Origin of the sequence: Lentilactobacillus fungorum, assembly GCF_016860605.1 — a bacterium.
Lineage (GTDB): Bacteria > Bacillota > Bacilli > Lactobacillales > Lactobacillaceae > Lentilactobacillus > Lentilactobacillus fungorum.
The window spans coordinates 1-44,757 of the sequence record NZ_BNJR01000005.1; the positions used below are offsets into that span (position 1 = coordinate 1).

At 43.0% G+C, this 44,757-nt stretch carries 39 protein-coding genes, 2 tRNA genes, 2 rRNA genes and 1 other annotated feature; of the genes, 14 read left to right on the forward strand and 29 right to left on the reverse strand.

Features of this window, described 5'->3' with window-relative positions:
• The 6 genes from YK48G_RS02365 to YK48G_RS02390 form a co-directional block, all read right to left on the reverse strand.
• Window positions 1-1,501 (reverse strand): 23S ribosomal RNA (locus tag YK48G_RS02365); the annotation flags it as partial.
• Window positions 1,502-1,670: 169 nt separating this feature from the next.
• Window positions 1,671-1,743 (reverse strand) — tRNA-Ala (locus YK48G_RS02370).
• 29 nt (window positions 1,744-1,772) lie between these two features.
• A tRNA-Ile gene (locus YK48G_RS02375) sits at window positions 1,773-1,846 on the reverse strand.
• A gap of 82 nt (window positions 1,847-1,928) precedes the next feature.
• Window positions 1,929-3,501: ribosomal RNA gene (locus YK48G_RS02380) — 16S ribosomal RNA — on the reverse strand.
• 354 nt (window positions 3,502-3,855) lie between these two features.
• Window positions 3,856-5,112 (reverse strand): tyrosine--tRNA ligase, encoded by a 1,257-nt coding sequence (gene tyrS / locus YK48G_RS02385; protein WP_203629115.1) that lies wholly within the window; start codon window positions 5,110-5,112, stop codon window positions 3,856-3,858.
• Between the two features lie 150 nt (window positions 5,113-5,262).
• Window positions 5,263-5,467, reverse strand: a binding site (T-box leader).
• A 57-nt stretch (window positions 5,468-5,524) separates the two neighbouring features.
• Entirely contained in the window at window positions 5,525-6,181 is a 657-nt protein-coding gene (locus YK48G_RS02390; protein WP_203629116.1) for a snapalysin family zinc-dependent metalloprotease, read from the reverse strand.
• 262 nt (window positions 6,182-6,443) lie between these two features.
• On the opposite strand from YK48G_RS02390, the gene YK48G_RS02395 reads away from it, so the two are divergent.
• Complete coding sequence (locus tag YK48G_RS02395; protein ID WP_203629117.1) at window positions 6,444-6,653, forward strand: DUF4649 family protein; 210 nt, start codon at window positions 6,444-6,446, stop codon at window positions 6,651-6,653.
• Between the two features lie 191 nt (window positions 6,654-6,844).
• Here the strand turns inward: YK48G_RS02395 and YK48G_RS02400 are convergent, their stop codons facing one another.
• Window positions 6,845-7,282 (reverse strand): MerR family transcriptional regulator, encoded by a 438-nt coding sequence (locus tag YK48G_RS02400; protein WP_203629118.1) that lies wholly within the window; start codon window positions 7,280-7,282, stop codon window positions 6,845-6,847.
• A gap of 196 nt (window positions 7,283-7,478) precedes the next feature.
• On the opposite strand from YK48G_RS02400, the gene YK48G_RS02405 reads away from it, so the two are divergent.
• On the forward strand, window positions 7,479-7,673 hold the full coding sequence (locus YK48G_RS02405; protein WP_203629119.1) for a hypothetical protein: 195 nt from the start codon (window positions 7,479-7,481) through the stop codon (window positions 7,671-7,673).
• Between the two features lie 94 nt (window positions 7,674-7,767).
• Here YK48G_RS02405 and YK48G_RS02410 read toward each other — a convergent pair whose 3' ends face one another.
• The 4 genes from YK48G_RS02410 to YK48G_RS02425 all read right to left on the reverse strand — a co-directional run bounded on the left by YK48G_RS02410 (window position 7,768) and on the right by YK48G_RS02425 (window position 12,607).
• The gene (locus tag YK48G_RS02410) at window positions 7,768-8,640 is read right to left on the reverse strand and encodes an NAD(P)-dependent oxidoreductase (RefSeq protein ID WP_203629120.1); all 873 of its coding nucleotides are present in this window, start codon (window positions 8,638-8,640) and stop codon (window positions 7,768-7,770) included.
• A gap of 544 nt (window positions 8,641-9,184) precedes the next feature.
• Window positions 9,185-10,168 carry a dTDP-glucose 4,6-dehydratase gene (gene rfbB, locus YK48G_RS02415; RefSeq protein ID WP_203629121.1) on the reverse strand — a complete coding sequence of 328 codons (984 nt, stop codon included), beginning with the start codon at window positions 10,166-10,168 and terminating at the stop codon, window positions 9,185-9,187.
• Window positions 10,169-10,678: 510 nt separating this feature from the next.
• Window positions 10,679-11,194 (reverse strand): hypothetical protein, encoded by a 516-nt coding sequence (locus YK48G_RS02420; RefSeq protein ID WP_203629122.1) that lies wholly within the window; start codon window positions 11,192-11,194, stop codon window positions 10,679-10,681.
• Window positions 11,195-11,437: 243 nt separating this feature from the next.
• Window positions 11,438-12,607, reverse strand: a complete 1,170-nt coding sequence (locus YK48G_RS02425) for an iron-containing alcohol dehydrogenase (protein ID WP_203629123.1) — start codon at window positions 12,605-12,607, stop codon at window positions 11,438-11,440.
• A gap of 596 nt (window positions 12,608-13,203) precedes the next feature.
• On the opposite strand from YK48G_RS02425, the gene YK48G_RS02430 reads away from it, so the two are divergent.
• The gene (locus YK48G_RS02430; RefSeq protein ID WP_203629124.1) at window positions 13,204-14,337 is read left to right on the forward strand and encodes a trans-sulfuration enzyme family protein; all 1,134 of its coding nucleotides are present in this window, start codon (window positions 13,204-13,206) and stop codon (window positions 14,335-14,337) included.
• A gap of 112 nt (window positions 14,338-14,449) precedes the next feature.
• On the opposite strand, the gene YK48G_RS02435 is transcribed toward YK48G_RS02430, so the two are convergent.
• The 6 genes from YK48G_RS02435 to trhA form a co-directional block, all read right to left on the reverse strand.
• Entirely contained in the window at window positions 14,450-15,190 is a 741-nt protein-coding gene (locus YK48G_RS02435) for a DUF975 family protein (protein WP_203629125.1), read from the reverse strand.
• 39 nt (window positions 15,191-15,229) lie between these two features.
• Window positions 15,230-16,417: an MFS transporter gene (locus YK48G_RS02440; RefSeq protein WP_203629126.1), complete on the reverse strand. Its 1,188-nt coding sequence runs from the start codon at window positions 16,415-16,417 to the stop codon at window positions 15,230-15,232.
• Window positions 16,418-16,776: 359 nt separating this feature from the next.
• Window positions 16,777-17,598 (reverse strand): hypothetical protein, encoded by an 822-nt coding sequence (locus YK48G_RS02445; protein WP_203629127.1) that lies wholly within the window; start codon window positions 17,596-17,598, stop codon window positions 16,777-16,779.
• Between the two features lie 350 nt (window positions 17,599-17,948).
• Window positions 17,949-18,443 carry a hypothetical protein gene (locus tag YK48G_RS02450; RefSeq protein WP_203629128.1) on the reverse strand — a complete coding sequence of 165 codons (495 nt, stop codon included), beginning with the start codon at window positions 18,441-18,443 and terminating at the stop codon, window positions 17,949-17,951.
• A gap of 139 nt (window positions 18,444-18,582) precedes the next feature.
• On the reverse strand, window positions 18,583-19,017 hold the full coding sequence (locus tag YK48G_RS02455) for a hypothetical protein (protein ID WP_203629129.1): 435 nt from the start codon (window positions 19,015-19,017) through the stop codon (window positions 18,583-18,585).
• Between the two features lie 324 nt (window positions 19,018-19,341).
• Window positions 19,342-19,992, reverse strand: coding sequence for a PAQR family membrane homeostasis protein TrhA (trhA, locus tag YK48G_RS02460; RefSeq protein WP_203629130.1), 651 nt, complete (start codon window positions 19,990-19,992; stop codon window positions 19,342-19,344).
• Window positions 19,993-20,370: 378 nt separating this feature from the next.
• On the opposite strand from trhA, the gene YK48G_RS02465 reads away from it, so the two are divergent.
• From YK48G_RS02465 to YK48G_RS02490, 6 genes are all read left to right on the forward strand, one after another.
• A complete protein-coding gene (locus YK48G_RS02465; protein WP_203629131.1) occupies window positions 20,371-20,844 on the forward strand; it encodes a DUF1836 domain-containing protein in 474 nt (157 codons plus the stop codon).
• 78 nt (window positions 20,845-20,922) lie between these two features.
• Window positions 20,923-21,597: a type 1 glutamine amidotransferase gene (locus YK48G_RS02470; protein ID WP_203629132.1), complete on the forward strand. Its 675-nt coding sequence runs from the start codon at window positions 20,923-20,925 to the stop codon at window positions 21,595-21,597.
• Window positions 21,598-21,843: 246 nt separating this feature from the next.
• Window positions 21,844-22,578: a DUF975 family protein gene (locus YK48G_RS02475; RefSeq protein WP_203629133.1), complete on the forward strand. Its 735-nt coding sequence runs from the start codon at window positions 21,844-21,846 to the stop codon at window positions 22,576-22,578.
• 198 nt (window positions 22,579-22,776) lie between these two features.
• Window positions 22,777-23,799 (forward strand): sugar kinase, encoded by a 1,023-nt coding sequence (locus tag YK48G_RS02480; RefSeq protein ID WP_203629134.1) that lies wholly within the window; start codon window positions 22,777-22,779, stop codon window positions 23,797-23,799.
• Between the two features lie 128 nt (window positions 23,800-23,927).
• Window positions 23,928-24,617, forward strand: a complete 690-nt coding sequence (locus tag YK48G_RS02485) for a GntR family transcriptional regulator (protein ID WP_203629135.1) — start codon at window positions 23,928-23,930, stop codon at window positions 24,615-24,617.
• Between the two features lie 145 nt (window positions 24,618-24,762).
• Window positions 24,763-25,689: a D-alanyl-D-alanine carboxypeptidase family protein gene (locus YK48G_RS02490; RefSeq protein WP_203629136.1), complete on the forward strand. Its 927-nt coding sequence runs from the start codon at window positions 24,763-24,765 to the stop codon at window positions 25,687-25,689.
• 98 nt (window positions 25,690-25,787) lie between these two features.
• On the opposite strand, the gene YK48G_RS02495 is transcribed toward YK48G_RS02490, so the two are convergent.
• On the reverse strand, window positions 25,788-25,979 hold the full coding sequence (locus YK48G_RS02495; protein WP_203629137.1) for a hypothetical protein: 192 nt from the start codon (window positions 25,977-25,979) through the stop codon (window positions 25,788-25,790).
• A gap of 275 nt (window positions 25,980-26,254) precedes the next feature.
• Between YK48G_RS02495 and YK48G_RS02500 the strand changes: the two genes are divergently transcribed.
• Window positions 26,255-26,509: a hypothetical protein gene (locus tag YK48G_RS02500; RefSeq protein ID WP_203629138.1), complete on the forward strand. Its 255-nt coding sequence runs from the start codon at window positions 26,255-26,257 to the stop codon at window positions 26,507-26,509.
• A gap of 290 nt (window positions 26,510-26,799) precedes the next feature.
• On the opposite strand, the gene YK48G_RS02505 is transcribed toward YK48G_RS02500, so the two are convergent.
• The 3 genes from YK48G_RS02505 to YK48G_RS02515 form a co-directional block, all read right to left on the reverse strand.
• Window positions 26,800-27,033 carry a hypothetical protein gene (locus tag YK48G_RS02505; RefSeq protein WP_203629139.1) on the reverse strand — a complete coding sequence of 78 codons (234 nt, stop codon included), beginning with the start codon at window positions 27,031-27,033 and terminating at the stop codon, window positions 26,800-26,802.
• Window positions 27,034-27,230: 197 nt separating this feature from the next.
• Entirely contained in the window at window positions 27,231-28,172 is a 942-nt protein-coding gene (locus YK48G_RS02510) for a phosphoglycerate dehydrogenase (RefSeq protein WP_203629140.1), read from the reverse strand.
• Window positions 28,173-28,240: 68 nt separating this feature from the next.
• Window positions 28,241-29,707, reverse strand: a complete 1,467-nt coding sequence (locus YK48G_RS02515) for an MFS transporter (RefSeq protein ID WP_203629141.1) — start codon at window positions 29,705-29,707, stop codon at window positions 28,241-28,243.
• A 152-nt stretch (window positions 29,708-29,859) separates the two neighbouring features.
• On the opposite strand from YK48G_RS02515, the gene YK48G_RS02520 reads away from it, so the two are divergent.
• Window positions 29,860-30,300 carry a GNAT family N-acetyltransferase gene (locus YK48G_RS02520; protein WP_203629152.1) on the forward strand — a complete coding sequence of 147 codons (441 nt, stop codon included), beginning with the start codon at window positions 29,860-29,862 and terminating at the stop codon, window positions 30,298-30,300.
• 88 nt (window positions 30,301-30,388) lie between these two features.
• The gene (locus YK48G_RS02525) at window positions 30,389-31,234 is read left to right on the forward strand and encodes a matrixin family metalloprotease (RefSeq protein WP_232365253.1); all 846 of its coding nucleotides are present in this window, start codon (window positions 30,389-30,391) and stop codon (window positions 31,232-31,234) included.
• A gap of 116 nt (window positions 31,235-31,350) precedes the next feature.
• Here the strand turns inward: YK48G_RS02525 and YK48G_RS02530 are convergent, their stop codons facing one another.
• Entirely contained in the window at window positions 31,351-32,148 is a 798-nt protein-coding gene (locus tag YK48G_RS02530) for an alpha/beta hydrolase fold domain-containing protein (RefSeq protein ID WP_203629143.1), read from the reverse strand.
• A 600-nt stretch (window positions 32,149-32,748) separates the two neighbouring features.
• Window positions 32,749-33,825, reverse strand: a complete 1,077-nt coding sequence (gene uxuA / locus YK48G_RS02535) for a mannonate dehydratase (RefSeq protein WP_203629144.1) — start codon at window positions 33,823-33,825, stop codon at window positions 32,749-32,751.
• A 451-nt stretch (window positions 33,826-34,276) separates the two neighbouring features.
• On the opposite strand from uxuA, the gene YK48G_RS02540 reads away from it, so the two are divergent.
• Window positions 34,277-34,945, forward strand: a complete 669-nt coding sequence (locus YK48G_RS02540; RefSeq protein ID WP_203629145.1) for a GntR family transcriptional regulator — start codon at window positions 34,277-34,279, stop codon at window positions 34,943-34,945.
• 78 nt (window positions 34,946-35,023) lie between these two features.
• Here the strand turns inward: YK48G_RS02540 and YK48G_RS02545 are convergent, their stop codons facing one another.
• The 3 genes from YK48G_RS02545 to YK48G_RS02555 form a co-directional block, all read right to left on the reverse strand.
• Window positions 35,024-36,313, reverse strand: coding sequence for an MFS transporter (locus YK48G_RS02545; RefSeq protein ID WP_203629146.1), 1,290 nt, complete (start codon window positions 36,311-36,313; stop codon window positions 35,024-35,026).
• 1,173 nt (window positions 36,314-37,486) lie between these two features.
• The gene (locus YK48G_RS02550; protein ID WP_203629147.1) at window positions 37,487-38,443 is read right to left on the reverse strand and encodes a beta-galactosidase small subunit; all 957 of its coding nucleotides are present in this window, start codon (window positions 38,441-38,443) and stop codon (window positions 37,487-37,489) included.
• Window positions 38,427-40,313 (reverse strand): glycoside hydrolase family 2 TIM barrel-domain containing protein, encoded by a 1,887-nt coding sequence (locus YK48G_RS02555; protein WP_203629148.1) that lies wholly within the window; start codon window positions 40,311-40,313, stop codon window positions 38,427-38,429. Before YK48G_RS02555 ends, YK48G_RS02550 begins: the two co-directional genes overlap by 17 nt.
• Before the next feature lie 190 nt (window positions 40,314-40,503).
• Here YK48G_RS02555 and YK48G_RS02560 point away from each other — a divergent pair, with 190 nt between their 5' ends.
• A complete protein-coding gene (locus YK48G_RS02560; RefSeq protein WP_203629149.1) occupies window positions 40,504-41,310 on the forward strand; it encodes a helix-turn-helix transcriptional regulator in 807 nt (268 codons plus the stop codon).
• 110 nt (window positions 41,311-41,420) lie between these two features.
• Here YK48G_RS02560 and YK48G_RS02565 read toward each other — a convergent pair whose 3' ends face one another.
• From YK48G_RS02565 to YK48G_RS02575, 3 genes are all read right to left on the reverse strand, one after another.
• Window positions 41,421-41,789 carry a hypothetical protein gene (locus tag YK48G_RS02565; protein ID WP_203629150.1) on the reverse strand — a complete coding sequence of 123 codons (369 nt, stop codon included), beginning with the start codon at window positions 41,787-41,789 and terminating at the stop codon, window positions 41,421-41,423.
• A gap of 60 nt (window positions 41,790-41,849) precedes the next feature.
• Window positions 41,850-43,145 carry an MFS transporter gene (locus tag YK48G_RS02570; RefSeq protein ID WP_203629151.1) on the reverse strand — a complete coding sequence of 432 codons (1,296 nt, stop codon included), beginning with the start codon at window positions 43,143-43,145 and terminating at the stop codon, window positions 41,850-41,852.
• Between the two features lie 672 nt (window positions 43,146-43,817).
• Window positions 43,818-44,757: tyrosine-protein phosphatase (locus YK48G_RS02575; protein ID WP_373300149.1), on the reverse strand; the 940-nt coding region annotated here is incomplete at its 5' end.

The following is a 44,757-nucleotide window of genomic DNA, read 5'->3' on the forward strand; positions in this document are numbered from 1 at the left end:
AACGGTATGCTCAGCTTAGCCTCCTGCGTCCCTCCATCGCTCAAACATCAATTACTAGTACAGGAATCTCAACCTGTTATCCATCGCCTACGCCTGACGGCCTCGGCTTAGGTCCCGACTAACCCTGGGAGGACGAGCCTTCCCCAGGAAACCTTAGTCATTCGGTGGGCCAGATTCTCACTGGCCTTTCGCTACTCATACCGGCATTCTCACTTCTAAGCGCTCCACCAGTCCTTACGGTCTGGCTTCATTGCCCTTAGAACGCTCTCCTATCACTTGACCGAAGGTCAAGTCCACAGTCTCGGTAATATGCTTAGCCCCGGTAAATTTTCGGCGCGGAATCACTCGACTAGTGAGCTATTACGCACTCTTTAAATGGTGGCTGCTTCTGAGCCAACATCCTAGTTGTCTATGCAACTCCACATCCTTTTCCACTTAGCATATATTTAGGGACCTTAACTGGTGGTCTGGGCTGTTCCCCTTTCGACGATGGATCTTATCACTCACCGTCTGACTCCCGGATAAAAATCAATGGTATTCGGAGTTTATCTGAACTTAGTAACCCATGACGGGCCCCTCATCCAAACAGTGGCTCTACCTCCATGATTCTACGTCCGAGGCTAGCCCTAAAGCTATTTCGGAGAGAACCAGCTATCTCCAAGTTCGTTTGGAATTTCACCGCTACCCACACCTCATCCCAGCACTTTTCAACGTACACGGGTTCGGCCCTCCAGTGCGTTTTACCGCACCTTCAGCCTGGACATGGGTAGATCACCTGGTTTCGGGTCTACAGCAACCTACTAAAGCGCCCATTTCAGACTCGCTTTCGCTGCGGCTCCGGTTTTAATACCTTAACCTGGCAGGTTACCGTAACTCGCCGGTTCATTCTACAAGAGGCACGCTATCACCCATTAACGGGCTCTAACTGCTTGTAGGCACATGGTTTCAGGAACTGTTTCACTCCCCTTCCGGGGTGCTTTTCACCTTTCCCTCACGGTACTGGTTCACTATCGGTCACTAGGGAGTATTTAGCCTTGGGAGATGGTCCTCCCGGATTCCGACGACGTTTCACGTGTGTCGCCGTACTCAGGATCCTGAACTGAGGGTCATTGATTTCATCTACGGGGCTATCACCCGGTCTCGCCAACCTTCCCAGATTGTTCGATTATCAACGACTTTGGTAACTCAAATGTTCAGTCCTACAACCCCAATGAGCAAGCTCATTGGTTTGGGCTGTTCCCCGTTCGCTCGCCGCTACTGAGGGAATCGAAATTTCTTTATCTTCCTGTGGGTACTGAGATGTTTCAGTTCCCCACGTCTACCGCTAACCAGCTATGAATTCACTGATCAGCAACAGCTGATTAAAGCTGCTGGGTTGCCCCATTCGGAAATCTCCGGATCAAAGCTTACGTACAGCTCCCCGAAGCATATCGGTGTTAGTCCCGTCCTTCATCGGCTCCTAGTGCCAAGGCATCCACCATGCGCCCTTGATAACTTAACCTGGCATCACGACGTGATGCAAGTTAATTGAGTATTGCGATTTTTTCTAGTTAACAAACTCAAAATAACGCGGTGTTCTCGGCTGAAATTAAATTGCTTTAATTTCAATCATTACAGAAAATTAATATTATCTAGTTTTCAAAGAACCAAGTTCGGCACGTTCGTGCCAATGGAGAATAGCGGGATCGAACCGCTGACCCCCTGCTTGCAAAGCAGGTGCTCTCCCATCTGAGCTAATTCCCCAAGTTACTCCGGTCGCTGCGGCCGGTGGATGGGCCTAAATGGACTCGAACCATCGACCTCACGCTTATCAGGCGTGCGCTCTAACCAGCTGAGCTATAGGCCCAAAAGCGTAACCATCGTTTGAGAGTAGCCCTCTCAAAACTAAACAAAACTTTCGACATGTGCAGGCTTCCGTTTTTCCTTAGAAAGGAGGTGATCCAGCCGCAGGTTCTCCTACGGCTACCTTGTTACGACTTCACCCTAATCATCTGTCCCACCTTAGACGGCTGGCCCCAAAAGGTTACCTCACCGGCTTTGGGTGTTACAAACTCTCATGGTGTGACGGGCGGTGTGTACAAGGCCCGGGAACGTATTCACCGTGGCATGCTGATCCACGATTACTAGCGATTCCAACTTCATGTAGGCGAGTTGCAGCCTACAATCCGAACTGAGAACGGCTTTAAGAGATTAGCTTGACCTCGCGGTTTCGCGACTCGTTGTACCGTCCATTGTAGCACGTGTGTAGCCCAGGTCATAAGGGGCATGATGATTTGACGTCATCCCCACCTTCCTCCGGTTTGTCACCGGCAGTCTTGCTAGAGTGCCCAACTTAATGCTGGCAACTAACAATAAGGGTTGCGCTCGTTGCGGGACTTAACCCAACATCTCACGACACGAGCTGACGACAACCATGCACCACCTGTCATTCTGTCCCCGAAGGGAACGCCTAATCTCTTAGGTTGGCAGAAGATGTCAAGACCTGGTAAGGTTCTTCGCGTAGCATCGAATTAAACCACATGCTCCACCGCTTGTGCGGGCCCCCGTCAATTCCTTTGAGTTTCAACCTTGCGGTCGTACTCCCCAGGCGGAGTGCTTAATGCGTTAGCTGCAGCACTGAAGGGCGGAAACCCTCCAACACTTAGCACTCATCGTTTACGGCATGGACTACCAGGGTATCTAATCCTGTTCGCTACCCATGCTTTCGAGCCTCAGCGTCAGTTACAGACCAGACAGCCGCCTTCGCCACTGGTGTTCTTCCATATATCTACGCATTTCACCGCTACACATGGAGTTCCACTGTCCTCTTCTGCACTCAAGTCTCCCGGTTTCCGATGCCCTTCTCCGGTTAAGCCGAAGGCTTTCACATCAGACCTAAAAAACCGCCTGCGCTCGCTTTACGCCCAATAAATCCGGACAACGCTTGCCACCTACGTATTACCGCGGCTGCTGGCACGTAGTTAGCCGTGGCTTTCTGGTTGGATACCGTCACGATGTGAACAGTTACTCTCACACCCGTTCTTCTCCAACAACAGAGTTTTACGAGCCGAAACCCTTCATCACTCACGCGGCGTTGCTCCATCAGACTTGCGTCCATTGTGGAAGATTCCCTACTGCTGCCTCCCGTAGGAGTTTGGGCCGTGTCTCAGTCCCAATGTGGCCGATTACCCTCTCAGGTCGGCTACGTATCATCGCCTTGGTGAGCCGTTACCTCACCAACCAGCTAATACGCCGCGGGTCCATCCTAAAGCGACAGCCGAAGCCGTCTTTTAAACTCAAACCATGGGGTTTGAGTTGTGATACGGTATTAGCACCTGTTTCCAAGTGTTATCCCCTACTCTAGGGCAGGTTACCCACGTGTTACTCACCAGTTCGCCACTCGTCAACCATTAAATCAATTCAATGCAAGCACTGAAAATCATTAATAGTGACGCGTTCGACTTGCATGTATTAGGCACGCCGCCAGCGTTCGTCCTGAGCCAGGATCAAACTCTCATCTTAAAATGGTTTTAAAATGATAAGCCTGTTAATAGCTCATGATTGAAAATTTATTCTTGGTTTTTACGAATTGACTTCGCAAATGTTTGGTTCCGAAATGTTTCGGAACGCCCTGCACATTTGTTTGTCGAAAATTTTGTTCAGTTTTCAAAGAGCTACTTCCGTTGTCGGAAGCGCTTGTTCATCGCTTTTGACAACTATTTAATATTATCATGACTGCGAATAAGTGTCAATGACTTTTTTAAATTAGCTAACTTTTGAAAAATGAACTTATCAAAAGCCGCACCAAATAATATACCGGTTTTTGCCAACGATGTCAACAAAAAAAGCAAATCAAATTCGATTTGCTTTCGGAACTTATTTAACTCGGGCCAAATAGTAATGCTTTTTGCCTCGTCTAGCGATCACAAACTTCCCATCAAACTTGGCTGCCGGATCAATTACAAAATCAACGTCTTGAACCTTTTGCCCATTAATTCGAATAGCCCCATTCTTAATATCTTCTCTGGCTTGACGCCTAGACGGTTCGATCTTTGTCGCGTCCACTAACCATTGAACAATATCGAGCGGTGCTGCTGACACTTCAACTGTTGGCATATTTTTAAATCCCTGTTCAATTTCTGCCGTTGTTAACTCTGAAACATCCCCCGAAAAGAGGGCCGCCGAAATATGTTCTGCCTGCTCAACGGCTTGCTTGCCGTGAACAAACTCAGTCACTTCCTCAGCCAACCGACGCTGAGCTTCTCGTTTTTCTGGCTGAGTTTCTACTTTTTTAGCTAATTCAGCGATTTGACTTTGATTCAAGAACGTAAAGTACTTCAAGTAACGAATCACATCCCGATCATCTTGATTAATCCAAAATTGGTAGAATTCATAAGGGGTGGTCTTTTCCGGATCAAGCCAAACATTGCCACCCTCTGATTTACCAAACTTAGTCCCATCAGCCTTAAGTAATAATGGAATTGTCAGCCCATACACCTTTGCGTCGGCCCCTTCCACTTTGTGAATCAAATCAGTACCAGACGTAATATTCCCCCACTGATCGGCACCGCCCAATTGGACCTGAACATCGTGATGGCGATACAAATGCAAGAAATCAATTGATTGCAAAATCTGGTAAGTAAATTCTGTATATGAAATACCAACTTCCAGCCGACTTGCTACAATTTCCTTATTCAACATCGTGTTGACATTAAACAGCTTACCATAATCACGAAGGAACTCTAACAGTGACAATTTAGAAAGCCAATCATAGTTATTAACAATTTCAAATTTGCCATCTTGACCAAACAATTTTTCCATTTGACCCGTTAATGCCTTTTGATTGTGTTTAACCTGATCCATGGTTTGAAGCACCCGCTCTGACTTTTTACCACTAGGGTCGCCAATGGCCCCCGTTCCGCCGCCGATGACAATAACTGGATGATGGCCCGCTAGCTGAAACCGTTTCAGAATCATAAATGGAATTAAATGCCCGATATGCATGCTATCACCAGTGGGATCAATCCCGACATAAATTCCAACTGACTTTTGATCGACCAATTTATTCAATCCCTCATGGTCAGTTTCTTGGTTAATGGCACCACGCCACTTCAATTCGTCCAAAATGTTCATTAAAAATCCTCCTTGTAAAATAAAATAATCAAAACCAGGCGATTAAAATCAAAAACCAAATGGCCCTTTTTTCAATTGACGGCTACTTTGCACAAGCATCGACTTTTACCCAGCCGGCTTTCCAAATAAAAAAGTCCCTGACAATTTAATGCCAGGGACGAAATTTCCGCGTTACCACCCAAGTTATTGCTGCTACAGCAATCTCTCAACTCATTGGTAACGAAATGACTCGCTAAGTATTAATTAGAAGACTCAACAGCTGTAAATTCATTAATTAACCGCTTGGCTCACACCTGCCGCCAAGTCTCTGAATTCCCAAATTAACTAACTACATCGGCTGCTTCAACGTCCAACAACAATAAGTTTATGATAATGTGTCGCTGATTAGTTGTCAATGGCAATTCCGCCAAATTTAAAGCTGACCGCGAAGCATCTGTTGATAATAAAGTCCTTCATTAGACCGATAGTGGCTAAACTCGCTTGGAGACATCGTCCTTGTTTTAGTCAAGGTCCACTTTGCCAATTTGGCATCAAACGACCCAATCCGCGTCGAATAGTTCCCCCCCATAATGGTCTGCTTTTTGAAGACACTTCTAAGCGAGGCATCTGGGTAATTATATAAGTCTTTAGTCCCAAATGCATGCCCTAATTCATGAATCACGACAGCTCGTTGCTTTTGGGTGCCATACCGATTCATCCAGGAAGTGTTTAAAGCAATTACCCCGCTGTTAATTTCTGCCATCCCGGCGACATCGCCGCCAAGCTTATTAGTTCCTGTGAATACTAATCTCGAGCCTGCCAGACTATTTGTCGGCCTGAGTACTTTTTTACCCAGCGCTTTATTCCAGCGATTAGCAGCATAATGAATGTTTGCCTGATACTTCTTGGCGTCAGATTTCACGTAATACTTGATAGTCCCCTTATAAGTCAAATTTTTGTTAGTATGCATCGCACTGGTAAATTTAATGGTCGTAGCGGCAGCTGTTTGCGTCTGAGTCGTTGCAGTCGCACCAATTAATCCAATCAATCCGGCCATCATCACAACAAAAAAATGCTTAAAGTTAAACATTTAATCCCCCCTGAATTAATGTCTTGTTTTCATATCCTCCCAAAGCCAAAGGCCAATTGGTTCACCTTTGCTTCCCCGTAACCATAATATATCATTGCTTCGTCACCTGCCTCAACTTTAAACTCTAAGATTTTTCAAACTTTGTTCACAAAAAGTTCAAAGCCTTGTTTAGTTGAGTTTTCCAAGCTAAAATCCTAGAATAAAATTGAGAAAACAATTCAAGTAAATTTAATCATTATCTTATAGAAAGAAAGCGACTTAAATGCTAACAATTGAATATGAAAACGGTGGTGCCACAGAAACAATTCAGTACCATTCCGCAGAAGACTTTATGGCTAATCAACGACTAGAAGTTCCCGATCTAGAGGATTACTATAAAATCAAACAGGCTACTTTAGACGGCAAGCCAATTGAACTCGACGATAAAACAATTATCGGGTTATATAAACACTTTGATGACGAGGGCGAGTAATCGTTGATTGGTCAAAGAAGCAGCGATTAATATGTTTTATCCGTATTTCCAATCTCTACGGTCCTCGTTAGTTCAAGACGATATCCAAATAAAAGAACAAGTCAGCTTCATTTCTAATACAAATGGTAGCTGAACTTGTTCTTTTTGATTGGTGCTATCTAACAACAACGGCCGGACATCTTCGCTGATTTTTATTTAACATCTCGAATTTCAAAAAATGTCTGCCCGTTTCGATCAATCACGCCATAAACCCGCTTAGTACGCTGTGCATTGAAATAACCAAAGTCGATAACCGTCTGATCATCGCTGATTTCAACGCCTTTTAGCTGTTTTTTCAAAAATTGACGTAGTGCCGGAATTTGAGCATCAAATTCTTTAGCGTGATCCACCGCCGCTTGCAGGGTAAATCCTTGTTGGATAAACCGATTAATATGAAAAATTAAAAACAATGTATGTAATGAATATTGTCGGGACACGCCCTTCTTCTGGTCAATCGGTGAAATGTAGTTCTGGCTTTCCCAATATCGCAGCTGGCGGCCGGAAACACCAGTAATTTGCTGTACTTGGCCGATACCGAAAATCAACTTATTGGTATCAATGAACGGTTCATCCGAATTTAACTCTGCCATCATAACCCACCTAGTTTAAGTTTGACGTTGAACGCTTACATTATTGGCTATTATATCAGACCATCCTTGATCGGCAAATAGCCATCCAAGATCTTCGATAATAGCATTGGCTTTATTAATCAGACCCCATCCAGCTCATTGACATCGACTTATTGCAACTATTTGGTATAATTCATGGAAGAAAGGACTGAGTTTCATGGGATTTTCACCACGGCTAATTGTTGCTGATGTTTCACTCATTTTATCAATCTTAATTGCCTTTTTTGTCCAACGCTCATCATTTCCCGACAACGTCAAAGTTGGTTTTGTCATTCTGGCTGGCATCTTTTTGTTAGTTTCGGTCATTATCAACGTTGTCGAAGCCAATCAGCGGAGAAAAGATAAAAAATAACAAAAATTCCAAGAACTTCCTGGCAAGTCGCCATTAGTTCTTGGAATTTTTAGTTAGTCTTAATTTCTTAATAAGATGCCTAGTTGACAAATCACTAGTCATCGTTTTCTTCGTACAACTTTATCAATCCATGGGTTCCCAGATCCCCCAGATGGTACTCATTAACCATTTGATCATATAATTCTTTGGCTTTTTGAGTAGCCGGCAGGTTAATCTTCATTTCGTCAGCAACGTTCAGCGCAATTCGCAAGTCTTTTAAGAAATGCTTGGCAGCAAACCCCGGCTGAAGGTCCCCAGTCAGGATTCGGGGCGCGTAATTAGCCATACTCCAATTAGCAGCGGCCCCACCATTAATCATTTCAATAACTGCATTCAACTCGAGGCCAGCCTGCTTTGCATAAACAAGTGATTCAATCATTCCCGTCATCGTCCCAGTAATCATAATTTGATTAGCCATCTTGGCATTTTGTCCCTGTCCTGCTTCGCCAAAACGATGGATACTGCTCCCCATCGCTTCAAACAATGGCATCGCTTTTTCATAATCAGCTTGACTGCCACCAACCATAATTGTCAGGGTTCCGCGTTGCGCACCAACATCACCACCAGAAACTGGCGCGTCCAAGGCCCCAACTTGATGCTGTTGGGCATGGTTAGCAATTTTTTTAGCAAGCGTTGGTGAACTTGTGGTCATATCAATGAGAAGTTCACCCGAATGCGTCCCACTAAAGATCCCTTGATCACCAAAGTAAACCGCCTCGACATCCGCTGGGAAACCAACGATGGTAATCACAACATCACTTGTTTGAGCAAGCCGCTGGGGTGTTTCGACCCAAGTTGCACCATCATCTAAAGCAGTTTGGGCATGTGCCTTAGTCCGATTATAAACAGCAACTTGATATCCAGCCGTTAATAGGTTATGGATCATCCCAGTCCCCATAACCCCCGTTCCAATAAACCCAATTTTCATTTCTATCACCTCAAAAAGTATAGTGAGCGGAGCAAAGCGATTAGAAAGCGGAGCCTAAGTTAACTTGGCCGGAAATCCCGGGCTTGGATTTTTGGGCAAGTTGACTTAGGTGCAGCTTTCTGCTTGGCGGAGCTGTCCTAGTATAGTGAGCGGAGCAAAGCGGTTAGAAACTGGAGCATAAGGCATCTTGGCCGGAAATCCCGGGGTTGGATTTTGGGCCGAGATGTTTTATGCGGAAGTTTCTGCTTTGCGCAGCTGTCCTAGTATAGTGAGCGGAGCAAAGCGGTTAGAAAGCGGAGTGTAAGTTTACTTGCCCGGAAATCCCGGGCTTGGATTTTTGGGCAAGTAGGCTTACGCGCAGCTTTCTGCTTTGTGCAGCTGTCCTAAGAGTAAGTGAGCGGAGCCAGGCGTTTAGAAAACGCCAAGTAGGCTAAGCGTTTCACGGCCGTCGGAGCCTAAGCTTACTTGCCCGGAAATCCCGGGTTCGAATTTTTGACCAAGCCAATTTACACCCAACTTTCTACTTTGCATCCCAACTCTAAACTCATCGATTTTTAACGCGGGAAAGCAGCGGTCGCCACCAATCCAAGTGAGCTGCATACCAGTCAACGGTCTCGGCCAGTCCCGTTTTAAAATTAACTTTAGGTGCCCAACCAAGCTGGGTTCGAATTTTATCGTCGTTGATTGCGTAAAGTTGATCATTTGCAGGCCGGTCACGAACAAATGCAATCTGAGTATCTGCCACCCCTAATCGTTTAGCAATGAAAGAGACAATTGCCAAATTCGTGCGGTACTGATGGGCAGCAACATTATACACTTCACCGGCCACGCCATGTCGCAACACCATATCAATTGCCCGACAATTATCCACCACGTTGAGCCAGTCACGTACGTTTTGACCGTTTCCATAAACTGGCAGCTGTTCACCAAGCATCCCCTTGGCGATCATTAACGGAATGAGTTTTTCAGGAAATTGATACCGGCCATAATTATTGGCAGACCGCGTGATACTTACATTTAGACCATAGGTTTTGAATGCCGCTAAGACCAGCAAATCAGCACCCGCTTTAGTCGCGGCGTATGGTGAACTTGGATTTAAGGCCGATGTTTCTAAAAACTGCTCTCGACCTTTGGCACTGCCGTATACTTCATCGGTTGAAACCTGAACGAATTTCGAAATGCCTTTTGCCCGAACGCAGTCAAGAAGGACACTCACCCCCGCAAAATTGCTAGCGACAAATGCCTGTGAATTTAGAATCGAGCGATCAACATGTGACTCGGCCGCAAAATTGACAATTGCATCAATTTGGTATCGATCAATTGCTGCATTGACTGAAGCAGAATCGGTAATATTGCCGTGAACAAATGCATATCGAGCATCATCCTCAATATCGCGATTGTTTTCAAGATTACCAGCATAGGTCAAACAGTCAAAATTAACGATGCGCTCAACTGAACTATGAGTTAACAGATAATGGATAAAATTAGAGCCAATAAACCCAGCCCCACCGGTCACTAATAGGTGCATGTCATCCCTCCATTGCCAAACCAAGTTTCACCATTAATCTAACACACTTTGACCTGCTAGAAAAATATTGTGCGAAAAGTGAGCGAAGCAAAGCGCTTAGAAAGCGGAGTGTAAGTTTACTTGACCGGAAATCCCGGGCTTGGATTTTTGGGCAAGTAGGCTTACGCGCAGCTTTCTGCTTTGCGGAGCTGTCCTAGTAAAGTGAGCGGAGCCAGGCGCTTAGAAAGCGGAGCATAAGTCTCCTCTAACATAAATTCCCGAGCTTGGAATTTGTGTTAGAGGTGCTTATGTGTAGCTTTCTGCCTGGCGTAGCTGTCCTAGTAAGTGAGCGAAGCAAAGCGCTTAGGGATCGGAGTGTAAGACTCCTCGGACAGGAATATTCCCGGGCTTGGAATTTCTGTCTGAGGTGCTTATACGCAGCTTTCTGCTTTGCGCAGCTGTCCTAAAAAAAGTCACCCAGAGATCAAATCTCCAAGTGACATTTACCCCGTTTGAAATTGTCTGAACACCCTAATCATCCACATCAACTGCATCCTCATTAACCCAGTACTTGGTCGCTTTATTCGAGGCAGATGATCGAATTCGATAGAAGTCTTCAGTTTCTGACTCGCCGTCATCATCGCGATAATAAGCTTTTGCCTTCATATCAACATATACCCGTTTGCCAACTTTTGCCTTTAGCTTAGACCAAGCATAGCTTCGGTTGTGCTTCTTAGCACCCGGAACATAACGATAAAGTCGTTCTTCTCGATAATCATCATCCAAACTAGTCCGAAAGTTTACCTTGCTATAACGCACCCGATAAACCCGGTTGGGACTAAAATCCATTGGTTTAATCTCAAGGGCATCATTTGTTGAAGCCGCAACGTATTCCTTATCAGCTGTCGTGGCAATATGATTTGATTTTGCATCCGTGGACGTCCGAACGGAAACTTTATCCTGATTGTCGATACTCATCGAAAATCCCACGATACTAATAGGTATTAGTAATAGCAGACCTGCATCTACCAATAATCGCTTTTTCATTACTATATCACCTTCCACTGTTAACTTTACTGATTGAATCATATCTTATCAATACCATAATCATACCTGAATATTAGCGAAAAGTCATGAATGATGTTTGAATTTTTTAGGACTTTTTTATCATCATGATTAGATTATCCAAAAGCAAACCCCCATCAACTTGTTTGTCAATGGGGATTTCTTAATTTCATAATCGTCAATTGTCATTTATTAAGGATTTGTTGGCGCTAAACGGGCGTTAACTTACTTCATATCATAAGCTTCTTGGAATAATTTAACCAAATCCTCCTTGGTTCCTTTTCGAGGGTTTGAAAAAGCATTCCCATCCTTCAAAGCATTTTCAGCCATTAATTCAAAGTCTTCTGGTTTTGCACCAATTGACTTAATACTTCGTGGAATATTAACGTCGTCACACATTTGACGCATTGCTTTAATCGATAAATCAGCTGCCTCACGAGTTGATAAGCCAGCCGTATTTTCACCCATAATCTTAGCTAATTGGGCAAATCGTTCCGGTGCAGCAATAATGTTGTATTTTTCGACGACTGGCAATAACATTGCGCAACAAACCCCATGCGGCGCGTCATATTGACCGCCAAGCTGGTGGGCCATCGCGTGAACATAGCCTAAATCAGCATTATTAAACGCCATCCCGCCAAGCATTTCGGCTTCGACCATCTTCGTTCGCGCCTCAATATTATGCCCATTTGCGTATGCTTCCCGCAGGCTTTCCTCAACTAATTTGATAGCTTGAATGCACTGTCCGTCGGTAATTTCGTTACGATTGGTTGAAACGTACGGCTCAATCGCCTGGACAAAGGTATCCATTCCGGTTGCCGCAGTGAGCCCCGCTGGTACATCCAGCATTAACATTGGATCATTAAACGAAACTAACGGCACGTTGCGCCAAGAAACAACAACAAATTTTAATTTGGTTTCTTCATTGGTAATCACGCAATGCCGGGTTAATTCAGAAGCCGTTCCAGCTGTAGTATTGACTGCCATCAGAGGTGGTAATGGGTTTTCAAGAGTTTCAATTCCGGCAAGTTGGGTAATATCATCCCCATTGGTCAAAATAATGCCAATGCCCTTACCACAATCATGCGATGAGCCGCCGCCAACCGTGATGATACTGTCGCAGTCGTTACTTAAGTAAACTTTCTTTCCTTCTTGAATATTGCGAATTTTTGGATTAGGTTCAACCCCATCGTAAATAACGTAAGGAACGTTGGCAGCTTCTAGCGAACTAAGGGTTTGAGCAACTGGGCCACTATCCATTGATTCCAACGTTTTATCAGTCACAACCAACGGTTTATTCATATTTAACATTTTAGCCCGGTCGCCAATCTTTTTGATAACCCCACTGCCAAAAAAGTTCACGCTTGGCATTAAAAAGTCAAAATTTTCTTTCATGATAACTTCCTCCCAGAACTAGCTTATAATTTTAAATCCGGCTTCATCGTAACATGATCGCCTCGGCATGTAAACAAATTCACAAATATTTGTCCAACTTTTATTTGCCGTGAAGATCGCTAACAAGCAGTTGATAAATCAAGATATATCACCAGTTAAGCGAATGATTACAAACCAGTTTTAATGGTAATTAACGAGAATGTACGTCGCAATTGTGAAGCAAATAACGACAGTTTTTAATCTCACATTGAACTTCACCAAAAAATAGACTACAATACAGTAAATTAATTTTTGCTAAAACATTGATGAGAAGAGTAGCATCCCTAACCAGTTGATAGAGAGCTTCAGTTGATGAAAAGAAGCCTGGTAAGTCATGTGAAGATGAACTCGGAGTGACGTAGTTGTTAATTGGCAACTACATCGTTAGCACACGTTACCGTGCAGAGTATCCCAATTTGGGGTACTTATTGAGTTCGGCACTGTAAGGTGTCGATGAACTCAGGTGGTATCGTGAAAAGCCTTCACCCTGAACAATGGTTAACATTGTTTTGGGTGAAGGCTTTTTATTAAACTTTTATTTATGGAGGATTTAGATAATGACCAAATCACGTTTTGCTATTGACACTTTGCTCGTACAGGCCGGTAATCGAGGTAACCATGATCAACACCACGCCATTTCAACGCCCATTTACTTAAGTTCTAACTTTCGGCATCAAGACTTGGCAGATGTTGAAAACTTTGATCCTCATAAACAATATTCCTATTCAAGACTTGCCACCCCAACGAGACGGGTACTAGAATCAACCTTGGCACAATTGGAAGGTGGTGCTCACGCCTTTGCGCTAAGTTCCGGAATGGCCGCCATTCAATTGGTCTTTTCTTTGTTTAAAACCGGCGATCAAATCGTAACGTCCGATGATCTTTACGGCGGCTCATTTCGCTTCTTTGATTATTTGACCGATCATTATGGCATCCACTTCACTAAGTGGAACGGTAAAGACTACCAGCAGCTCAGTCAATTAATCACTAAAGACACCAAAGCAATTTGGCTAGAGACGCCTTCTAACCCAACCATGAAAGTCATCGATATTAACCAGGTGGCTCAAATTGCTCATCAAATTAACCCAAAACTACTGGTTTGCGTGGATAACACCTTTTTAACCCCGGTTTATCAACAGCCCATCCAAGAAGGCGCCGATCTGGTGGTTCACAGTGCAACCAAGTATCTGTCTGGTCATAATGATATGTTAGCTGGCGTTGTCGTGGCTAAATCTGCTGAAATTAGCGATACCCTTGCATTTAACTTCAATACGACCGGCTCAACCTTGGATCCCTTTGACTCTTGGCTATTACTGCGAAGTTTAAAAACACTTTCGGTTAGAATGCAGCGGCATACTGAAAATGCAACGCGCGTCTCGGCAGCCCTGGCTAAATTACCGCAAGTCGAAAAAGTGCTTTATCCTGGTGTTGGCGGTATGGTTAGCTTTTATGTCCAAAATCATGACCAAGTCGAGCAACTTTTCAAACGGCTCAAGATTATTTCATTTGCTGAAAGCTTAGGTGGCGTCGAGAGCCTATTAACCATTCCAGCTTTACAGACTCATCACGACATGAGCGAGACCGCTCGATTGAAGTTAGGAATTACCGACAAATTGCTGCGACTATCCGTTGGTTTGGAAAATGCCAACGATCTCATTGCTGATTTAAAGCAAGGGCTCGCAGACTCATAAAAACAGCAAAAGGGATGATCACGATCGATACCTCCCAAGCAAAAGTTTTTACTTTAACTTGGGGAGTATACCTCACAGCGATCATCCCTTTTGTACTGAATGCTTCTCAATTTCATTGCTTCCGATTGAAAATACTTAACAAATCGTCTTCGTCTGGGTGATCAGCTAACTTGACATAGAAATTAGCAAACGCCAGTTGAGTATATGGCTGCACCCAAAGTGACAGGACCCCAAATGAAAATCCTTCTAAGATGTACCATCCCAAGAAGCTTAGAATCAAAATGAAATACTCAAATTTATGACCATTCATCATCTGCCGACTCCGACGAATTGCTTCAAAGTAGCCAATGGGGCTGCCTGCGTCCAATGCGTCTCGATAGATATTCAAAGCCTGAACGTAAGCAAAGCTTTTGATAATTCCAGGAATCACAAACAACAATGACCATAAAAAGGTTAAAAAGGTGGTCAACACGCCCATAATAATTGCGGCAACTAAATATTGGCCGTTATTAAGAATTGTAAACGACTTGGTCACTGGCATCTCAAATTTTGCCCGATTGCGTAATAAATCAATGCTGGCAAAGGCCATTCCCGCTGATAACAATCCAATAATAATCGCTAATCCCGTTAAAATCAGCAACACCTTCATTAAGGCCTCAGTTGCCGGATTAAATTGACCTTGAAGTAACTGGTGATAAGTGGTTAAGAAACTCGCTGATTGAAAATCAAGCGTCGCGTCCGCTAATGAATAACCAAATTGCAGAATGATCACTGGCAAAAACAAGACCACGAAAAACGGGAAATGACTTGCAAGCAGCCGCCGAGCTTCTAATTTCAAACTAATTCGATCCATAAGTCCTCCTTTGAATCTAAAACGCTAAATATGGTTAGTTTACGCTTTTGAGTGTCGAGATTGAACCCATTTATGGGTCATTTTGTTCAAGCCAACCACAAGCAAGAACGCAATCAGTGCGTAAATAGCGCCGCCAGGGCCAACCATTCCTAAGCCGAAGTGAGAAACAATCACGCCGCCAGTCGCCGACCCTAACGCAATGCCAAAGTTTGAAAAAATTGAATTCAAAGAAGAAGCCAACACAATGGATTGAGGATAATCATTCTCGGCAACCTGCAGAAAGAAGAGCTGAATCGGTGAATTAATAAGTGGCATGGTTAAAATGACCAGAAAAAGTAAAATTGCCCCTAGCCAGCTAAATTTAAAGACTGCCGGCATTAACATCATTAACCCAAACTGGGTGGTAAAGACAATCGGCATTGCCCGCAGTCCGGGACCTTCACTCAGTTTTCCACTCGCCAAATTCCCGATGATATTAGAAATACCAAAAACGGCTAAGAGGATTGTCAGCGTCCCAATCGAAAACTGAAGTTGCGTCGTGATAATTGGCCGCAAATAAGTATAAAAGACATATATCGCAGCCAAGTTAAACATTGGCAACAACATGCCAACTCGAATACGTTTATCGGAAAAAAGCGAAATTTGTCCTCGAATACTACTTTCCTTAACCTTCAAATCCCGAGGCAAACTTAAGAAGATGAATGCCATCGTCACTAGGCTAATGAGAATGACGGTTAAGAACGACATCCGCCAGCCAAAATTAGTGGAGATAAAAGTTCCCAGGGGCACGCCGACAACTGAAGCAATGCTAAAGCCGGAAAAGACCCACGACAACAGCCAGCCCCGTTTTGACATCGGTGCAATGTAGCCGGCAAAGGTTAACCCCAGTGAAATGGCCACCCCGGATACGAGCGCGGTTACAATACGAGAAATTGCTAAAAAGATAAAGCTGGTAGCTAAAAAGCTCAGGATGTTACCTAAAGTAAACACGCCCATCATTACCAGTAATCCAGCAAACAGATTGTATTTACTAATTAAAATGGTGATAAACGGCGTACTGACCGCGTAAACAATTGCAAAAATCGTCACTAAGTATCCCACCGTGGCAACCGGTGTATTAAATTGCGCACCTAGATCGTCTAAAATCCCAACGATCAAAAATTCACTGAACCCCAATACAAACGCAATTAGTACCAACACAAAACTTTGGACTTTAAACTGTTTCATCGATTTTCATCTCCTTCAAAGTAATAGTGAGCGGAGCAAAGCTTAGAAGCTGGAGCCTAAGGTTACCCGGCCGGAAATCCCGGGCTTGGATTTTTGGGCGGGTAGCCTTAGGTGCAGCTTTCTGCTTTGCGCAGCTGTTTTTTGATTCACAACTTTTCATATATTACAGGTTTTTCAGCATCCTGACTAGCATGAAGTTTGATAAAAACGCTCCCAAAAGTTATTTTAACTTAACTGTAATATTCTTTTACTCTAATCATTTGAATTGACGCTAACTTCCAATATATCAAAGCATAATAAAAGCTGAGCAACTATTTTTAGTCGTCTCAGCCTTATTTACGCTTATTCAGATTTATCTATCACTTGATCGTTGATTCTGACCAAATACTAATGGCCGCGGGAATCCTGTTTAAATCAACTGGCGACACAGTTCCATTACTTCCCACTCTAACCAGAACCGGCAATAAAGTTGGGAGTGTATATAAGTTCAGCTTAGACAGCACCGTCTGATACTGTTCATTTCCTACCAAATCGACGTCGAGGTAATCAATAATGACTGAATAGCGTGCCGCGGCGGCTACCAGTCCAGGTACAACCGCTCGGCTCAGCTTGTCTTTAGCTGAACCAATAAAGACGATGATCGGCTGATGTTCATAGATACTTTGACTTATTTCTGCCAGCGTAATTGGCTTAATAAATCGTGATGTTCGTAAGCGCCGTTGATATTTTCGCTTCTCAAACGTCAAAAGGACTCGTTCAAATAACTGCCAATGAAATTGCTTTGACAGCAGGAGTAACCCCATTAATGGTAACGCCAAACTATAATTGATTAGGTTAAGGAGAAACGCGCTAACAGATTGAAATAAAATTGAATAAAACCCACCGGGAACAAATATTGTCGCATAATCAGCCCGGCTGGCTGGAAATGAACGCCACCAATTATCATTAAGTATCTTGTCATCATCGTCGGGTTGGTAACCAATTTGAAATATAATTTGTTTTAGCCAGATTGAAGAAACGGGAAATAAGATGAGCGCATTAATCACATTATAGCCATCAAACAAAAGGGAAGGCTGGCCTCTCCCATCGGCCATATTTAATCGATTGGCCAACCAAAAGATCAAAAAACAAATCAGACTCCATTTCAGAGTTACTAGCCATTTAATTGCGATTCTTTTCATGATAATCACCTCAGTGAGCGGAGCAAAGCGCTTAGAAAGCGCCAAGTAGGCTAGGCGTTTCACGGCCGTCGGATCCTAAAGCAACTTGGCCGGAAATCCCGGGCTTAGATTTTTGGACAAGTGGCCTTAGGTGCAACTTTTTGCTTTGCCCAACTATCCCAAAAACTATGTACAAAAAAAGCCGACGATTATTATTTCGCCGGCTCTTTCTCTTGAACATCAACTATTTTAAGTCGTTCTCCACAGCTGATGCTTTATGAGATATTCCACTAGTCAAAAAGCATCACCTCCTTTTTTGATTGTCCATAATATACAACCTTCCAAGAAAAATTGCAACCCATATGATCTACTCAGTCATCCAAGTCATTTTCATGGTCATCTTGTAAGGCATCCTCATTAACCCAATATTTCTGGCCAGTCTTTGATCCCAACTGAATTCGGAAGAATGTCTCGTGTTCAGTCTCATGGTCATCTTCATCTTTGAAAGTCGCAACTGCCCGTTTATCTACATAAGCTTTTGTCTTAGTAGACACATTTTGAGCATCCCATGAGTAAGTCTTATTCCGATCCACTGTTCCAGGTACATATTTGTAAAGATGCTCCTCATAATATTCGTGATCAAGATAAGATGTAAATGAGCGATCTTCATAGCGAACCTTTAATGCCTGCCGTCCAGTTTGATTATCAACGGCCGTTGAACTGCTCTTCGAATTATTTGATGCAGCAGTTTGTGAACTGCTTGAAGAACTGGACTTAGACTGTCCCTGACGACTACTATTTGAACAACCAGCCAAAACAACCGGGATCATCAATAGTGTTAAAACAGTCGTTAATGTCTTTTTCATTCAGATAGCCTCCCTTAATTGGTAAGTTATTAATAACTTTCTATTTTAATTATAGAGGGTTGGGCTATCAATTACGACTAAAAGCCTAAAAAGTTTCTTCTCCAAGCGCTGAACTAGAATTTCAATGAGTTGCGTACCCTTAATCTAGAACGCTGTAAGAATATTTGTGATAAATCTTGCTCGTTGGAAAAACATGGTAAGTCCCAACGCCCTTATACTTAATCAAAACTTTTTTATACGAACCATCAATTAACTTTTTCTTGGTTTTATACTGACCGAGGTCCTTAGTCGAAGACTTAGTTTGATTAAATGAATACCACGATCCCCATTTTGAAACACCTAATTTACGATAACCGCTCTTAGATGGACTGTAAGTTTTACCATTGTATGTGAAACTATGGGGGGTAATCTTGATAACATTAAACTTCTTGTCACCTCGGTACTCATACCAAGTCCCGCGGAGGGCTTTCGGGGTGGTTGTAGAAGCACTCGCTTGGGCCTTAGCTGGATTAGCTGTCAAACCGATTCCAAGAACAATCATTGCTGCAAACAAGAACGAAGCAATTTTTTTCATAAAGACGCCTCCTTGCCAAAAAGTATATCATGGATTAAACTCATTCGATTTAAACATCAGACTACATTTCCTTTACAAAAAAACAGCCATTGTCATAATGTTCAATGGCGTTACACCGGGAATTCACGGAACTCAATGAAAATAGATAAGCAATAAAATGAAAACAGTTAACCCTTCTTTTCATCAGTATTACTGTTTTGCTACAAAAGTAAACGCCGCGAAACAATAATCAGCGCATCATCATTTTTAACACTAACTTCAAATCCAGAAGTCATGCTAGAAGAGACCGCCGCTCCGATTATTAACCACTTAATTTCGTCAGCCTTATACATTCATATATATCGACAAAAACATCGTCAACGTTCCTGCCATCACAAAGAAATGCCAAATTAAGTGAAGCCCCGGAATTTTAGGGAAACTATAAATAACAGCCCCCACCGTGAAAATGACACCGCCAGCCACAAGGAGCCAAAAACCGCTAAGACTTAAATTGGTATACAAGGCCTTCCCCAAAAACATACAAAGCCAACCCATCAACACGTAAATCGTTGTTTCCGTTTTTTGGTACCTGCCATGAAATACAATATGGCTAATAATTCCGCCAATTGCTAATGTCCAAACACTTGCTAATAACACATTGCCCCAAAAATTATTAACAAAAATAACACAATAAGGCGTATAAGTCCCAGCAATCAACAGGAAAATATTACTATGATCTAAAATCTGAAACACACGTTTTGCCCTCGTAAAGACAAAACAATGCAGAAGTGTTGAAGCCAAATAAAGTGATAAGACGGTAACACTGTATATCACAAGGCTAGTAATTGCTAGCATCGATAAGCCATCATGCTCGGCTTTGATAATTAATAACCCTGACAAAATTGCACTAATGACAAAAGAGACGCCATGCGTCACGGCATTTAATACCTCGTAAACAATGCGTTGTCGGGTTATTTGAATCATCTGTTTTTTCATAATGACGCCTCCTAGTAACATTATAGTATGATGTATTGGTCAATAAGTCAAGGTGACATAGATATAATATCTACATACTTTATTTTTAAGTTTTACTATGTCATAATAGCGGTAATTGATTAGGACAGCTACGCAAAGAAAGCTGCGCATAAGTATCTTGGCGAAAAATTCCAGGCCCGGGAATTTCCCGCCAAGGAGTCTTACACTCCGCTTTCTAAGTGCTTTGCTTCGTTCACTTTTTTAGGACAGCTGCACAAAGCAGAAACTTCCGCCTAAAACATCTTGGCCAAAAACCCAAGCCCGGGATTTCCGGCCAAGATGCCTTATGCTCCAGTTTCTAACCGCTTTGCTTCGCTCACTTTTTTTAGGAGGGACTCAATGCTCAAACAAACCGTTAGTCATCAACTTTCAAAAATTGTATTACCACATTATCAAGAATTACCAAATATTGATTTATATATGGACCAAGTCATTGACCAAGTCAATCAATTCTTAGTGCCACTCACCAATACAGCCATCACTAAATCAATGATTAATAGTTACGTCAAAAATGGGTTGGTCGCTCGTCCTGTCAAAAAGCGATATTCTCGCGATCACATTGCGACAATTTTAGTGATTAGTATCTTAAAACAAATTCTTTCACTAGATTCAGTCGCCGGCGCAATTAAAATTGCCCTCACCCTTAAGCCGCTTGCTAAAGCTTATGATCAATTTATAACGGTCGTTAATTCGGAATTAAAGAAAGCAGCAAAGACACCAGTTTCTGCCGAACAGTATCAAACCATTGCGATTCAATCACTACTATATAAGTTAATCGTAGAAGACGTTATCCGCCAAAGCGTTTCGAACTGAAAAAGCTATCTCAAGAAAGAAGGTGCGAGGCAATTCCCCTCCAATTCAAACCGAGGGGTTGCTTGCCTCGATATTTAAATGAAAATAACCATTATCCAACACGTCGCTTTTGAAGTCCCCGGATTAATTGACGAGTGGATTGCGACCAACCATCATCAACGCCAACTCGTCAAGCTATTTGAAACTGATTATCAACTTCCCGAGCCGAATACCATTGATTTTCTGATTGTTCTTGGCGGACCAATGAGTGCCAATGATGACTTAAACTGGATCCGAGCAGAACGCCAACTCATCAAACAAGTTGTCCAAGCTGGCAAACCAATGTTAGGCGTTTGTCTTGGTGCCCAGCAGTTAGCCAAGGCGTTTGGCAGCCAAATTATCCCTACGGCAAAAGAAGTCGGCTTGGGGGCCGTCGAATCGACAAATATAGCCCAACGGATACTAGGTGCTAAGACAAGTTATCAAGTCCTGCATTGGCACGGTGAAGGCTTTGAATTACCTGCCGGCGCCCAACAATTATTTACCAGCCGGTATTGGCAGAATCAGGGCTTTGAATTGGGGTCCGCAATCGGCTTGCAATTTCACTTGGAGTCCACCCCTCAAACGCTTGCTGGCTTGATTGCCGCTGATCAACCGTTTTTGATTGGTTCAGTGCTGGGTGAATCAGCTGATCAACTGCGGCAATTGCCATTTGACCTCAATTGCCGGACACTCTTATTTACGATTTTAAATCACTTGGCTTGCCGCCAATAATTGCTGCTCAAACCCTGTATCAAAGTATTACAGAGTCATTATTCTTTGAAATTATTTTGGCCTATTGTATACTTAATTTGGATTTAAGAAGCCCGCCAATTCAGGATTGTTACGCAAAAAAAGCGTTCAAAGAATTGGCTTTTTTCCTATTTAATTTGTATAAGAAAAAGTGGGCAGTAAATAAGTCATATTAGATGCGATGTTCCTTTTGAGCATCGCTTCTTTTCATTTAAGGAGTTGAGCAATATGGATAGGCCTGCATTAAAAAAAGACGCAAAAAGCATCTTAAATAGTCATTTTTCCTTTTATTTTTTACTTTGGCTACCAGTTTTTATTCTCGAAGCGATTGGAGCGATTCTATTTTACCCAGACGATCCAACAAACGATGCCCTAACAACTTCTGAAGATATCGGATTATTTTTAACGTTCTTAGCTGCCCTCATGGCAATTGGGTTGTTTTTCGTTAGTATTGACGCAATCAGGCAATCGCTGCAATACGATCAACCCCTCCAAAAATCATTTACCCTTTTTTCCCGCGGTGAATATTTCCTAGGAACCTTATTAATTTATATTTTGATCTTTATCTTTTCGTTTCTCTGGAGCTTATTGTTGATTATTCCTGGCATTATTAAATCGATGGCTTACTCTCAAGCTTATTACATCTACCGGGATGCGATCGATAAGGGTGAATCAATTGGCTATCTGGAGGCAATTACCCGTAGTCGGCAATTAATGGATGGCCATAAGTGGGAGTACTTCGTCATGTCACTAAGCTTTATCGGCTGGGGCTTATTGGTTGCCTTTACGGCTGGCATTGCCGCTATTTGGGTTCAGCCTTACATGGTTTTGAGCTTTGCGAACTTTTATAATGAGCTGATTGAGCAACAAACGGCCGCAAATTCTCAACAACCGCCGGTAACCGACCCGCCGTCGACAACCACCCCAGATCAATTATCTAATGACCAAACGCCTAAAGCTTAACCAGTAATCCCTAGTCTTCCACAAATATCGGGCAGCTGTTCAAAGCAGCGGTTTCTGCTAACGCCTTTCCTAAAAATGGGAATTCCCGTTAGCGGAAATTGATGGGCTAGTTTTTAATGCTTTGATTCGCTCACTTCCTGATTGTGGTACCATGATGACAACACTCGAATGTCATTTATGAAGATTGGGGATTTTTTTATGCATATCACGACCTTTGGGGAAATCATGCTCAAATTGACAGCTCCCAAAAAACAACAACTTATCCAATCATCCCATTTTGAAGCAACCTTTGGTGGTGCTGAGGCTAATGTTGCCGTTTCTTTAGCTCGATTGGGTGATCAGGTTCACTTCGTCACTAAACTACCCGTTAATGAACTAGGCGACGCGGGAATTGCCGCTGTTGCCAAATTTGGGGTTAATTCTAACGATATTGTTCGCGGCGGCAACCGAATTGGGATTTACTTTCTCGAACGCGGCAACGGTATTCGGCCCAGCAACGTTATCTATGACCGCTCACATAGTGCCTTCGCTGATTCTGGCGAACTTGATTATGATTGGCCCGCCATTTTAGCTAACACCAATTACTTTTATATTTCTGGAATCACCCCGGCTCTTTCGAGTAAGCTGCAATCGACATTACTAACAGCCGTCAAGATTTGTCGAACCCGTCATATTGAAGTTGTTTACGACGCTAACTTTCGTGGCAAGCTTTGGTCATCCGCAGATGCCATCGCCTTTAATGAGCAACTCATGCCTTATGTGAATCTCTGTTTTGTTCATGATGAAGATATTTACGATTCCTTTGGGATTAAAGACGCCTTTGATGGCAATCGCCGCAATGTCATCGCTCAAAAGCAATCTTTTAAGGAAAGTATGGCATTGATTGCCGATATGTATCCTAGCATTCATACGGTTGCTAGTATCATCCGGGATACCTATTCAGTTGAACACGGTAAATGGGCCGCTTTATTATTTCAAAATGGCCACTTTTATGAAAGTCCGATTTATGATTTAACAGTTAACGCTGAGGTCGCGGCCGGAGATGCTTTTGGCGCTGGCATGATTCACGGCTTGCTTCACCACTTTGCTCCCCAAGATCAACTGGACTACGCCCTTGCGGCTGCCGCTTTGAAATTAACGATTCCCGGTGACTTTAATCTGGCTTCTGATTCTGACATTAAAGCGATTATGAATTCAACTAATCGGTCAATCAATCGATAACTCCTTGGTAAATTAACGAACAACCTGTGTTAATAAATGAAGATGGCAGTTACATTTTAGGCTCCTCTACAATACTATTTTGTGATAATATTAATTCAAAATACCTTTAGGGGGGAGACGGGGATATTTTGCCAAGCTTACAAGATAAAACTTATCAAATTATTTATTCACAAATAATGGCACTCACATTGCGTCCGGGCCAACAAGTCTCTGATCGGCAATTTGAAGAGCAGCTAGGGGTTAGCCGGACACCCGTTAGAGAAGCAATGCTCCGGCTCAAGCGTGACCATTTACTCTACTCAATGCCTCAAAGTGGCACCTACGTGACTAAAATCAACCTAAAGAACGCACTGGACGCCAGGTTTGTCCGGCAGACATTAGAAAAGACTATCGTGAGCACGGTGGCCAACGAGGCAAAAAAGTCACAAATTGAAGCGCTCGTCGAGATTGTCAACCTTCAAAACCAAGCCGCCATTCATCGTGACATTAATCGTTCGTTTAACCTCGACAATGACTTTCACCGCAAATTATATGAATTTGCCGATAAAGCAACCGTTTGGGACTGGCAGCTCACCTTTAGCACGGACTTGAATCGCTATCGCTTATTACGGGTTCACGATAATAATTTGCCGCTGAGTCTTTTAACTCATGAACACGGTGCCATTATCCAAGCGCTTATTAACCACGATGCCCGCCAAGCAGAAAAGCTTATCTATGATCATTTAGATCTGATGTTGAATGAGCAGCAATCGGTCGTTGAGAAGTTTCCAAATTATTTCAAAAATATTAACAATCTGTACCAAAGCCACGCGGTCTGATTTCAGATCGCTTTTTTAGTGCACTTTTTTAACCATTAGCTCATGAATTTAAGTCATACCTTTTTTACAGTTTAGTTAAAAGCCACAGTTGTCATGCTCAACATGTTACAATTTTGATTAGTAATTTATAGAGGAGTGTGTCAATATGAAACTTTATCGTTGGCTGCGGACAACCCTGATGGCCGGCGTGGCAGTCTTAGGATTAGGGATTGGCTTGAACAGCCAGATGGCAAACGCTAACGCCAAATCTTTGAGCCTACAGTACGCAAAGTCAGCAACTGCCCTTAACGTCAATACTAATAAGATTGTTTGGTCAAAAGCTGGTAACACGGCTCGGCCAATCGCGTCAGTTTCCAAGCTCATGACCCTTTACTTAGTTCGTGAAAAGATCGCCAACGGTGGCGGCACATGGAGTTCGAAGGTCAAAACCAGCAATGCCGGGTTAAAGCGACTTGGCCAGTCAAGCGTTTTTGGCGGCTTTAAGTTTACTAAGAATTCTTATACCGTTCGCCAACTCTACTTAGCCGGATTAGTCGAATCATCTAATAACGCAGCAATTGCGTTAGGTCAGTGGGTCGCCGGTGGTTCAACACCAAAATATAATAAAAAGTTCATTTCAATGATGAATGCTCAAGCCAAGGAATGGAAGCTTAAGCATGCGCACTTTGTATCAGCTTCTGGGATGGAGCAAAATAGCCTTTCACCTTATGGCTACAACATCGGCGGTGCCAACGCCAACTTAGTCTCGTCAAATGACGTTGCCCGAATTGCCCGGCACTACATCTTAGATTTTGATGATGTCTTAAACGATGCTTCCATTAAATCGATGACGGTTAGCGGCCAAAAGTTATATAATTATAATAATTTATTGCCCGGCCGTAAATATTACCAAGCTTCCCTTAAAGTGGACGGCCTAAAAACTGGTTACACGGATCCAGCTGGCTATTGCTTCGTTGGAACTGGCCAAAAATCCGGCCATGATCGGATCGTAACGGTGGTGTTGCATGATGAAAATGAATTCACCGAAACCCGCTCAATGATGAACTACGTTTACGATAATAGTTTAGCTTGATTGATTTTCATCAATCATTAAAAACAGGCAGCCACAATGACGAAATTAAATTCGCAATTGTTGGCTGCCTGTTTAAGACTCATTTTAAATGATGTTCATTAGTTAATGTTTTTCCGTGGTCGACCCGTTCCTTGACCCTTATCCAAAATTTCTGGATGCTCATTGCGAGCATAAGCATACGCATTTGGACCTTGAGTGTTCTGATAACGATTGTTCCGCGGCTTGGATTGATTGTTCTTGAAGTAGTAATACCCGGCAATTGCTGCCAATGCTAAAATTAAAAGTGTCATTAAAACCCTCTTTTCATATTTATTTCCTAGCGACTCCTTTAGGAAATTGTCATTAGTTTACCGCGTATCTACCCAGAGTCAAGCATCTTAGACCACAAAACGACCACTGGCCATTTGAATTCCCGTCAAACGGGCGGTTGTTAACTACTTAAGGATTTATTAAACCGGTTTCAAATCAGTACGATTCATTTTTTTATTGACTTCCCCGTTAGAAAATAATAGGGTTGTAATATGCTCGTATAAACTAAAAGTTATTACATAGAGGGAAATTAAAAATGAAAAACGAAAGTAACTATGATTTGTTTCAACGGTTGCACCCCCATTGTTTTGCCGAAGCAATGGTTGCCCGATTTGCCAGAAATGAACTGGAGCGAAGGGCTGCTAACGGCGATGGTGAGGCCAAAATGCTCTTGGCGCTAAACGATTGTGAAAACAATGAAAGCCAATCCCTGCATCTACCAAGTCCAAGGCGAACCCACATTCAAGAACCGCAGCGATTTAAGCTGATTTATCACTTACGGCTCCGATGAATCGATAATCAAAACAGTTATGTATGACTAACCAATTAGCTTAAGTTCGATAGTTAAAGCGGCCAATTAGTTATCCCAATTTGGGGATAATTGATTGGCCGCTTTACGGTAGTGAACAACACCGCGCTTCGATAAACCGTTCAATCCAATTGGCAATCATAAGTAACCCGGCGTCAACGGTAAGCCTTAGCCATCGATTCCGGGCACTAATTTGCGATCACGAAATGCAGTTTCAACATTCATACCCTTATATGTGACGCTATCATTTGATAGAGCAACATATAAATGCATCAATTCAACTGGAACTTAAACTGCTGTTGACCATCAATTGAATCAACCCTTTCAATCCCACCATTAACCGGGGCATGGGGAATTATAAAGCTCGGATGCAAATGACTATAAAAGTCAAATTCATATGCAATGCCACCCTTTTCTTTTTTGGCCTTCATCAAGCCGCGACTACCATCCGATAATTTGACGATTTGTTGCTTCTTTTTTGACGGGTCTACATAAATGGTTGTCATTATTAGCACCTCCACATTCATTATAGCAGTAACTAAACTAAATGATTCAGTAATTGTTAATTACGTACGCCAGTTGGACTTCAATTGCTCATACCAAACAAGACACTACTTTCGTTTCGTCCTTTTGCTTTACAACCAAAAAGCACTCCCAATCAGTCCAGACGTAAACGCCTCAACCTCATAACAGTGCTTACTCATTAGTCAACCTGGTTGACAGGCCATTGCGGTTTGTCGCCGTTTAATACGCGAACGACTTCACTGGCAGCATCAGTCGCCATTCGTGAAAAACTCTCGACCGTGTTTGATCCAATGTGGGGAGTTAGTAACACATTATCCAAATCGAAGAGTTCACTATTGGCAGCCAATGGTTCAGGATCAAAGACATCTAAGGCAGCTGCGGCAATTGTATGTGCCTTTAGGGCCTTAATCAAAGCTGTTTGGTCGATCAAGCTTCCACGGCCTAAATTTATCAACACACTGCTCGATTTCATCAGTGCTAGTTCCTTTTGGCCAATGATGTGGCGCGTCGCCGGAGTTGCCGCCAGGTGCAGGGTCAACACGTCAGCTTCTTTGATGACGGTTGTTAAATCGGCAAACTCGCCATAAGGTGACTTTCGGGGTGTCCGGTTATAAATCAAAATGTTCATATCTAGCGCACTGGCTTTTTTGGCGACCCATTGACCAATCCGGCCATACCCCAAAATCCCCAATGTCTTGCCAGCTAAATCAAAGCCTTGATGAGCCAACGCATAAGCTCCATCACCATCCCGCATGGCCATTGAAATCATCGTTAAGTTTTTAGATAAGTCCAGCATCTCTGCTAAGGTTGTTTCGGCAACCGTAGCCGCGTTGGCGTTTGGCGTAATTGTCACCCAGACACCATGATTTTCGGCGGCAGTTAAGTCAACGTTGTCATAGCCAACCCCGTGGCGGGCAATGATCTTTAAATTTGGCATTTGAGAAATGACATCCTCGCCAATTGGATCCACAAACAGGATCATGCCATCCGCATCCCTGCCAGCCTGTAAAATATTGGCAGCAGACGTACCCGGGACTTCAATTAACGTCATTCCATGCTCAGTCAAATAACGCTTGCCATCAACTGATAAGCTTTTAGGGATAATCACTTTTTTATTCATCACAATCTCCTCCATACTACACCGGTGGTCAGGCCTTCCAACTAGCCGGTTCAGTTGGACCACTCCGTTTATTTAACAATCTTTTTATTTGGATCCAATAAGTTAATCACCAGCACAATCAACAACATGATGACCACGACCAAAAAGACCATGTGCAACGATGTCAATATAATTGGGTCAACGACCGCCCGACTGACCGCAGTGGTCGTTTGCTTGGCGCTAATCACGGCGTTTACTTGTGAAAAGCGCATCCCGTCAGGCAGCTGCAATCGGATTGCCAGTGTCAAAATTGCCCCGTAAATTCCAGACATCACTGTTTGTCCAAGTGATCGGCCCAACGTCAGAATCGACGTTGCCGATCCGACCATGTTCGTTGGGACCAAGTGTTGGCTGAGAACGGTGTTCATGCTAATGATAATGCCCATGCCAACACCATTAATCATTGCAATCACATAAAAGGCCCAAACCGGAAATGATTGGCCCGCGAAAATCAGGCTGACATAGCCGACAAGCAGTACCAGGATTAGGCTGGTCGCAATCCATTTTGGCACGAATTTGGCAATCAACGTTCCCACCGTAAATGAGGCGACCAGCCACATAATTGAGCTGGAGGTCACCACTAAGCCAGCGCCGGTCGCCGAAACCCGGTAAAGCGACTGCAGCCAGATCGGAAAGTATACCTGATAGCCGATAAGCACCCCACTTAAAATCATCGCCGTTACAATTTGAATCGTAAACGTTTTTGATCGAAACATCTTGGGAGACATTAACGGATCAACAAACCGGCGTTCTTGGTGAACTAACCTGGCAAAACTAATTGCGGCGATTATCAAGAGGCCAAGGGCCAGCCATGGCACATTATCCAAGAACTGAATCGCAATTAACAGGGCCACCAAACAAATCGCCAACCAAGCAATTCCCCACCAATCAATCATCAAATGGGGGTTACGGGCAATTTGTTCATGGTAGCCAAGCCAAACCATCAGGGCAACCAAAACGCCAAGCGGTACGTTCACAAAGAAAACCCAATGCCAAGATAAGTGGTCAACTAAAAAGCCGCCAATAAGTGGCCCAACTAGAGCCGATAATCCCCAGGCCGTATTATTAAATGCTAAAATATTCGCCCGTTGCTTAAAGCTAAAGTTATCGGCAATAATCGTAAACGTTAGTGGCATCACGGCGCCAGCGCCAATTCCTTGAATCGCCCGCGAAAGAATCAAAATCAAGATTGATGGTGACAGCCCACTTAAAAGCGAGCCCAGCGTAAACACAATCACGCCCCATTGAAACACATTACGCCGTCCCAAAGTATCCGCTAATTTGCCATAAATTGGTGTCGTAATGGCCGTCGTTAGTAAATAGGCACTCATGATCCAGCTTTGATAAGCCAGCCCATGCAGTTCGCTGATAATTGACGGCAATGCAGTCGTGACAATGGTCACCTCAACTGACGTCATAAACGTTGCGATAAAGACCGCCGTCATAATAATCCAACGGCGGTTATCATTTTGTGTATGCTTGTTTTCTTCGTTCATCAATTGCCATCTCACTTCTAATCAATGTTACTATTATACTATCCACATTGATTCAATCGCAATGTGTTGATCAAAATTACGAATAACGAACTGGAGGAATTTGAGTGCCCATCAGCTACCAACCCGCTAAATTAAGTCAGTTGCCAGAAATTATGGCAATCGAACGATCCGGATTCTCAAGTACTGAAGCCGCGACTGAGGCGGCTATGCGTGACCGAATTCAACTGTACCCAGACACTTTTATCACGGCTGTCAGTGACGGTCAGCTGGCCGGCTACATCGTTGGTCCTTCATTTAATCAGCGCTATTTGACTGACGACTTATTTGAACACGCTCAGCCAAATAATCCGGCTGACCCTTATCAAACCGTCCTCAGTTTAGTCGTTGCCCCAACGTTTCAAGGTCAGGGAATTGCCAGCCAACTTTTAGCTGAACTGGCTAAAGTTGCTAAACATCAGCACCGCCAAGCAATCACCCTTACCTGTCTTAATCAATTAGTGCCCTTTTATGAGCGAAATGGTTACGTGAATGAAGGCATTTCAGCTTCCAACCACGCTGGCGAAGTATGGCTGAATATGGTGCGGCCATTATGATTCTCTCAATAAAATCGGCGCCCTTTGAATTGACACGCCGAACATGCTATGATGCAACTAAGTTAACGCTTACAATGAGGTGATAAACATGCACCATCTTAAAAAAACAATTTTAACCGCTGCATTAGCTGCCCTGTTAACCACGCCAATTGTGACGACAAGCCAGCTCACGCCCTTTGAACCGGTTAGTTCCACGACGGCGGCCGCTAAAACGGTCAGCCGAAAGACCGTTACTAAGGCCATTAAGTCAACTCCAGATCTCAATCCAACTAGTAAAGTTCGCCATTTTGCTACTAAAATTTACGTGGCTTACTATGCTTTGTTTAACAAAAATTACAACGTTGAACGAATGAGCAAACCAGGCGTTTTTAAACATCACCAGGCAACTATTTACATCCCTTCGGACCAACTCAAAAAGAGCGGTTTTGTCACTGCGGCCATGAAGAACTGGAACACCGCGCTGGGAACCACCGTTTTTCGATTAGGAACCGCTAAGAATCACACCATTACGGTAGCCTTAAAGCAAGGCCCTACCTCCGGGAACAATTCATGGGATGGATATTATAAAACCAATAAAGTCTACGTTAACTCACTATTGTCCAGCAACGCCGATTATGTCCCTGCTGTTTACGAAGATTTAACCGGCCAAAAAATGGCTTCAGCAGATGATCCCAGTTCAACCACTTATTATGAGCAGTACCAAAAATATTGGACGGCCGTGATTACCCACGAATTAGGCCATAGCTTAGGACTCGACCATACACCGTACGCGAATGATATGATGGCTTCGGAGTTCGAATCAGCTTCATCAGATTTTAAATATAGCTGGAATAATTACAAAGACAAGCAAGCTTCATTTGCAATTCTAACCGATCAGCTGTCCACCAGAGATATTAATCGGGCTAAGTTAACCAAGATTATTGGCTACTGGTAAACAACGCTGATATTTACGATTTATTCTCTGTGCAATATAGCTAACAATCAAAGAAGACCCGTTCGGGAAACTGAGTTCATCAGTGAATCCGAGCGGGTCTTATTTACCTTCTGCGACTATTTCATTGTTCGATCAAAAAATCGAACCAAATCATCCCACACGTCATCCAAATATCCCTTAGCATGGCGACTGCCAGCGATCATTCTGGTTTGGTATGGAATTTGATGTTCCGTGAGCGCTTTGGCCATATCCAAGACGCCACTGGTTGGAACGAATTCGTTGAGCGAGTTCGCCAAGTACATTTGGCCAGTCTTATCACTAACCCGATGCACCGGTGTCGCTGCTTCATATTGATCGGTCCGGCCATCAAAGTAGTTGGTCACAAACCACTTATAAAACGGGTCATTGGCGCCAGTTTGGTTAATGTTTGCACTGGCCGTAGTGTTAAAGCCACTGGTATCCCCTTCTTGGGCAACAACGTCTTGATGGGCACCCAGCCATTTATCAATATCTAAAATCCCTGATAACGACGCAACGGGAATTCCGTATTTAATCGATAGCTCCACCACCATGTTGCCGCCGGCAGACGATCCAAACGCCCCAATGTGGGCATGATCAAACGGTAAATCTGCTTTGGTTAACCATTCATAAAGCCGGTCCATATCTTCTAAGGGTGCTGGATAAAAGGCTTTTGGCGTAATTCGATAGGCTGGCGTAACCACCAAGTAGCCTTCGTCAACGAATCGCTTTGAAGAATCGGCATCCTTTGATTTATCGCCTCTAAACCAACCACCACCGTGAATGTCAATAATGGCCCCGCGGCTCTGTTGAAGATCGCCATCATAGTAAATGTCCGTTACCTGATGGTTCACCTGGTCATATTCAACGTCTGTTTGAATCACGTAATTTGTCAATTTAACTTCCCCCTTAGTGAGTGGCGCAAAGTGTTTAGAAGCTAGACCCCAAGCCTGTTTGACCAGAAATTCTGCGCCTGGCTTTTTGCTCAAATAGGCTAAGATGCAAGCTGCTGCTTTGCGAATCTTCCTTGATATACAACTGAAGTATCCACCCAGAAATTTACTGCGTCAATTAAATCGACTTGTAAGTAAAACTTAAATACGTTGCTTTTCGGCTTGGTAAGCCAACAGTTCGTTACGAGTAGGATAGCCATCATTATCACCTGGGGCTTGCACGGCTAGCGATCCGATCGCATTCATTCGCCTACTTTTGAACAAAAAGCTCTGTCAGTAACTTCGTAATGACGCTCACGGCGAACCCGAAACCAGCGCCAATCGTGTGTTACTTACCAACGTGATAACCGAGTATAAGAGTTGTCCCCATCAGCTATTTTGACAAAGACTTCCTTTGTGTTAGTCTTGACGATCATTGTATCTGAGAATTCCCCATTGTTTAAATAAATTAGTCTGAATCTTGGTGTCTTTTGAAGTATCAAATTCTTCAGTCAATAATAGCTCCCTTTCGCTCGCGGTGATATAGACCACGATGTGCATTAACTACATCTTTTCCAAGGCTTCCCAAAGGCCAGTTAAATAGGTAATTCCCAGCGCCCGATCGTACAAGCCATAGCCGGGCCGACCATCTTCGCCCCAAATATTTCGTCCATGATCGGGACGAATATAGCCATCGTAATTCGTGTCATGTAATGCTTTCATGATTTCAAACATATCAAGAGAGCCTTGTGATGACGGATGGGCCGATTCATGAAAGTCCCCTTGTTGGTTCACAAATTTAATATTGCGAACGTGCATAAAAGGAACCCGGTCTTTAGGAACAAATTCTCGAATAATCGCTGGCAGGTCATTTGCTGGATTCTCCCCTAAGCTGCCGGTACAAATCGTAAACCCGTTATAACGAGACTCGTGCAGCTTCTCGATACGTTGCATGTCAGCTAGATTCTTGTAGATCCGTGGCAGTCCAAACAACGGCTTTGGCGGGTCGTCTGGATGCATGGCCATTCGAACATCGTATTGTTCACAAACTGGAATAATCGCATCCAAGAAGTACTTGCAGTTCTCAAGTAGTTTTACTTCATCGACATCCTGATAAGCATCAAATAAATCTTGCAAGGCAGCCAGTCTCTCCGGTTCCCACCCCGGCAGTGAAAAGCCACGCGAGCCAGATTTCATCTGAGCCATCAAAGCTTCGGGATCTTTTGGCAATTTGGCTTGTTCATACATCATGGCGTTAGAACCGTCTGCCAGTTGATGATGCAAATCTGTTCGCAGCCAATCAAAGACGGGCATAAAGTTGTAACAAATCACCTTAATACCGGCTTTGGCCAAATTTTTGATGGTTTGGATATAATTTTCGATGTAGCGATCTCGGGTAGGCAAGCCAATCTTAATATCATCGTGAATATTCACCGACTCAATCACTTCCAGCTTTAAGCCAGCAGCCGTTACCTCTTGCTTCAAAGCATCGATTTTTTCTTGGGGCCAAACCTCCCCAACGGGCACGTCAAACAACGCCCCGACAACTTGTTTAGTTCCAGGAATTTGGCGAATTTGCGTCAAAGAAATGTTATCATCTTTAGACCCAAACCAGCGAAATCCCATTTTTAGCTGTGACATGATCTTCCTCCTAAATAAACTGAAATAAGCAAAGCAAAACGTCTAAAGGCTGGAACCAAGCAGTTAGCAATCAGTTCCTAGTCCCCCAATTGAAAGCAGCGCGGCTAGAGTTGGGTTAGCGTACCTTTACTGCTTGGTGGAATCCGTTTTTGCTGGAATACCCGGAGCGAAAATTCTTGAGAATTTTCTCCTGCGGTGTTTGCCCCAGTTTTTGCTTTGCCAATTTTTCAAACTCATATATAAGTTCAGTATGACAGCAACCATTGAATATCTCAAATTAGTTTTTCAACTGAAATTCTAATATATCAATTAATCTAAATTTAGCACTAACTGAAACCGCTGTCAATGATATTTCCTAATTCGGCATTTTCTCCCAATATTAGTATTCCAGGTGGTACAATTAACCAATAGACCTGACGAAATTTATTAATAGATAACGAGGGATTCAAACATGCAAAGTTTAAATGAGGTCGCCTACGAATCAATTTTAAGCGATATTCTCAAGTTAAAATTCTTACCTGGTGAACGGATTCAAGACAAACAATTAATCGATCAACTTGGTATTAGCCGGACGCCCGTTCGAGAAGCTATTTTGCGACTAAAAAATGATGGTTTGATGAACACCGTTCCTCAAAGTGGCACTTACGTTACCAAAATTAGTTTGCGAAGCGCGCTAAATGCCCGCTTTGTTCGTCAAAGCGTTGAACGTAGTGTTGTCACAGAAGCTGCCAATCAAATGAGTAAACTCGACATCCTAGATAGTCGCAATATTATCGAAAAACAGCGACTTGCTTCCCAGGACCATAGCGCGGTTGATTTTTTCTATTTGGATAACGATTTTCACAAGTTATTTTACACTGCCACTAAACGCAGTGAGGTGTGGAATTGGTTAGCCAACCTCTCACTGCAGCTTGACCGCTACCGTTTCTTGCGGATTCGTCAAACTGATATGCCACTAGATAAGCTGATTGACCAACATGAAAAGATTTTGGACGCCGTTGAATCCGGTGATGAAGCCCTAGCCGGTCAGCGTGCCTTTGATCATTTGAATTTGATGTTAGCTGAAAAAGGCGAACTTCTGCAACAATTTCCAGATTATTTTGCAGATGAAGGCAGGTAACAGCTATGAAAAGGCGTCAAGAAACCCACCCGATGTGGCCGTTTCTTGACGCCTTTTCACATTCTAAAAAGCACTTGTTTAATTGGTGACCTCTGTTTGTTCTGTACCGGTCGCTTCCTGTTCTGATTTTCTGGGATTCTGATGACCCGTTACCAAGAAGAAGGCGCCAAAGATTGCAAACGCTGAACAAATCACGCCAATAATCAGATAAGTTGAGTGAAACCCGAGCTGATCGTAGCCGGCGCCAATAATGCCAGAAAAGATAGTTTGGGAAATTTGAACAGCTGCTCCTGTGCTCAATGATTGAATTGTCGCAAACTCATTTTTATTAAAGACTGAGAAGATATACCCCATTGGGCAGACAAACCAGAATGGTGTATAAAAACCAGATAAAATCTGACCAACTGCCACTAATACCCAGTTACGGGCAAAAGCAAAAAGCATCAATCTGATGGCCATAATGACTGCCATCACTACCAATCCATTCCGATAGCCAATCCGTTTAATGACGACCGGGATAACCAACATCCCTAAGAAGGCAATTACTTGACCAATTGTGGTTGCATACGAAAATAGCATTGTGCCGTGAGCCGTATTGAAATATGACTGGAAATAGTTAGATACTTGTTGATCAGCAATTTGAGATAACGGCACCGTTCCCAGCAAAAAGATAACGAAGAAAATGAATGGTTTAGATGCCATACTCTTTAAAATGCCTTTAACATTGACAGTATCATGCTTTTTATCATGAAGAACTGCCAAATTATTACGATCATGTTTGATGAAAAATATAACCATTGCCATATAGATTAGGCCACTAATGGTTAAACTCCAAAAGAACATTTTAGGAACTGTTGAAAGTACGTAACCACAAATCAGCGGCGCAACGAAGCCAGTAATCGTCACACCAGAACGAACCCAACTATACTGAAAATTATTCACAAAGCTCATTCGTTGTTCGTATTGCTCGTTAACATTGGTACCCCCATTCATAACTAGCCCAATCACTAAGCCCATAATAATCGACATCACATAAGTATTGCCATGGGATGGTAAAATAATCCATTCCATAAAGGGACCCATTAAAACCAATAAAACACATGTGATGTAGAGTAAATATTTCTTTTCGAGAACTTTATCACCAATGTAGCCGATCACCGGAGCGGAAATCAGGCCCATCAATGACATCATTGAAAATGCCAGTCCCACGTTGGCATGTGAGTAATTCGCATATTTAACCAGCCAGAGGGCCGAATATGTCTGAACAACTGGCCAAATAAAGTTAAACGACATTTCTGAAATAATATATGACCAAAATTTTCCAAATGAATTATATGGTGCTTTAATTTTTGCCAACATACTTGTCATCGTCACCCTTCCCTATGATAAAGTGAGCACAATCAAGTGCTTGTTTTCTTGACATAATTACCTTAAATTGTTTAGCAACCGTTTACATTTTGCTGCAAACTCAAAATTTCGTAATTCCTTTAAATATGTCAACCCAATCCGCTTACCTGCATTTTAATCTCACCGCATAAATAGGTAGCAAATCACCTGGCAGCAAAACTACTATACTAATCGCCATGGTGCAGTAACATCCTTCGTTCTTAATTATCATTGAAGCAACGCTCTTTATCAGCAAATCGATGATTCATTAATCGTTGCTTAACTTTATGCCAATAAATTTCGGTTCAACAACTTCATTTAGATTATCAAGCGTATTATGGGTATCCATCTTTGTAGCAATAATATACTGAAGCATCCCTGACAACTTATATAGAAGCGCATAAGGGCCAAAACATGAAGTCGTTTCAATCCATTTGTTCTTATCCCATTCAAAGTTGGAATATCCGAATGATTACCCATATAAAGGATAAAGGTGATCATCAGTTTTTCAGTCAAGACGCTTTGAGGATTAACCACAGAGATACTCGCTAATTGAAGAACCCGTTTCCTGATCCAATACTTTAATTGTCATTCAAGCTACCTTTCTGTTTATTAATAAATACATTAACTATCATAGGATTAAATACCGGTATGTTTCCTAACGCTCTTAATATAGCGCTTACAAAATCAGCTGTAAACCTTTTTAAGAAAGATTATCCAGGAATTCAGGTGATTTTTTGTGATAATTAATATTTATGTTAATTAGTTCGCGTGGTTTTACCTCTCAGGCCGTTTGTTGTTAATGTAAGCATTACCAAAATGTGGTTTATTTAAATTATTCCGAATTTCCCAACCCGATTCTTACATTGATGATCAACACAGTCCGTTGACTAGCGGTGTAACCCTCAATGAACCTTTGTGGCGACTTCTTTTTGAGGCGAAAGTCGATGCTAACCAATGTTGGCAATTGTACAATTTTCGGTAGTCACTTTGGCAATTATGATCAGGGACGTTCGATTATAGCGAAACGGACCAATAAATTGGCCTTAACCACTTGGCAGCTGACTTACTTATCTACTGACAAAAAACAGCCATCGTTGAATAGTTTCCTTCATCGATGGCTGTTCTTTTTGACTATCAAATTCGTTTTAACAATTAATGAGAAATTTTAAAACCAAAATCAATATTTTGCTTTGCTGAGATGTGGTAAGGTGCTTCTACGTCGCTGCCCCAACTATCAATGCCCCCAACGCCCCTGACGGCACCGAGAATTGAAACCACGGCCCGTCTTTTAAGTGGCAGTTCTTCGATATGGGTCGCATTCTCCAACTCTTCTGCGGTATAGGGTAAACAGCTAAAAGCAAACGGCTCGGTTAATTTTTCAAAAGTTAATTTGAATGGTCGCTCACTATGATCCGCGTTATTCTTCGTGCTGTTTCGAGTAATCGTAACTGAATCAGTCTTCATGTGAACGCCACAGTCCTGCGGTACTAGATATTTCGTTACTGGCAGGCCATCAATTCGATAAGTGCCGTGGCGTCCCCCAGCCAGCCGATCAGGGTACGTTTCTTCTGATAAACCAGTATATTCATAGCTGGTTGCTACCGTGGGCAAAACAAATCGCATGCCAAACACCGGCAACTCCGGCAAAGCGGCATTGCCCTCAAAGTGAACCCGGACAGCAATCGTGCCATCTGGGGTGACCGTATAACTTACCAGCACAGTCGTTGTCGGCACCGTCGCAGTTTCAAAACGATAGCGCACTTCAACCTGGTTTTCATACTCATGATTGGAATAGCGATTATTGGTTTTAGCTCCGGGAAATTCAATTGGCTGGCCGTTGACCTTAACAGTGACTTCAGTCGCTTGAGAAAACAGGTCAGCGCCTAACCACTGAGCCGATCGTCGCGAAAAGCCATTGCCCCGATCATTGTCCGTTGTTGCCCGCCAAAAAGTCGGTTTAGGCTCGCGGTACAACCACTCTTTATGGTCAATCACCAGCGACTCCAATCCACCTCGACTATAACTGAATAGATATTCAAAGTTGTCACCGGAAATTCCTAAGTCGCCGTCCCCATAAACAACATGCAACTGATTATTTTGATTGGCCATAATAATCCTTTACCTCCTGCATTGCGGGTTTAGGGGTTCGATCAGCAAACAACAGCCCATCACCCGAAAATTCATAATCGGCTGGCCGGTCGTCAAAATCGCCGCCATAGCGCAGCACTTTTTGGCCAGTCACCTCGTCATTAACTTCAATTGCCTGGTCAATAAAATCCCAGATAAAGCCGCCTTGATACATTGGAAACTTCTTTAACAAGTCGATGTAAGATTTCATCCCCCCAAGCGAGTTGCCCATATCATGCATATACTCACACAATATAAATGGCTTTTGGGGATCATTTTCCAAATATTCCACAATGGCTTTAGGTGTCGCGTACATCCGGCTCTCAACGTCTGAAATTCGAGATTTATATTTCGGATTATGAAAGACGCCTTCATAGTGAACTAATCGAGTTGGATCAACCGACTTATAATAATCATTCATCGCCGCAATGTCGTCGCCAGCGTACGACTCATTTCCAAGCGACCAAAAGAGAATGCTCGTGTGATTTTTCAATAATTCATAGTTATTTTGAGCCCGATCAAGGACAGCTGCTTGCCACTGAGGCAATGATCCCGGGACGTTATATGATGGTTCGACGCCACCTAGCTTCTGCCAAGTACCATGAGATTCCAAATTATCTTCAGCCATCACGTAAATCCCATGCGTATCGCACAAATCGTACCACTTGGTGTGATCAGGATAATGACAAGTTCGAACCGCGTTAATCTGGTTGGCTAGCATGGTCCGCATGTCAAAGGCCATGTCGTCATCTGAAATCACCCGTCCAGAGCGACAATTCCACTCATGGCGATTAACCCCATTAATGATGAGCCGCTTGCCATTTAATTCAATCACCTTATTGTTAATGGCAATTTTTCTAAAACCAAACTGATACGGGACAACTTCTAACAGATGATCGTTCGCATCGAAGAGCTCAATTAATAAGTGATAAAGACTCGGGTGATCGTTGTCCCATAACTGGATCCCCTTTAACAATTGATTCGAAATCTCCAAATTTGGACTCGTTGGCCGGCTGGTTTGAAAGATTGGTTTACCAGCCGCATCCGTTACCGTGACTTGGACTTTGCCACCGGCAATCTCTCCAACCAAATGAGCTTGCAGGTTCAATTGACCATCCTTCAAATCATTGACAGGAATTGGTCGAATCAATAAATCGGCCACATGCATTTTAGGTTGCGCAATGAGGGTAACGTCGCGAAAAATCCCAAAAAAGCGGAACATATCTTGATCTTCTAGATACGCGGCCGTACTCAACTTAAAGACTTCAACTGCTAGTTTGTTTTGACCAGCTTTTAGGTATGGGGTCAAATCAAATTCAGAAGGGATAAAACTATCTTCGGCATAGCCAAGAAAATGGCCGTTAAGCCACACGTACATGGCCTTTTCAACCCCATCGAACCTGACCCGAACGGTTTTGTCTTGCAGGCCGGAATTCAGCGTAAACGTCTTGATGTACGCCCCTACTGGATTATCAGCCGCTTGGCTAAACATCCCCTTGCCAGTATCGGATGGATCTAGGGCATACGCCGGCCGTCGAAAAACATGGCCTTCCCATGGGTAAAGGGTATTAATATAATGAAATCGGTCGTAGCCCGCAAATTCAATGTGTTCCGGCACTTTAATTGAGTCAAATTGGCTGGCATCAAAGTCTGTCTCAAAGAAATGTTTTGGTCGGCTCATCGGGTCCTTGGAAAAACGAAACTGCCAGTCACCATTCAAGCTTTGAACAAAACTACTAGTGTCTTGAGTTGCTTCAGCGACCGTCCGATAGATTCGATGATCACTATGAGCCGGAATTTGACCAACCCGAAAAGTTTCAGGATCATCCAACCAGGTAAGTTCTGGTTTCATAAACAAATCACGCTCCAATCAATTAATAATCATATTTAAACTTCGTACTGAACTTGACGAATAATTTTACAGAGACTACCATTGCGGTTATTAACTGCATTATATGGCAACCAAGTATCTATTAATAGACTGTTTTTAACTAAAAATAAGCAATTTTGAAACCAATTTTCCTTTTAAGAGGTGATCGTCCTTGAGACTTGCATTCAAACAACCCAGCCAAGATATGCCCCTTTTTTGTGAAAGCATTGGCTATGAGTGGCAGCAATCGCTTGTTAATCGCCCCAATGGCTATTATGCCTTTCATTGGCTGCAAACAGAAATGGGGACTGGCATCGTGACCATTAATAGACAGCAACGGTTGCTCAAACCCAATCAAGGTATTTTGATTCGCACCAACGTGAGTCATCGGTACCAATCAATCGATACCCATCAGAAATGGCAAACAGCGTTTTTAGCTTTTGCCGGCAATCAAGCCGATGAGTTGATGACTTTTTTAGGGTTAAAAACAAGCTTATTTTTTCCAGCCCTTTCACCGGAACTGGCAACTTTCATTCATCAATCCTATGCTCAATTTGAAAGGAATGATCTCGTTGCAACCCTCAGGCAATCTAGTGAGCTGTACCGGTTCATCATGTTGCTTAAACAGGCTGAGTATGGGATTGACAATACCTACCAAGCCCAAAAAATTGTGAGGCCAATTCTGGCTTACCTCACCGCTCATTATCACTCCGCCATCACCAATGAGCAATTAGCTGCCCAAACCGGCTACTCGGTTGCCTATCAGAACCGAATTTTTAAAAGCACCTATGGTCAAACACCGCTTAAGTACCTAAATGACTATCGCCTCCAAAAAGCTAAGAGGTTATTAACCTTGCATCCCGACTGGCAAATTCAACTGGTTGGCAATTCGGTTGGTTTTAACGACATCTCAAGGTTTATTCACGAGTTCAAACAATACTACCACCTCACCCCCAGACAATTTAAACAGATGATGTAAGCTTATTTTGAAGCTAATCCTTCGAATACGAATTTTTAGGTTCACTCAATCAAAAACCAGATGCCGCGGTTTGGACGACATCTGGTTTTTAAATTCTCTAGTTTAATGAATCATTCATCACGATTAAAGTGAGCAGTCGGTTCACTAGCAAGCATCTTCGAAAAGACGTCAGTTAGTGTTTCGGTTTGATCAGCAAATTTTTTGTTTAAGATTAATTGACGGAACTGTTCCACGGAGATATGTTCCAAGTCTTTAAACGGCATTGCCGGACTTCCATTGGCCGTTTGGTTAAGCCCTGTTTTAAGGGTAATCACTAAGCCTTCCTTACTATCCAACGTGACCGTGTAATACTCGTAATAACTTGGTGTCTCGTAGTTTCCCGTTAATTCCTTGTGCTCCTTAAAATAATCACTAATAAAATCTGCAAACTTTTCCTTTGACTGTAACGCGGTTTTCCATTCAGTTTCTTTTGATGACATTTGCTATCCTTCTTTCATTCACAATTCATTTCGATCCATCAACAAGTTAACACAGCGCCATTAACGGATGCCTTTAATAGCCCAAATGAGTAAGCCACCAACAATTTCCATGCCCAAAGCGAACATGAAGATGGCACCGTAACCAAAGGCTTCCACGATGGCAGAAGCGACCATGGCACCTAACATTTGCCCCAAGGTATTAGCTAGGTTAATTAACCCCAAGTCCTTGCCGGCCGTATCGGATGATGGCAAAACATCCATGTTCAAAGCACCATCGACTGAGTTATACAAGCCATTACCAAAGGCAGCGATAACGGCGTAAACAAACATGGCCCAAGCTTCCTTGACAAACATCGGGAAGATTGCCGCCAAGCCAAGGGCAAATGTAGCGATAACCACTGGACCCTTAACTCGCTTTAGCTTATCGGCTAATGGACCCCCGACTAAAGCGAAGAAGACACCGATGATTAACATAATCATCGAAAAGATTGAAATTGATTGGCCAGCAGATTTCGTGTTTTGACCAATGTAATCCGTAAAAATAAACAGCTGGAACGTGGTGACGATAGTTGAACCAACCACCATGAAGAACTTACCACCTAGAGCCAAATAGAAGTTGCGAGCTCCGTGGGTTGGGAAAAAGAAATACTTTTTTAACGTATCTTTATTAAATTTAACTTTGGGTTCATCCAAATTGCCTTTTTCTTGAATCAGCAATTCATGGATAATCGCCAACACAACGGTGGTTGCGGCCATGACGTAGATCCCGAATTTAACGTTGCCTAAGAACTGGGCCGCTAACAACGCAAATCCTTGTTGGGCAATCGTAAAGCCGACCCCGTAGAAGGTTGACACAGTGCCCCGCCATTTTGGGGCAACTCGATCAGAAATCTGGGGATAGATCGCCGCGGCAATCGCGTTTTCGGCTGCCGCCGCCACAATCCAAACCAGAATAATCCCAACGACGGACTTCATATTGGCAATCACGGCCAGTGAAATCGCAATCGCAATGGTTCCTAAAACAATGTACGGCTTCCGTTTACCAAAGCGCGAACGGGTCACATCAGAAAAAGCCCCAAACATCAAGTTGGCAACCGCCCCGGTAATTGAAGCGATGGTGGCTAAAATCCCGACGGCCCAAACTTTATGAACCGGATCAATTTGTGCAAACAGCTGGGGAATTAAAACGCTTCGAGTCGACCCAATCGGCCCGTACCAGCACAGGGGCGCCAAAAACATCGCTGATGAAACTAACCAAGGTAATTTAGGCTGTTCAGAATCCTTAACCCGGGCATTGGTAATTTCACCAACGGCGGTCTCAACTACCTTAGGCTTTTTGTTATTCTTATCTGCCATTATTTTCACTCCTAATTGTTTATCTACTGTATAAAAGCCATGTAGAAATTAGTGAAACTAGCTAGTATTCTTACTTTCAACCACTCTTCTACACCTTCTTTGAATTTAATGCATCCAACACACATCGTAAGGTGATCGTCATAGAAATCATCGGTAACTCAATAAATCGTTTACCTAAAGTTTGACAAGCTAAAAGTTGATTTACTGCCGCAATAATCAAATTAAGATGGCACTTCACAAACCGACAGTAAAACTTTTCTAATTCTGATTTATGATGATCATCTTTTTTAACTCGCTGAGTACTCATATATCAGCATCTTCAATATAGCTTTATATGAAAGCGTTGTCAATACACCTTTTCTACTTTTTACTAAAATATTTTTGCAGTTTCTATTTATTCTTCCCTGACTCTCAACTCAACAGGATTTTTCGTATATATTTAACAATCCGCCTCGTTAAGAGGAAGTTCAACAAGTCAAATCATTTTAATTCATCTCCTAATCATCAATAACATTATCTCAACCAATCATTCGATAATATTTATTGGCAATCTAATATATTAGAAGGTCAATCTCCAAAAGTATTTTTCTTGTTTTTAGTAAATTAGTCCTGCAGTTTGGCATCAAAAATCCCCAAAAGCACCTAATACATTACTTTTGAGGATTTCACTGATTATTGTAAATACATGTTTCTAAGCTGGGCTTGCTGGTCAACGGTTATCCTTAACCCATGAGTAATAAACGCTGCCAGTGACCCGAATTCCTTATTGATTTCATCAAAGGCAGATTCCAGGTATGAACGATCTACCCCACCATCAATTTTGGCTTGATGAATTTCTTCGATTGAAGCACCGGCTTGTCTTAATGCCTCTATTCGCTTTTGATTGTGAGAACGAAGAAACTCATTTGAAGCAACGTAATCTTTTAGAATCGTATGCCCATCAACTCCAAGCACATAAAGAATTAACGCAGCCCCAAGTCCAGTCCGATCTTTACCTGACGCACAGTGCCACAAGATTGCTTGATCGGTCGGTAAAGTTAACAGCGTCATCAACAAATGATGGTAAGCTTTGCGAGCTTGTGGATTCGAAATATAAGTGCGGTAATGTTTGCGGTTGTTTTTAATCGAAATGGGGTAGTGGAAACTACGATCAGTATCAACCGGGTCATTAATATATGTAACGTTCGGCAAAGAACGGTCTGGCATTTCGCTGATTTCTTCCGGCCGCCGTAGATCAAAGTCAATGCCAACGTGATAGCGTGCGATCAATACCTTGACGTCATGATCTGTCAAATGATTTAACCGGGCCGATCGTAGTAGACGGTGTGGCTTAACCAATTTACCAGATTGTGTTTGGTACCCGCCAAGATCACGGACGTTAAAGGCCCCTTCAAGCTTAATCTCATGGTCTTTAAGTGGAATCGGCTGACTCAAAATTGGACTATTAGCCTTTAGCTTTAATGTCTGAGCCGAAGATGACCCTTCTGTTTGAATCGCTGAAGTTAAATAAGACGTCATTTTCTCTTTCAATCTTAACCCCTCCAAAGTGAGCGAAGCAAAGCGGTTAGAAACTGGAGCATAAGGCATCTTGGCCGGAAATCCCGGGCTTGGA

Coding starts and splice junctions, on each gene's coding strand:
- tyrS (WP_203629115.1), bottom strand. CDS start 5,112: ATGAACATTTTGGACGAATTGAAGTGGCGTGGTGCCATTAACCAAGAA.
- YK48G_RS02390 (WP_203629116.1), bottom strand. CDS start 6,181: ATGTTTAACTTTAAGCATTTTTTTGTTGTGATGATGGCCGGATTGATT.
- YK48G_RS02395 (WP_203629117.1), top strand. CDS start 6,444: ATGCTAACAATTGAATATGAAAACGGTGGTGCCACAGAAACAATTCAG.
- YK48G_RS02400 (WP_203629118.1), bottom strand. CDS start 7,282: ATGGCAGAGTTAAATTCGGATGAACCGTTCATTGATACCAATAAGTTG.
- YK48G_RS02405 (WP_203629119.1), top strand. CDS start 7,479: ATGGGATTTTCACCACGGCTAATTGTTGCTGATGTTTCACTCATTTTA.
- YK48G_RS02410 (WP_203629120.1), bottom strand. CDS start 8,640: ATGAAAATTGGGTTTATTGGAACGGGGGTTATGGGGACTGGGATGATC.
- rfbB (WP_203629121.1), bottom strand. CDS start 10,168: ATGCACCTATTAGTGACCGGTGGGGCTGGGTTTATTGGCTCTAATTTT.
- YK48G_RS02420 (WP_203629122.1), bottom strand. CDS start 11,194: ATGAAAAAGCGATTATTGGTAGATGCAGGTCTGCTATTACTAATACCT.
- YK48G_RS02425 (WP_203629123.1), bottom strand. CDS start 12,607: ATGAAAGAAAATTTTGACTTTTTAATGCCAAGCGTGAACTTTTTTGGC.
- YK48G_RS02430 (WP_203629124.1), top strand. CDS start 13,204: ATGACCAAATCACGTTTTGCTATTGACACTTTGCTCGTACAGGCCGGT.
- YK48G_RS02435 (WP_203629125.1), bottom strand. CDS start 15,190: ATGGATCGAATTAGTTTGAAATTAGAAGCTCGGCGGCTGCTTGCAAGT.
- YK48G_RS02440 (WP_203629126.1), bottom strand. CDS start 16,417: ATGAAACAGTTTAAAGTCCAAAGTTTTGTGTTGGTACTAATTGCGTTT.
- YK48G_RS02445 (WP_203629127.1), bottom strand. CDS start 17,598: ATGAAAAGAATCGCAATTAAATGGCTAGTAACTCTGAAATGGAGTCTG.
- YK48G_RS02450 (WP_203629128.1), bottom strand. CDS start 18,443: ATGAAAAAGACATTAACGACTGTTTTAACACTATTGATGATCCCGGTT.
- YK48G_RS02455 (WP_203629129.1), bottom strand. CDS start 19,017: ATGAAAAAAATTGCTTCGTTCTTGTTTGCAGCAATGATTGTTCTTGGA.
- trhA (WP_203629130.1), bottom strand. CDS start 19,992: ATGAAAAAACAGATGATTCAAATAACCCGACAACGCATTGTTTACGAG.
- YK48G_RS02465 (WP_203629131.1), top strand. CDS start 20,371: ATGCTCAAACAAACCGTTAGTCATCAACTTTCAAAAATTGTATTACCA.
- YK48G_RS02470 (WP_203629132.1), top strand. CDS start 20,923: ATGAAAATAACCATTATCCAACACGTCGCTTTTGAAGTCCCCGGATTA.
- YK48G_RS02475 (WP_203629133.1), top strand. CDS start 21,844: ATGGATAGGCCTGCATTAAAAAAAGACGCAAAAAGCATCTTAAATAGT.
- YK48G_RS02480 (WP_203629134.1), top strand. CDS start 22,777: ATGCATATCACGACCTTTGGGGAAATCATGCTCAAATTGACAGCTCCC.
- YK48G_RS02490 (WP_203629136.1), top strand. CDS start 24,763: ATGAAACTTTATCGTTGGCTGCGGACAACCCTGATGGCCGGCGTGGCA.
- YK48G_RS02495 (WP_203629137.1), bottom strand. CDS start 25,979: ATGACACTTTTAATTTTAGCATTGGCAGCAATTGCCGGGTATTACTAC.
- YK48G_RS02500 (WP_203629138.1), top strand. CDS start 26,255: ATGAAAAACGAAAGTAACTATGATTTGTTTCAACGGTTGCACCCCCAT.
- YK48G_RS02505 (WP_203629139.1), bottom strand. CDS start 27,033: ATGACAACCATTTATGTAGACCCGTCAAAAAAGAAGCAACAAATCGTC.
- YK48G_RS02510 (WP_203629140.1), bottom strand. CDS start 28,172: ATGAATAAAAAAGTGATTATCCCTAAAAGCTTATCAGTTGATGGCAAG.
- YK48G_RS02515 (WP_203629141.1), bottom strand. CDS start 29,707: ATGAACGAAGAAAACAAGCATACACAAAATGATAACCGCCGTTGGATT.
- YK48G_RS02520 (WP_203629152.1), top strand. CDS start 29,860: ATGGCAATCGAACGATCCGGATTCTCAAGTACTGAAGCCGCGACTGAG.
- YK48G_RS02525 (WP_232365253.1), top strand. CDS start 30,389: ATGCACCATCTTAAAAAAACAATTTTAACCGCTGCATTAGCTGCCCTG.
- uxuA (WP_203629144.1), bottom strand. CDS start 33,825: ATGTCACAGCTAAAAATGGGATTTCGCTGGTTTGGGTCTAAAGATGAT.
- YK48G_RS02540 (WP_203629145.1), top strand. CDS start 34,277: ATGCAAAGTTTAAATGAGGTCGCCTACGAATCAATTTTAAGCGATATT.
- YK48G_RS02545 (WP_203629146.1), bottom strand. CDS start 36,313: ATGACAAGTATGTTGGCAAAAATTAAAGCACCATATAATTCATTTGGA.
- YK48G_RS02550 (WP_203629147.1), bottom strand. CDS start 38,443: ATGGCCAATCAAAATAATCAGTTGCATGTTGTTTATGGGGACGGCGAC.
- YK48G_RS02555 (WP_203629148.1), bottom strand. CDS start 40,313: ATGAAACCAGAACTTACCTGGTTGGATGATCCTGAAACTTTTCGGGTT.
- YK48G_RS02565 (WP_203629150.1), bottom strand. CDS start 41,789: ATGTCATCAAAAGAAACTGAATGGAAAACCGCGTTACAGTCAAAGGAA.
- YK48G_RS02570 (WP_203629151.1), bottom strand. CDS start 43,145: ATGGCAGATAAGAATAACAAAAAGCCTAAGGTAGTTGAGACCGCCGTT.